This is a genomic window from Bradyrhizobium sp. (genome assembly GCF_035935975.1).
Lineage (GTDB): Bacteria > Pseudomonadota > Alphaproteobacteria > Rhizobiales > Xanthobacteraceae > Bradyrhizobium.
The window spans coordinates 55,925-110,437 of sequence record NZ_DASYWN010000035.1; the positions used below are offsets into that span (position 1 = coordinate 55,925).

Annotated in this window: 56 protein-coding genes and 1 tRNA gene (1 of these 57 running past the window's edge); 36 read left to right on the top strand and 21 right to left on the bottom strand. The window is 64.5% G+C overall.

Annotated features, from left to right (window positions below; translation table 11 throughout):
- From VGR99_RS19220 to VGR99_RS19235, 4 genes are all read left to right on the top strand, one after another.
- Nucleotides 1-140: the end of a DegQ family serine endoprotease gene (locus VGR99_RS19220; protein WP_326900506.1), read on the top strand. It extends 1,270 nt beyond the left edge of the window; only the last 140 of its 1,410 coding nucleotides appear in the window; the start codon falls outside the window, past its left edge; the stop codon is at nt 138-140.
- A complete protein-coding gene (locus tag VGR99_RS19225; protein WP_326900508.1) occupies nt 137-1,471 on the top strand; it encodes a replication-associated recombination protein A in 1,335 nt (444 codons plus the stop codon). The genes VGR99_RS19220 and VGR99_RS19225 overlap by 4 nt, the downstream gene beginning before the upstream one ends.
- 76 nt (nt 1,472-1,547) lie before the next feature.
- Complete coding sequence (locus tag VGR99_RS19230; RefSeq protein WP_326900509.1) at nt 1,548-1,865, top strand: HigA family addiction module antitoxin; 318 nt, start codon at nt 1,548-1,550, stop codon at nt 1,863-1,865.
- Nucleotides 1,862-3,118 carry an RluA family pseudouridine synthase gene (locus tag VGR99_RS19235; RefSeq protein WP_326900511.1) on the top strand — a complete coding sequence of 419 codons (1,257 nt, stop codon included), beginning with the start codon at nt 1,862-1,864 and terminating at the stop codon, nt 3,116-3,118. The genes VGR99_RS19230 and VGR99_RS19235 overlap by 4 nt, the downstream gene beginning before the upstream one ends.
- A 174-nt stretch (nt 3,119-3,292) precedes the next feature.
- On the opposite strand, the gene VGR99_RS19240 is transcribed toward VGR99_RS19235, so the two are convergent.
- Nucleotides 3,293-3,739, bottom strand: a complete 447-nt coding sequence (locus VGR99_RS19240) for a hypothetical protein (protein WP_326900513.1) — start codon at nt 3,737-3,739, stop codon at nt 3,293-3,295.
- 175 nt (nt 3,740-3,914) lie between these two features.
- Here VGR99_RS19240 and VGR99_RS19245 point away from each other — a divergent pair, with 175 nt between their 5' ends.
- The 5 genes from VGR99_RS19245 (at nt 3,915) to VGR99_RS19265 (ending at nt 8,269) form a co-directional block, all read left to right on the top strand.
- Nucleotides 3,915-4,709: an ATP12 family chaperone protein gene (locus VGR99_RS19245; RefSeq protein WP_326900515.1), complete on the top strand. Its 795-nt coding sequence runs from the start codon at nt 3,915-3,917 to the stop codon at nt 4,707-4,709.
- A gap of 61 nt (nt 4,710-4,770) precedes the next feature.
- Nucleotides 4,771-6,393, top strand: coding sequence for a flagellar hook-length control protein FliK (locus VGR99_RS19250; RefSeq protein ID WP_326900516.1), 1,623 nt, complete (start codon nt 4,771-4,773; stop codon nt 6,391-6,393).
- Nucleotides 6,390-6,653 (top strand): EscU/YscU/HrcU family type III secretion system export apparatus switch protein, encoded by a 264-nt coding sequence (locus VGR99_RS19255; protein ID WP_254132163.1) that lies wholly within the window; start codon nt 6,390-6,392, stop codon nt 6,651-6,653. The genes VGR99_RS19250 and VGR99_RS19255 overlap by 4 nt, the downstream gene beginning before the upstream one ends.
- 76 nt (nt 6,654-6,729) lie before the next feature.
- A complete protein-coding gene (blaOXA, locus tag VGR99_RS19260; protein ID WP_326900517.1) occupies nt 6,730-7,548 on the top strand; it encodes a class D beta-lactamase in 819 nt (272 codons plus the stop codon).
- A 64-nt stretch (nt 7,549-7,612) separates the two neighbouring features.
- Nucleotides 7,613-8,269, top strand: coding sequence for a carboxymuconolactone decarboxylase family protein (locus VGR99_RS19265; protein WP_326900519.1), 657 nt, complete (start codon nt 7,613-7,615; stop codon nt 8,267-8,269).
- A gap of 175 nt (nt 8,270-8,444) precedes the next feature.
- Here the strand turns inward: VGR99_RS19265 and VGR99_RS19270 are convergent, their stop codons facing one another.
- Both VGR99_RS19270 and VGR99_RS19275 read right to left on the bottom strand, forming a co-directional pair.
- Nucleotides 8,445-9,038, bottom strand: coding sequence for a hypothetical protein (locus VGR99_RS19270; RefSeq protein WP_326900522.1), 594 nt, complete (start codon nt 9,036-9,038; stop codon nt 8,445-8,447).
- A gap of 247 nt (nt 9,039-9,285) precedes the next feature.
- Nucleotides 9,286-9,690 (bottom strand): DUF4260 domain-containing protein, encoded by a 405-nt coding sequence (locus VGR99_RS19275; RefSeq protein WP_326900523.1) that lies wholly within the window; start codon nt 9,688-9,690, stop codon nt 9,286-9,288.
- 149 nt (nt 9,691-9,839) lie between these two features.
- On the opposite strand from VGR99_RS19275, the gene VGR99_RS19280 reads away from it, so the two are divergent.
- Together VGR99_RS19280 and VGR99_RS19285 are read left to right on the top strand one after the other, a co-directional pair.
- Nucleotides 9,840-11,372 carry an acyl-CoA carboxylase subunit beta gene (locus VGR99_RS19280; protein WP_326900524.1) on the top strand — a complete coding sequence of 511 codons (1,533 nt, stop codon included), beginning with the start codon at nt 9,840-9,842 and terminating at the stop codon, nt 11,370-11,372.
- Between the two features lie 115 nt (nt 11,373-11,487).
- Nucleotides 11,488-11,835, top strand: a complete 348-nt coding sequence (locus VGR99_RS19285) for a hypothetical protein (RefSeq protein ID WP_326900580.1) — start codon at nt 11,488-11,490, stop codon at nt 11,833-11,835.
- A gap of 9 nt (nt 11,836-11,844) precedes the next feature.
- Here the strand turns inward: VGR99_RS19285 and VGR99_RS19290 are convergent, their stop codons facing one another.
- On the bottom strand, nt 11,845-11,997 hold the full coding sequence (locus VGR99_RS19290; protein ID WP_326900526.1) for a hypothetical protein: 153 nt from the start codon (nt 11,995-11,997) through the stop codon (nt 11,845-11,847).
- Between the two features lie 93 nt (nt 11,998-12,090).
- A complete protein-coding gene (locus tag VGR99_RS19295; protein WP_326900527.1) occupies nt 12,091-12,741 on the bottom strand; it encodes a glutathione S-transferase family protein in 651 nt (216 codons plus the stop codon).
- Between the two features lie 349 nt (nt 12,742-13,090).
- On the opposite strand from VGR99_RS19295, the gene VGR99_RS19300 reads away from it, so the two are divergent.
- Together VGR99_RS19300 and VGR99_RS19305 are read left to right on the top strand one after the other, a co-directional pair.
- Nucleotides 13,091-13,405 carry a hypothetical protein gene (locus tag VGR99_RS19300; protein WP_326900528.1) on the top strand — a complete coding sequence of 105 codons (315 nt, stop codon included), beginning with the start codon at nt 13,091-13,093 and terminating at the stop codon, nt 13,403-13,405.
- 211 nt (nt 13,406-13,616) lie between these two features.
- Nucleotides 13,617-13,904: a twin-arginine translocation signal domain-containing protein gene (locus VGR99_RS19305; RefSeq protein WP_326900529.1), complete on the top strand. Its 288-nt coding sequence runs from the start codon at nt 13,617-13,619 to the stop codon at nt 13,902-13,904.
- A gap of 202 nt (nt 13,905-14,106) precedes the next feature.
- On the opposite strand, the gene VGR99_RS19310 is transcribed toward VGR99_RS19305, so the two are convergent.
- The 3 genes from VGR99_RS19310 to VGR99_RS19320 form a co-directional block, all read right to left on the bottom strand.
- The gene (locus VGR99_RS19310) at nt 14,107-14,349 is read right to left on the bottom strand and encodes a GCG_CRPN prefix-to-repeats domain-containing protein (RefSeq protein WP_220010698.1); all 243 of its coding nucleotides are present in this window, start codon (nt 14,347-14,349) and stop codon (nt 14,107-14,109) included.
- A 306-nt stretch (nt 14,350-14,655) separates the two neighbouring features.
- Entirely contained in the window at nt 14,656-15,666 is a 1,011-nt protein-coding gene (locus VGR99_RS19315) for an alpha/beta hydrolase (RefSeq protein ID WP_326900530.1), read from the bottom strand.
- A gap of 195 nt (nt 15,667-15,861) precedes the next feature.
- Nucleotides 15,862-16,560, bottom strand: coding sequence for a winged helix-turn-helix domain-containing protein (locus VGR99_RS19320; protein ID WP_326900532.1), 699 nt, complete (start codon nt 16,558-16,560; stop codon nt 15,862-15,864).
- 245 nt (nt 16,561-16,805) lie between these two features.
- On the opposite strand from VGR99_RS19320, the gene VGR99_RS19325 reads away from it, so the two are divergent.
- Genes VGR99_RS19325 through VGR99_RS19335 form a run of 3 tightly spaced genes read left to right on the top strand, consistent with a single transcriptional unit; the run spans nt 16,806 to nt 18,350 of the window.
- Complete coding sequence (locus VGR99_RS19325; RefSeq protein ID WP_326900534.1) at nt 16,806-17,114, top strand: NIPSNAP family protein; 309 nt, start codon at nt 16,806-16,808, stop codon at nt 17,112-17,114.
- A 24-nt stretch (nt 17,115-17,138) separates the two neighbouring features.
- Nucleotides 17,139-17,489 carry an antibiotic biosynthesis monooxygenase gene (locus VGR99_RS19330; RefSeq protein ID WP_326900535.1) on the top strand — a complete coding sequence of 117 codons (351 nt, stop codon included), beginning with the start codon at nt 17,139-17,141 and terminating at the stop codon, nt 17,487-17,489.
- Between the two features lie 51 nt (nt 17,490-17,540).
- Nucleotides 17,541-18,350: an isocitrate lyase/phosphoenolpyruvate mutase family protein gene (locus VGR99_RS19335; protein WP_326900536.1), complete on the top strand. Its 810-nt coding sequence runs from the start codon at nt 17,541-17,543 to the stop codon at nt 18,348-18,350.
- A 125-nt stretch (nt 18,351-18,475) separates the two neighbouring features.
- Here the strand turns inward: VGR99_RS19335 and VGR99_RS19340 are convergent, their stop codons facing one another.
- Complete coding sequence (locus tag VGR99_RS19340; protein WP_326900537.1) at nt 18,476-18,874, bottom strand: hypothetical protein; 399 nt, start codon at nt 18,872-18,874, stop codon at nt 18,476-18,478.
- A gap of 166 nt (nt 18,875-19,040) precedes the next feature.
- On the opposite strand from VGR99_RS19340, the gene VGR99_RS19345 reads away from it, so the two are divergent.
- Nucleotides 19,041-19,691, top strand: coding sequence for a trimeric intracellular cation channel family protein (locus VGR99_RS19345; protein WP_326900538.1), 651 nt, complete (start codon nt 19,041-19,043; stop codon nt 19,689-19,691).
- Here the strand turns inward: VGR99_RS19345 and VGR99_RS19350 are convergent, their stop codons facing one another.
- Nucleotides 19,692-20,903: a cytochrome c gene (locus tag VGR99_RS19350; RefSeq protein ID WP_326900539.1), complete on the bottom strand. Its 1,212-nt coding sequence runs from the start codon at nt 20,901-20,903 to the stop codon at nt 19,692-19,694. It lies immediately after the preceding gene.
- A gap of 294 nt (nt 20,904-21,197) precedes the next feature.
- On the opposite strand from VGR99_RS19350, the gene VGR99_RS19355 reads away from it, so the two are divergent.
- The 9 genes from VGR99_RS19355 to VGR99_RS19395 all read left to right on the top strand — a co-directional run bounded on the left by VGR99_RS19355 (nt 21,198) and on the right by VGR99_RS19395 (nt 35,101).
- Nucleotides 21,198-24,689 carry an indolepyruvate ferredoxin oxidoreductase family protein gene (locus VGR99_RS19355; RefSeq protein ID WP_326900540.1) on the top strand — a complete coding sequence of 1,164 codons (3,492 nt, stop codon included), beginning with the start codon at nt 21,198-21,200 and terminating at the stop codon, nt 24,687-24,689.
- Nucleotides 24,690-25,695: 1,006 nt separating this feature from the next.
- Nucleotides 25,696-26,853: a thiolase domain-containing protein gene (locus VGR99_RS19360; RefSeq protein WP_018322309.1), complete on the top strand. Its 1,158-nt coding sequence runs from the start codon at nt 25,696-25,698 to the stop codon at nt 26,851-26,853.
- The gene (locus VGR99_RS19365) at nt 26,853-27,242 is read left to right on the top strand and encodes a Zn-ribbon domain-containing OB-fold protein (RefSeq protein WP_014494555.1); all 390 of its coding nucleotides are present in this window, start codon (nt 26,853-26,855) and stop codon (nt 27,240-27,242) included. Before VGR99_RS19360 ends, VGR99_RS19365 begins: the two co-directional genes overlap by 1 nt.
- 256 nt (nt 27,243-27,498) lie before the next feature.
- A complete protein-coding gene (locus VGR99_RS19370) occupies nt 27,499-28,359 on the top strand; it encodes a MaoC family dehydratase (protein WP_326900545.1) in 861 nt (286 codons plus the stop codon).
- 182 nt (nt 28,360-28,541) lie between these two features.
- Entirely contained in the window at nt 28,542-29,420 is an 879-nt protein-coding gene (locus VGR99_RS19375; protein WP_326900547.1) for an SDR family oxidoreductase, read from the top strand.
- 125 nt (nt 29,421-29,545) lie between these two features.
- Nucleotides 29,546-30,499, top strand: coding sequence for a dihydrodipicolinate synthase family protein (locus VGR99_RS19380; protein ID WP_326900549.1), 954 nt, complete (start codon nt 29,546-29,548; stop codon nt 30,497-30,499).
- 4 nt (nt 30,500-30,503) lie between these two features.
- The gene (locus VGR99_RS19385) at nt 30,504-31,298 is read left to right on the top strand and encodes an NUDIX hydrolase (protein WP_326900551.1); all 795 of its coding nucleotides are present in this window, start codon (nt 30,504-30,506) and stop codon (nt 31,296-31,298) included.
- Between the two features lie 80 nt (nt 31,299-31,378).
- On the top strand, nt 31,379-32,290 hold the full coding sequence (locus VGR99_RS19390; RefSeq protein ID WP_326900552.1) for a DMT family transporter: 912 nt from the start codon (nt 31,379-31,381) through the stop codon (nt 32,288-32,290).
- A gap of 123 nt (nt 32,291-32,413) precedes the next feature.
- Nucleotides 32,414-35,101: a PAS domain S-box protein gene (locus VGR99_RS19395; protein WP_326900554.1), complete on the top strand. Its 2,688-nt coding sequence runs from the start codon at nt 32,414-32,416 to the stop codon at nt 35,099-35,101.
- Between the two features lie 60 nt (nt 35,102-35,161).
- Here the strand turns inward: VGR99_RS19395 and VGR99_RS19400 are convergent, their stop codons facing one another.
- The gene (locus tag VGR99_RS19400; protein WP_326900556.1) at nt 35,162-35,515 is read right to left on the bottom strand and encodes a GrlR family regulatory protein; all 354 of its coding nucleotides are present in this window, start codon (nt 35,513-35,515) and stop codon (nt 35,162-35,164) included.
- Nucleotides 35,516-35,774: 259 nt separating this feature from the next.
- Here VGR99_RS19400 and VGR99_RS19405 point away from each other — a divergent pair, with 259 nt between their 5' ends.
- Nucleotides 35,775-36,272, top strand: a complete 498-nt coding sequence (locus VGR99_RS19405) for a hypothetical protein (protein ID WP_326900557.1) — start codon at nt 35,775-35,777, stop codon at nt 36,270-36,272.
- A gap of 49 nt (nt 36,273-36,321) precedes the next feature.
- Here VGR99_RS19405 and VGR99_RS19410 read toward each other — a convergent pair whose 3' ends face one another.
- Nucleotides 36,322-36,708, bottom strand: a complete 387-nt coding sequence (locus VGR99_RS19410) for a VOC family protein (protein WP_326900558.1) — start codon at nt 36,706-36,708, stop codon at nt 36,322-36,324.
- Between the two features lie 179 nt (nt 36,709-36,887).
- On the opposite strand from VGR99_RS19410, the gene VGR99_RS19415 reads away from it, so the two are divergent.
- From VGR99_RS19415 to VGR99_RS40100, 4 genes are all read left to right on the top strand, one after another.
- A complete protein-coding gene (locus VGR99_RS19415; RefSeq protein WP_326900559.1) occupies nt 36,888-37,460 on the top strand; it encodes a hypothetical protein in 573 nt (190 codons plus the stop codon).
- Between the two features lie 171 nt (nt 37,461-37,631).
- On the top strand, nt 37,632-38,180 hold the full coding sequence (locus VGR99_RS19420; RefSeq protein ID WP_326900560.1) for a hypothetical protein: 549 nt from the start codon (nt 37,632-37,634) through the stop codon (nt 38,178-38,180).
- A 151-nt stretch (nt 38,181-38,331) separates the two neighbouring features.
- Nucleotides 38,332-38,408 (top strand) — tRNA-Arg (locus tag VGR99_RS19425).
- Nucleotides 38,409-38,776: 368 nt separating this feature from the next.
- Nucleotides 38,777-38,926: a hypothetical protein gene (locus VGR99_RS40100; RefSeq protein ID WP_414645137.1), complete on the top strand. Its 150-nt coding sequence runs from the start codon at nt 38,777-38,779 to the stop codon at nt 38,924-38,926.
- A gap of 71 nt (nt 38,927-38,997) precedes the next feature.
- Here VGR99_RS40100 and VGR99_RS19430 read toward each other — a convergent pair whose 3' ends face one another.
- The 5 genes from VGR99_RS19430 to VGR99_RS19450 form a co-directional block, all read right to left on the bottom strand.
- The gene (locus tag VGR99_RS19430; RefSeq protein WP_414645138.1) at nt 38,998-41,427 is read right to left on the bottom strand and encodes an arylsulfatase; all 2,430 of its coding nucleotides are present in this window, start codon (nt 41,425-41,427) and stop codon (nt 38,998-39,000) included.
- 135 nt (nt 41,428-41,562) lie between these two features.
- Nucleotides 41,563-44,046, bottom strand: a complete 2,484-nt coding sequence (locus VGR99_RS19435) for an arylsulfatase (RefSeq protein ID WP_326900581.1) — start codon at nt 44,044-44,046, stop codon at nt 41,563-41,565.
- Nucleotides 44,047-44,346: 300 nt separating this feature from the next.
- Nucleotides 44,347-44,499, bottom strand: coding sequence for a hypothetical protein (locus VGR99_RS19440; RefSeq protein WP_326900562.1), 153 nt, complete (start codon nt 44,497-44,499; stop codon nt 44,347-44,349).
- Between the two features lie 71 nt (nt 44,500-44,570).
- Nucleotides 44,571-45,596, bottom strand: coding sequence for a helix-turn-helix domain-containing protein (locus VGR99_RS19445; protein ID WP_326900563.1), 1,026 nt, complete (start codon nt 45,594-45,596; stop codon nt 44,571-44,573).
- A gap of 450 nt (nt 45,597-46,046) precedes the next feature.
- Nucleotides 46,047-46,334 (bottom strand): hypothetical protein, encoded by a 288-nt coding sequence (locus tag VGR99_RS19450; RefSeq protein ID WP_326900564.1) that lies wholly within the window; start codon nt 46,332-46,334, stop codon nt 46,047-46,049.
- Between the two features lie 334 nt (nt 46,335-46,668).
- On the opposite strand from VGR99_RS19450, the gene VGR99_RS19455 reads away from it, so the two are divergent.
- Nucleotides 46,669-47,130, top strand: coding sequence for a host attachment protein (locus VGR99_RS19455; RefSeq protein WP_326900565.1), 462 nt, complete (start codon nt 46,669-46,671; stop codon nt 47,128-47,130).
- Nucleotides 47,131-47,160: 30 nt separating this feature from the next.
- Here the strand turns inward: VGR99_RS19455 and VGR99_RS19460 are convergent, their stop codons facing one another.
- The gene (locus VGR99_RS19460; protein WP_326900567.1) at nt 47,161-47,421 is read right to left on the bottom strand and encodes a hypothetical protein; all 261 of its coding nucleotides are present in this window, start codon (nt 47,419-47,421) and stop codon (nt 47,161-47,163) included.
- Between the two features lie 302 nt (nt 47,422-47,723).
- Here VGR99_RS19460 and VGR99_RS19465 point away from each other — a divergent pair, with 302 nt between their 5' ends.
- From VGR99_RS19465 to VGR99_RS19475, 3 genes are all read left to right on the top strand, one after another.
- The gene (locus VGR99_RS19465) at nt 47,724-48,170 is read left to right on the top strand and encodes a hypothetical protein (RefSeq protein ID WP_326900568.1); all 447 of its coding nucleotides are present in this window, start codon (nt 47,724-47,726) and stop codon (nt 48,168-48,170) included.
- A 95-nt stretch (nt 48,171-48,265) separates the two neighbouring features.
- Complete coding sequence (locus VGR99_RS19470) at nt 48,266-49,138, top strand: DMT family transporter (RefSeq protein WP_326900570.1); 873 nt, start codon at nt 48,266-48,268, stop codon at nt 49,136-49,138.
- A gap of 90 nt (nt 49,139-49,228) precedes the next feature.
- On the top strand, nt 49,229-49,972 hold the full coding sequence (locus VGR99_RS19475) for a hypothetical protein (RefSeq protein ID WP_326900571.1): 744 nt from the start codon (nt 49,229-49,231) through the stop codon (nt 49,970-49,972).
- A 49-nt stretch (nt 49,973-50,021) separates the two neighbouring features.
- Here the strand turns inward: VGR99_RS19475 and VGR99_RS19480 are convergent, their stop codons facing one another.
- A complete protein-coding gene (locus tag VGR99_RS19480) occupies nt 50,022-50,315 on the bottom strand; it encodes a histone (RefSeq protein ID WP_326900573.1) in 294 nt (97 codons plus the stop codon).
- Nucleotides 50,316-50,381: 66 nt separating this feature from the next.
- Nucleotides 50,382-51,827, bottom strand: coding sequence for a deoxyribodipyrimidine photo-lyase (locus VGR99_RS19485; protein ID WP_326900582.1), 1,446 nt, complete (start codon nt 51,825-51,827; stop codon nt 50,382-50,384).
- A gap of 115 nt (nt 51,828-51,942) precedes the next feature.
- Here VGR99_RS19485 and VGR99_RS19490 point away from each other — a divergent pair, with 115 nt between their 5' ends.
- On the top strand, nt 51,943-53,673 hold the full coding sequence (locus tag VGR99_RS19490) for a methyl-accepting chemotaxis protein (protein ID WP_326900574.1): 1,731 nt from the start codon (nt 51,943-51,945) through the stop codon (nt 53,671-53,673).
- A 117-nt stretch (nt 53,674-53,790) separates the two neighbouring features.
- On the opposite strand, the gene VGR99_RS19495 is transcribed toward VGR99_RS19490, so the two are convergent.
- A complete protein-coding gene (locus VGR99_RS19495) occupies nt 53,791-54,450 on the bottom strand; it encodes a peroxiredoxin (protein ID WP_326900576.1) in 660 nt (219 codons plus the stop codon).
- Nucleotides 54,451-54,513 lie beyond the last annotated feature (63 nt).

Consider the following 54,513-nt stretch of genomic DNA (forward strand, 5'->3'; position numbering starts at 1 on the left):
GCGACATCATCCTGGCCGTGAACAACCAGAAGATCAGCAAGACCGGCGATCTCGAGAAGGCCGCGGGCGAGCGCCCCCGGATCTGGCGCATCACGCTGGTGCGCAACGGTCAGCAGATCAACGTCACGCTGGGCGGATGAGTTCGAAGCGACCACAGGAGACGCCAACTCTCTTTGCCGCGGCGGGGCTCGATCACGAGGCTCCGCATCCGCTGCCGGACCGGCTGCGCCCGCGCGCGCTGTCGGAGGTCGTGGGCCAGGACCACATCCTCGGGCCTGATGGCGCGCTGACGCGCATGCTGGAGACGCGCACGCTGGGCTCGCTGGTGTTCTGGGGCCCGCCCGGCACCGGCAAGACCACGGTGGCGCGGCTGCTGGCCGATGCCACGGACCTGCATTTCGAGCAGATCTCCGCGGTGTTCTCCGGCGTCGCGGATTTGAAGAAGGCCTTTGACGCCGCACGTGCTCGCCGCGAGATGGGCAAGGGCACGTTGCTGTTTGTCGACGAGGTGCATCGCTTCAACCGTGCCCAGCAGGACTCGTTTCTGCCCGTGATGGAAGACGGCACGGTGGTGATGGTCGGCGCCACCACCGAGAACCCGTCCTTCGAGCTCAACGCGGCGCTTTTGTCGCGCGCGCGCGTGCTGGTGTTTCGTTCGCTCGATGCCGCCGCGATCGAAAAGTTGTTCGCGCACGCCGAAGAGGTCGAGGGCAGGAAGCTTCCGCTCGATGCCGAGGCGCGCGCCGTGCTCGTGCGCATGGCCGATGGCGACGGCCGCGCGTCGCTGACGCTCGCCGAAGAGGTGTGGCGTTCGGCGCGCGCGGACGAGATCTTCAATGCCGCGCAGCTGCAGGACATCCTGCAGCGCCGCGCCCCGATCTACGACAAGTCGGCCGACGGCCATTACAACCTGATCTCGGCGCTGCATAAATCGGTGCGCGGCTCCGATCCCGATGCGGCGCTGTATTATCTCGCTCGCATGCTCGATGCCGGCGAGGACCCGCTGTTCCTGGCCCGCCGGGTCGTGCGCATGGCGGTCGAGGATATCGGGCTTGCCGATCCGCAGGCGCTCGTCATCGCCAATGCGGCGAAGGATGCCTTCGACTTCCTCGGCCATCCCGAAGGCGAGCTCGCGATCGCGCAGGCCGTCGTCTATCTCGCCACCGCGCCGAAATCGAACGCGGTCTACACCGCCTTCGGTACGGCAATGCAGGTGGCCAAGCAGGCGGGATCACTGCTGCCGCCGAAACACATCCTGAACTCGCCGACCAAGCTGATGAAGTCGGAAGGCTACGGCACCGGCTACGCATACGACCACGACGCCCCCGACGCCTTCTCCGGCCAGGACTACTTCCCGGAGGCCCTCGGCCGCCAGACCTTCTACGACCCGCCGGAGCGGGGCTTTGAGCGCGAGATCAGGAAGCGGCTGGATTACTGGGCCAAGCTGCGCAAGGAGCGGGGCGGACGGTAGGCATCGAAGCTCGCCGCGGGCGTACATTTACGGTTTACGTAACTCGTAAATCTTGCTAATCGGCAGGAAAATTCCCATGCCCCATGCACCCACACATCCCGGCGAGCATCTTGCCGAAGAGCTGCGCGAACTCGGCATCACGGCCGCGGAGCTGTCACGTCAGATCGACGTGCCGGTTAATCGCATCACCGGCATCATCAACGGGCAGCGCGGCATCACCGCTGACACGGCGCTGCGCCTGGGTCATTGGTTCGGGACGAGCCCGCAATTCTGGATGAACCTGCAACAGCAATATGAGCTGCGGCTGGCGGAGAAGGAGGTGGGTGCGCAGGTTGCGTCGCTGCCCCGACGCCCCAACGCGCAGTCGACACGAAAGCTTGGAAAAACCGCATGAGCCGCCGCATCAAAAGAACCGATCCCAAGCCCCGTTCGCGCGACGAGCGCAAGGAATCGCGCCCGTTCAAGGCGCGAAGCGCGTCAAAGGCAGGACCGCGTCCGGGCGGCAAGCCCGGTGGGAAGTCCGGCGGCAAGCCGCCGCGTTTTGCCGGCGAGCGCGCCGAACGGCGTCCGCCCAAAGCTAAGCCGGAGAGGGCCAAGCTGGAGAGGACCGAGCTGGAAAGAGCTGCGCCCGAAAAGTCCGTCGAGGCGCTGCTGCCGACCAAGGTGCAGACCGTCACGGTGACGGCCGACGAGAACAACATGCGCGTCGATCGTTTCCTCGAGGCGCGCTTTCCCGGCCTGTCGTTCTCCCACATCCAGCGCGTCGTCCGCAAAGGCGAGCTGCGCGTCGACGGCAAGCGCGTCGACAGCAAGGACCGCCTGGAGGAGGGCCAGAGCGTCCGCATTCCGCCGCTGAAGCTCGACGCACCGAAGGTCGTCGGCGAGCTCTCGGAGGCCGCGCAGAAGACGCTCAAGGCGCTGAAGGAGATGACGATCTACGAGGACGACGATGTCCTCGTGCTGAACAAGCCTGCCGGTCTTGCCGTGCAGGGCGGTTCGGGCATGACGCGCCACATCGACCAGATGCTGGAGGTGATGCGCGATTCCAAGGGCCAGAAGCCACGCCTCGTGCACCGCATCGATCGCGAGACCTCAGGCTGTCTGCTGATCGCCAAGACGCGCTTTGCCGCCTCGCATCTGACCGGCGCGTTCCGCTCGCGCTCGGCGCGAAAGGTCTATTGGGCGCTGGTGCCGGGTCTGCCGAAGCCGAAGCAGGGCCGCATCTCGACCTTCCTGGCGAAGGAAGAGAGCGAGGACGACACCATCATGCGCATCGCCCAGCATGGCGACGAAGGCGCGAGCCACGCGGTGACGTATTACGCGGTGGTCGAGACCGCCGGCAACAAACTGACCTGGGTGTCGCTGAAACCGGTGACGGGCCGGACCCATCAGCTCCGCGCCCACATGGAGCATATCGGCCATCCCATCGTCGGCGATCCCAAATATTTCAACATCGAGAACTGGCAACTGCCGGGCGGCCTGCAGAACCGTCTGCATCTGCTCGCGCGCCGCATCGTCATCCCGCATCCGCGCGGCGGCTTTATCGACGCCACCGCGCCGCTGCCGCCGCACATGCAGCAGTCGTGGAATCTGCTCGGGCTGGACGCGAGCCGGTTTGATCCGATCGAGAACGCGCCGGAGGAGTAGGGGCGCGATAGAGCAGGGCACGCGGCGAGCTACACTCTCCGCTGTCGTCGCCCGGCTCGACCGGGCGACCCAGTATTCCAGAGGCCGTTGTAATTGAGCCGAGGAGCCGCGGCGTACTGGATGCCCGGTCAAGCCGGGGCATGACAGCAGTGGTTGGAGGCGCAGCGTCACCCCTCAATTCCGAAACTGCTCCAGAAACATCCGCAAGCTGTCATGCGGGCTCTCGACATCCATGATCAGCCAGCCCTCGGGGCCGTTGACCAGGACGAAGTTCAGCGCAACCGGGCGGCCGTGATTGTCGAAATTCGCCGCAACATAAGTCTTGTCGTATTGCCTGCGCACGACCGCGATCGCGACCGGGCCGAGCTTCCAGCTCGGGCTCTGCACCAGGAAATCATAGGGCTCGACCTTCGGCGTGCTCCAGGCCTTGCGCAGCGGCAGATCGAAGAATTGCCGGGCGGTGGCGGCATCGCGCGGCAGGCCCTGGGACAGCTCCGGCGCACCCTCGCCGTAATAGGCATAGACGTTGCGGACCAGCGATTCCGGGGTGCGAAAGCCGGCCTCCGCCGCGGCCAGCCAAAGCCCGGCGAACAGGGCCGCAATGCCCACAAGTTCCCTCATGCCCGCTGCTCGCTTTATCGGCCACCGGACTTATCTTAAAAGCCTAAAGCGCAGTGGCACTGGGAGCAATCGCCACCGCGCTTTAGCTCGTTATTTGAGCATGATCCTTTCGGAAAACCGCTATGCACTTTTCCGGATCATGCTCGCCATCCAGCGACCGGGGCCGAAAACTCACATGCGCGAATTGTTCGAAGAAGCAGCAGGGCAGCCCCCGCCGGATCCGCGGGAATCGGCGCGTGCGTCCGCGCGTACGCCGCTGCGCAAACGCTTCTACAAGGAGGCCGGCGTCACTGACGCCGAGGGCGGTTTTGCCATCACGCTCGACGGCAAGCCGATCCGCACGCCGTCCAGCCGCCAGGTGGTGATCCCCTCGCGCGCGCTGGCCGACGCCGTGGCTGCGGAATGGGCCGCCCAGGGCGAGACGATCGACCCCGTGACCATGCCGCTGACGCGGATCGCCAACAGCGTGGTCGAGGGCGTGGTCGACCGCGTCGCGCTGGTCAGCGACGACCTCGCAAAATACTTCGAGTCCGACCTGCTGTTCTATCGCGCCGGCCACCCGGAAGGGCTCGTCGCCCGCGAGGCCGCGCATTGGGACCCCGTCCTGTTCTGGGCCGCGGAGACGCTGGGCGCGCATTTCATCCTGTCCGAGGGTGTCATGCACGTGAAGCAGCCGGACGAGGCCCTTCAGGCCGCCCGTGGCGCGCTACCGGGGGATGCCTGGTCGGTCGCAGCCCTCCATATCGTGACGACCCTGACCGGCTCGGCGCTGCTGGCGCTGGCGCTGGCGCATGGCGTGCGCGACGCCGGCCAGGTCTGGGCCGCCGCCCATGTCGACGAGGACTGGAACGCCGAGAAATGGGGCGTGGACGAGGAGGCGGCCGCCCGCCGGGCTGCCCGCCTTAGGGATTATGAGGCAGCCGTGGCGGTCCTCGCGGCCGTGAAGGCGCCGGCGGCCAAAGGTCCTTAACGAGAGGTTTAGGAGGGCGGCCTTAGGGTGGGGACCAGCGTTCCCCGAGCCCCCCTTTGAGATGCCGACGCCGATTAGCTCGATCTTGCCGGTCAGTGCCGCCAGCCCCGTGGCTGATGCGGCGACGCCCGATCTTGTGCTCCAGGCCGGCAGCGTCGTCGACGCCAGGGTGGTCAGCGTGCTTGCCGACAATCTGGTGCGGATTGCGATCGCCAACCTCTCGATGGACGTGATGTCGGAGGTCTCGCTGACACCGGGGCAGAACCTCCAGCTCGCGGTGTCGCAGAACGACGGCGTCATCCGCCTTGCGGTCATGAACGGGGCAGGCGAGGCGAGCGCCGACCAGATCACGCTGACGCCGCGCGCGGCTTCGCTGGTAGAGAGTCCGCCGCTGGCGCCATCCGCGACCGCGCCCCGCAATCCGCTGACGCCGCTGGAGCAGGTTGCTGTCACCGCAGCCTCGGCCGAGGCCGTGACGAAGCAGGGCAGCCAGGCGCCGCTGTTCGCCAATCTCGCCTCCGTCGTCACCGGCAGCGACCTGCCGGCCGGACTGAAGCAGGCGGTGCTGGACGTGCTGGCGCAGCAGACGCCGCTCAACACCGCCCTCGACGGCGGCGATATCGAAACCGCGTTCCAGAAGTCCGGGCTGTTCCTCGAGGCTTCGCTCGCCGCCGGCGCGACGCCGTCGTCCGGCAATGTGCCGGATTTGAAGGCCGCGTTGCTGGTGCTGCGGCAGACGCTGGCCACGCTCGAGACCGCCGCGCCTCAGGCGCAAAGCGGCGCGCTTGCGACGAACGCCACGGCCACACCGCAGGTCGTCGCCGCGCCGGCTCTGGTTGAGAGCGAGGCGGCGCAAGTCGCATTGCCGTCAATCGGACCCGAGGTCGCCCAGGCGCCGCAGATCCCACGCAATGGCAATCTTGCCGCCGCCGTGCTGGCCGACATCGCCGGCACCGCGTCCCAGGCGGCGGCGCCGCGAACCATGTCGGCCGGCCTTGCGGCGAGCCTCTTGCAGGAGGTGACGCAAAACCTGCCGCGCATGATCGGGAACGTGCCGGGCTCCAACAAGGCCGTTCCCGATGGCCACATCTTCGAGGCCGCTGCGCGCGCGGCGACGCCACCACCGTTTCGAGGGGCGTTACCGTCGCCGCAGTCCATCGCCTCGCCATCGCTCGCGCCGGATACACCGCTCTCCGCAACGGTGCATCGCTTGCTCGACGACACCGATGCCGCGATCGCACGGCAGACGCTGCTGCAGGTCGCCTCGCTCCCTGACCGGACCGATGCCAGCGGCCATCGCATCGACCCGACGGTGCCGCAGTGGAATTTCGAGATTCCGTTCGCGACCCCGCAGGGCACCGCGATGGCGCAGTTCGAGATCTCGCGCGATGGCGGCAATGAATCCGCCGATCCCGCCAGGCGCGCCTGGCGCGCGCGCTTCACGCTCAATGTCGAGCCGGCCGGTCCCGTCCATGCGCTGATCACGCTCAACGGCGACAAGACCTTTGTGCGGATGTGGGCGGAGCGGCTGGCCACCGCGCAGCAGCTCCGCGCCGGTATCGGCGAGCTCAGCCAGGCGATGACGCGCGCCGAGCTCAAGCCCGGCGACATCGTCGTGCGCGACGGCACGCCGCCGCAGCCCGCACCGGCCCGCGCCGGCCATTTCCTGGATCGCGCCACATGAGCGATCCATCCAAGCTCGCCATTGCGCTGCATTACGAGAAGGGCACCAACGCGCCCGTCGTCGTCGCCAAGGGAAAGGGCACCATCGGCGAAAAGATCGTCGAGATCGCGAAAGCCAACGACATCCCGATCGAGGAGAACGAGATCCTGGCCGGCGCGCTCTCCAAGGTCGAGCTCGGCGAGGAGATCCCGCCGGATCTCTACAAGGCCGTCGCCGAGGTCTTGGTGTTCGTGCTGCGGCTGTCGGGGCGGGCGCGGTAGAAACCAGCTGTCATCGTTTCACCACGTAGCGGCGGCATGGTCGCGCACGCTTTCACCTGCTCAATGGACATCGCCCTTGCTCACCCGCCGTTCCACCCTCGGCCTTCTTGCCGCAGCCGCAATCGTGCCGTCGCGCGCGTTCGCCCATGTCGCGCCGCCGCGCAACGAGATCCGCGACAGCCTGGCAAAACGCTTCACCGATCTCGGCACGTCAGGCACCTTCGTCGGCTACAAGGTCGAGGACTATCTGATCGTCGCCAGCGACAAGGAGCGCTCGGGCGAGGGCAAGCTGCCGGCCTCGACGTTCAAGATCCCGAACTCCCTGATTGCGCTCGAGACCGGCGTGGTCGCCGACCCCGACAAGGACGTCTTCCCGTGGGACGGCGTGAAGCGGCCGATCGAGGCCTGGAACAAGGATCACACGCTGCGCAGCGCGATCGCGGTGAGCGCGGTGCCGGTCTATCAGGAGATCGCGCGCCGGGTCGGCCCGGAGCGCATGCAGAAATATGTCGACATGTTCGACTACGGCAATCGTGACATCGGCGGCGGCATCGACCAGTTCTGGCTCACCGGCAATTTGCGCATCGACCCGATCGAGCAGATCGATTTCGTCGACCAGCTGCGCCGCCGCTCACTGCCGATTTCCAAGCGCAGCCAGGATCTCGTCGCCGACATCCTGCCAGTGACCAAGGTCGGCGACAGCGTCATCCGCGCGAAGTCAGGGCTGCTCGGCGCCGAGCGCGGCGAGCCGTCGCTGGGCTGGATGGTCGGCTGGGTCGAGAAGGGCGAGGCGCACACGGTGTTTGCGCTGAACATGGATTGCAAGGAGCAGCGTCACATCGAGGCGCGCATGACGCTGACGCAAGCCTGCCTTGCCGAGATCGGCGCGATCTAGCTGGCGCGCGCGAACCTGCTAGCATCCTTCCGACCAAGCAAAAGAAAAGGTCGGGAGGATAACAATGAACTCAACGCCACTCTGGCTGTCGTCGATCACGCTGGCCGCAGCGGGCGGCTGGCTCGCCGCGACGATGTTTGCCGCGCCTGCCACCAGCAAGGAGCCGCGTTTTCCGCAGCTCACCATGGACCAGCTCGATGCCAAGCAGAAGCCGCTCGGCGAGCAGATCATGAAGGTGTCGAGCGTCGGCATCGGCGGGCCCTATAATCCCATGATCCGCAGCCCCGTGCTCGGCCAGCGCCTGTTCGACCTGTTCTACTATCTGCGCTGGGAGACGTCGGTCCCGACCAAGCTCAACGAGTTCGCGATCCTGATCATCGGCCGGCAGTGGCGCTCGCAGGTCGAATGGTTCGCGCATGCGCCGCTGGCGGCGAAGGCGGGGCTGTCGCCTGACATCATCGCGGAGCTGAAGGCCAACAAGCGGCCGTCGAAGATGGCCGAGGACGAGGCCGTGGTGTACGACTTCGTCACCGAGATCACCACGACCAAGAAGGTGTCCGACGAGACCTATGCGCGGGCGAAGAAGATGTTCAACGATCAGCAGATCGTCGATCTCACCGCGGTCGCCGGCAATTACGTGATGGTCGCGATGCTGCTGGCGATGGCGGAAGAGACGGTGCCACCCGACAAGCAGGAGCCGTTCAAGCCGGGCGAGCCGTAAGACTCGTCATTGCCATTGTGAGCGCAGTTCTCTCAGCAACGTCATTGCGAGGAGCTCTTGCGACGAAGCAATCCAGACTGTACCTGCCGCGGGATTCTGGATTGCTTCGCGGAGCCTGTCATCGGGCCGCGCTGCGCGCGGACCCGGTGGCTCGCAATGACGGAGGATGTTCGCCTCAGGCGCGGTCGGTCGTCTTCGCGGTCAGGGCCTTGTCGATGGCAAAGCCGCCGATCTCGCTCATCGCCTCCGAGATCACGTCGCCCTTGCGGGCAAAGCCGGCGGAGAGGACATCGAACTGGGTGCGCGCCATCCGCAGCATCTCGATCGGCACGGAGACGACGGTTTCGTTGAAGCTGTCGACGGAGGCGCGCAAGGTCTCGAGCTCGGTGGTGAGCTTGCCGATATGGCTCTCGGCATGCTGCATCAGGCCGAGCAGCTTCTCGCGCTCGGCGTCGAACGTAGCGCGCTCGGCGGCGGCCGCCGCGGTCACCCCGGCAAGCTGGGTGCGCAGCGCCGCGATCTGGCCGGCCATGGCGTCGGAGGCGAGCTCGGCGGCCTTGCGCAGCTCGACATGGCGGGTGCTCTCTTCCTGAGTCTCGTGAAACAGCCGCTCGGCCGACATCGCCCGCTGTGTCAGCGACTCGATCAGCGCGGCCCCGCGCAGCAGCATCTCGCCGTTCCGTCCCGATACCATGCTGGCCATGCGCCGCAGGAAACCGACGGTTTCGGACGAGGAGCTCTGCGGCAGTGGGACGACCGTCGCGGACATGGGTGAAGCCTGGGTCAGGGCACAATGACCGCGCCGTACCGACTGGGCTCACGCAACATTCGGCGCCTGATCGCTGGGCGTGGAGCAAGCCTGAATCGCCCGGCCGGGTCAACCGGCTCGCGCGGCTTTCCTAGCCCGGATGGAGCGAAGCGAAATCCGGGGCAGTGCAGGGTGGGGTCCGATCCCGGATTACGCTTCGCTCCATCCGGGCTACGCAGCCAGCGAAGCGGGGCTGCCAAATCCCGGATCAGGCGTCCTTCTGCCGGCCGATCCGGCCGAGATGGGTGAAGCCGAACCCGGCCGAATATTTCAGGCCATAGCCGAGCGCCCGGTCGATCCCGATATGGGCGAGCCAGATCAAGGCGATGGAGAGGGTGAGTGGCGAGGCGAAGCCGAAACCCAGCGTCATCAGCGTCACCGGCGCCAGGTAGCTGTGGGCGGCGTTGTAGACCAGCGCGCCGAACTTGGCGTCCGACAGGTATGCCAGGAAGCTCAGATCGGGCACGAAGAACAGCAGGGCAAACACCAGCCAGGAGCCGTCCCAGGCCGCGTAGAGCATCACCATGCCCGCGAACAGGGTCAGGCCCTCGAGCCGGAGCAGGATGTTGACGCCGCCTGTCGCAGCGCCGGTCTCGGCAGCTCTCTCGTCCATCGTCTCCTCCCGGGCAAAACTTTGTAATTCCTTGCGCTTTCACGCTGCGGCAGGGCAGCCCTGCGGCGCCGAAAGCGGCTTCCCGGCCCGCAAAATGCCGTGTTAGAACCCCCGGCAATCGCATTTAGGCTAAGAACTGGCGGGAGCAAATGAAACATATCCTGGACGCCCTTGAAGATCGTCGTGCCGGCGCAAAGCTCGGCGGCGGGGAGAAGCGCATCGAGGCGCAGCACGCCCGCGGCAAGCTGACCGCCCGCGAGCGCATCGAGCTCTTGCTCGACAAGGGATCGTTCGAGGAGTTCGACATGTTCGTCGAGCACCGCTCCACCGAGTTCGGCATGGAGAAGAACAAGATCCCCGGCGACGGCGTCGTCACCGGCTGGGGCACCGTCAACGGCCGCAAGACGTTCGTCTTTGCCAAGGACTTCACGGTGTTCGGCGGTTCCCTCTCGGAAACGCACGCGCTGAAGATCACGAAGCTCCAGGACATGGCGATGAAGGCGCGGGCGCCCATCATCGGCCTCTATGACGCGGGCGGCGCCCGCATCCAGGAGGGCGTCGCCGCGCTCGCCGGCTATTCCTATGTGTTCCGCCGTAACGTGCTCGCCTCGGGTGTGATCCCGCAGATCTCCGTGATCATGGGCCCCTGCGCCGGCGGCGACGTCTATTCGCCTGCCATGACCGACTTCATCTTCATGGTGAAGAACACCAGCTACATGTTCGTCACCGGGCCCGACGTGGTGAAGACGGTGACCAACGAGGTCGTCACCGCCGAAGAGCTCGGCGGTGCCTCGGTGCACGCCACGCGCTCCTCGATCGCCGATGGCGCCTTCGAGAACGACGTCGAGACGCTGCTGCAGATGCGGCGCCTGATCGACTTCCTGCCGTCCAACAACACCGACGGCGTGCCGGAATGGCCGAGCTTCGACGACATCGGCCGCGTCGACATGTCCCTGGACACGCTGATCCCCGACAATCCGAACAAGCCCTACGACATGAAGGAGCTGATCCTGAAGGTCGTGGACGAGGGCGACTTCTTCGAGATCGCGGATCTGTTCGCAAAGAACATCGTCACCGGCTTCGGCCGCATCGCCGGCCGCACCGTCGGCTTCGTCGCCAACCAGCCGATGGTGCTGGCCGGCGTGCTCGACAGCGATGCCTCGCGCAAGGCCGCGCGCTTCGTCCGCTTCTGCGATGCCTTCAACATCCCGATCGTCACCTTCGTGGACGTGCCGGGCTTCCTGCCGGGCACCGCGCAGGAATATGGCGGCCTGATCAAGCACGGCGCCAAGCTGCTGTTCGCCTATTCGCAGTGCACCGTGCCGCTCGTCACCATCATCACACGCAAGGCCTATGGCGGCGCCTTCGACGTCATGGCCTCCAAGGAGATCGGCGCCGACATGAACTACGCCTGGCCGACCGCCCAGATCGCGGTGATGGGCGCCAAGGGCGCGGTCGAGATCATCTTCCGCAGTGACATCGGCGACCCCGACAAGATCGCCGCGCGCACCAAGGAATACGAAGACCGCTTCCTGTCGCCGTTCATCGCCGCCGAGCGCGGCTACATCGACGACGTCATCATGCCGCACTCGACTCGCAAGCGCATCGCGCGCGCGCTGGCGATGCTGAAGGACAAGAAGGTCGAAGCGCCGGCGAAGAAGCACGACAATCTGCCGTTGTGAGGAAAGCGTAGCCCGGATGAGCGAAAGCGACATCCGGGTTTTTGCATCGTTCCCGCATGTCGCTTCGCTCATGCGGGCTACGGGTCAAGAGGAACTTGCCCGCGAATCCAGCATCATGACTCAAGACGATCCGACCGACGAAATCTCCGACATCGAAGACCGGATCGAGCGGCTTGCCGAGATCGCCGAGCGATGCCGGAAGTATATTCTCGCGTCCAAGATCGCCATCGGCGCAGGTACCGCTCTGCTGCTGATCACCATCCTCGGGCTGTTCGGGACCGGTCAGACCGCCGCGCTCGGATCGATCGCGCTGGTGCTGGGCGGGATCGTGTCGCTCGGCTCGAACATCAGCACGCTGCGGCAGACGGACGAGGCGATCGGTGCTGCGGAGGCGCGGCGCGCGGCGTTGATTGGAACGATCGACCTGCGCCTGGTCGCCGACGCGCCGCTGAAGCTGGTGTGACACGCAGCCTCACGTCGCGGCTCGCAGCGTCAGCACCACCAGTTCCGCACGGCATTCGGCGGCGAAGGTCTGCAGCCGCTCCACGGTTTCCTCGTCGAGGATCGTCTTTGCCAGACGCTCGGCGCGGGCAACCTGCTCCTTGAGATCATCGATACGGGCCATGTGACACCTCCCGCCGGAATAATTTGAAGCAAATTGCTTCGTTCCGGCGGTGGTGGGCACATGACTAACAGCGGGTTAATTGTGTGCGGCTTGTCACGCGCGCGCCTTATCCGCCGCAGCGAAATGCGCCAGCTGGTCGGCGTGCGCCTTTGCGAAAGCCGGACGGCCGGTGGCGCGTGCGACGTAGGCGCGGCAGGCGGGACTGTCCGCCAGCCCGCCGAAACCATCGACGACGCGCAGCACGTCCGACATCAGGATGTCGGCGACGGAGAATGATCCTGCCAGCCATTCGCGGCCGGCCAACACCGTCTCGAGATGCTTGAGGCGAAGCTTGAGGAAGTCGTCCACGAATTTCCACGCTGCCGTGTCGGTCGGGTGACCCATGAATTTCGACATCGTCCAGGGCAGGCTCGCCATCTCCACCGAGTTGAGCGCGGCGAACAGCCATTCCGTCGCCTCAACGCGGCCTCGCGCGTCCGTGGGCAACAGTTTTTCGCTGAGTCCGCCGACATGCAGCAGGATCGCGCCGCTTTCGAAGATCGAGAGGTCGCCGTCGGTCAGCCACGGCACCTGGCCGAACGGCTGGTGCGCGAAATGGCTGGGGCCGCGGTCGCCGAACGGCACGCTCGCGACGCGATAGGGCAAGGCGGCTTCCTCCAGCGCCCAGCGCACCCGAAGGTCGCGCACGAAGCCGCGCGGAGGCGGGGGAACCCAGTCGAAGGTGGTGAGGGTGAGATTGGCCATGCGGTGTCTCCGTGCTGTCTCAAGCATAGGACGGATGAGGGGCGGGCGTTCCGACAGGGGGCGACGAGTTTTTTCGTAGGATGGGTAGAGCGAAGCGAAACCCATCAATGCCAACCGCGAGGAGAAACGATGGGTTTCGCTTCGCTCTACCCATCCTACGGACCTACGGCCCGAGCTTCGCGAGCTTGCCTTGCTTCGCGGCTTCCACCGCACGCTCCGCGTCCTCCGGCAACAGTGTCCGCTCGGCCACCTGCCGCGCTGCCTCGCGCTTTACCGCGGCACGGCGCGGGCTTTTTGTTGCCGCCACTATAACCGCCTATAGTGACGTCAAACAACAGGAGGAAATCCGATGCCCGCCGCGTTCTTCGTCGTCCGCGCCGTCGTCACCGACGCCAGCAAGCGCGCCGCTTTCGACAAATGGTACGAGACCGAGCACGTGCCCGACGCGGTGAAGGCATTCGGCGTCAGCAAAGCCTGGCGGTTCTGGAGCCTGGATGATCCCTCGCTGCATCAGGCCATGTATCAGTTCGATGACGAGGCCAAGCTGGCGGCGATGCTGAAGGGCGATGCGTTGACCAAGCTCGTTGCCGATTTCAAGCGCGACTGGCCCGAGGTGAAACGCTCGCGCGAGACGCTGGTGCTGGCGCAGGAGTTTGCGAAATAATGCACTTGTAGCCCGGATGGAGCGCAGCGTAATCCGGGGTCTGCGCCTTATGGAAAGACTTTCCCGGATTGCGCTGCGCTCCATCCGGGCTACGGCACAACTCTTCCTGTCACCGTTGCAATGAACCTGAACACGCGATTCAGCCGCAGTTCATGTCGCGAGCCCGACACTTCCTCCGCATCATGCAATGCTCGCCTTGAAGGAAGATGTCATGGAACGCCGCAATTTTCTGAAACTCGCATTCGGTGTCGCCGCGGGAGCGGCCGCATTCACCGCCGCCGCGCAGGCCGCGCCGCTCTCGCCGCAACTGGTCGGCGGTCCGGGTGGCACCAGGCAGCCCGATGCCGATGTGCATCCGGCGGTCACCAGCAGCGATGAAGCCGCGCAGCTCAAGCCGGAGCTGGTCCACTGGCACGGCCATGGTCACGGCCATCATTGGGGCTGGCGGCGCCGTCATTGGGGCTGGCATCACCGGCGCTGGCATCGCCACCACTGGTAAGCTTCGCGCAAGCTAGCGCATGATCCGGAAAAGTGTGTAGCGGTTTTCCGAAAGGATCATGCTCAAACAATTGGGCTTTGGACGGGGATCGCGATCGCGGTCCCCGTTTTGATTCGTGGGACGCCTGACGCGACGTCGTGCTCAAACGAAAATGGCCGCGCGGGGATTCCGCGCGGCCATCTTGCATGACGAAAAGGTCAGATCAGATCGGGCGGCAGCGGCCACCCCACCAGCGGAAGCCGTAGGGGCACACGCGCGGGCGCACCACGACGACCGGCGCAGGGGCCGGTGCGACGACGACGACCGGCGGGCGCCCGGCCATCGGGCGGCAGCCACCGTACGGGCCGCGATACCAGCCGGGGCCGCAACCGCCGGCGGCACTGGCCGCCTCGCTGAAACCAACGACCGCGCTGGCGAGCATGACGGCGGCAAAGAGGTATTTCATTTGATCTTCCTTCTTGTCCTTGGGGGCAGGTTCTTCAGGGCAGATTCTTCAGGGAGGGCGCTTGCGGCGCACAATGAATCAAAAGACACGATTCGACATGTTAAATTTTGCAGCACATCGACACGTCGCGATCCAAACCTGCCAATCTTGACCTGAATGCGGCATGAACGTCCCCCCGCATGCGGCTTCAGGCGACATGAACGAGGCTAAAGCGCGATGAGATTGGATGAATCCTCATCGCGCTTTAGGTTGTTGTTTGAGCATGATCTTTTCGGAAAACCGCTGCGTACTTTTCCGGATCATGCTTTAGCGGCCGAGAAAGCCCAGCACCAGCTCCCTGTACTTCTCCGGCGCCTCCAGGAAGACGAGATGGCCGGTGTCGGGGATCACCTCGGCCCGCGCGTTCGGCATCTTTGCCGCAAGCGCCTTTGCCAGTTCCGCGTTCTGCCCCATCTTCGCGCGCAGCGCCTCCGGCGCGAGAGGGCGGCCCGGCGCGTTGTGGTCGTCGGCGCCCATGATGAACAGCGTCGGCTCGGTGATGAGAGCAATCTCATGCGCGACCGGCTCGCGATAGATCATCTGGCCGGACGAGACGAAGGCGCGCAGCCAGCGCGGATAATCCGGGCTGCCCTTGATGTTGAAGCGCGCATCGATGAACGGCGTGATGGCGTCCGGTGGCAGCTTGATCGCGTAATTGGTCTGGAGCTGCTTGCGATAGCCGTCGGCGGTGAGCTTGTCCTCGCTCTCGATGATCTTCTCGGTCGGCGTCGGCGGAACGTAGAGGCGGTAGTCTTCGAGGCCGATCGGCGCGGTCAGCACCAGATGGGCGACGCGGTCAGGGTAGGCGCGGGCGATGCGCACGCCCAGCATGCCGCCGAGCGAATGGGCGACGATCTCGGCCTTGTCGATCTTGAGATGATCCAGCAGTGCGATGGTGTTGCGCGCCAGATTGTCGAAATGCAGCTCGCCCGCGGGCTTGGAGGATTTGCCGAAGCCGATCTGGTCCGGCACCACGACACGATAACCGGCATCGCTCAGCATCTTGATGACGGGCGCCCAGTAGCTCGACGGGAAATTGCGCCCGTGCAGCAGCACCACGGTGCGGCCGTTCGGCTGCGCCGGCGCCACGTCCATATAGGCCATGCTGAGCTGCTCGCCTTCATTGGTGACCGGCAGCAGATGCACGGGATAGGGATAGGCAAAGCCTTCGAGCGCGATGCCGTAGGGCTCGCGCTGGGGCGTGTCGGCGGCATAGGCGGAAGTGAGCGGGGCGGCGAGGAGGGCGGCGGCGAGCGCTGCCGAGAAGATGCGGTTCATCGGGGTCTCTAATCTGTTGCACCGTCATTCCGGGGCGCGCGCAGCGCGAACCCGGAATCTCGAGGTTCCGGGTCAGGTCCTTCGGACCATCCCGGAACGACACTGCGCTTAAAGCGATGGATGGCCGGGTCAAGCCCGGCCATGACGGGCGCGGCAGTTCACACGCAAACGTGTGCCGTCACGCGGCCTGCGTGATCAGTCCTTCCCGTTGCCAAACAGCGCCGCAAACTGCTTCTCGCCGGTGCGGGTGAAGTTCACCACGCGGCTGCCGGGGGTGGCGTCGCGCGCGGCCCATTTCAGCTCGGCGAAACGCTGCATCATGGCGGCACCCAGCGTGCCGGCGAGATGGTGGCGCCGCTCGCTCCAGTCGAGGCAGGCCTTGCAGACCGGACGACGCGGATGGCTGAGCATGTCGGCCGAGATCTGCAGATGCTTGGCGAGGAAGCGCTCGCCTTCCGCCGTCAGCTCGATGTCCTGCTTCTTCTGCCTGACCAGGTTTCGCGTGCGCAAGGAGTCGAGCATCTGCACGCCGAGATCGCCGGCGAGATGGTCGTAGCAGATCCGCGCGCGCCGCAGCGCCGGATCCTTCGGCCCGGTACGCACGCGCATGTGGCCGGTGCGTGCGGCAAGCCCCGCAAGACCTTCGAGCACGCCGGCGACATCGTCGTCGGTGAGGCGATAGTAGCGGTGGCGGCCCTGCTTCTCCGGCTCGACCAGCCCGCCGGCCTCGAGCTTGGAGAGATGCGAGCTTGCGGTCTGCGGCGTGATGCCGGCCTCCTGCGCCAGCTCGCTCGCGGTGAGCGCGCGGCCGTTCATCAGCGCCGTGAGCATGTTGGCGCGGGCGGGATCGCCGACCAGCGAGGCGACCATGGCGATGTCGGGGCCTGATTTCATGCTTCGATGGTAGCCGAAGCATTGTGGTCGGGCAAGGGCGTAGCGTGCTCTCACACCGTCGTTGCGAACGAGCGGCGAAGCAAAACCTGAACAACGATCCTCACCCTGAGGAGCGCGCTCTTGCGCGCGTCTCGAAGGGCGAGGCCACCGGCGGGGCCTTCATTCTTCGAGACGCTTGCTGCGCAAGCTCCTCAGGATGAGGGTTTAGCAGCATCGCTGTCGGTCACAGAAAATAGGAGCCCACCATGTCCGTCACCGTCTTCATCCGCTATCAGCTCGATCCCTTCAAGCGTGCGCAGTTCGAGGAATATTCGAAACGCTGGCTCACCATCATCCCGAAATGCGGCGGCGACCTGATCGGCTATTTCATGCCGCATGAGGGCACCAACAACATCGCGTTCGCGCTGATCACCTTCGAGAGCCTCGCCGCCTACGAGGCCTATCGCGCGCGGCTGCGGCAGGACAGCGAGGGCATGGCGAATTTCCATTTCGCCGAGGAGAACAAATTCATTCTCGCGGAAGAGCGCACGTTTTTGCGCAAGGTGGTATTGTAGGCCACCAACGCGAAGGAGACGCCCATGATCGTCGTGATTTTCGAAGTCTGGCCCAAGCCGGAACATCGCCAGGACTACTTCGACCTCGCGGCCGATCTGAAGCCGATCCTGCAGACGATCGACGGCTTCATCTCGGTCGAGCGCTTCGAGAGCCTGACCGAGAAGGGCAAGATCCTGTCGGTGTCGTTCTGGCGCGATGAGGCCGCGGTGCAAGCCTGGCGCAACACGATGGAGCACCGCCGCACCCAGGCCAAAGGCAGGGCGCAGATTTTTGCCGACTACCACTTGCGTATTGCCAGCGTCATCCGCGACTACGGCATGAATGATCGCGAGCAGGCGCCGAAGGACAGCCGCGCGGTGCATGATGTGCACTAGCGGCGCCGAATGCGCGTGCCTATGTCTGCGCGGCCAACAAGGGAGAGAAACATGCATGTGACAACCGCTGACAAGCGCGCGACGTTCAGGAAGATGCACGAGAGCGGCTGCTTCATTCTGCCCAATCCGGTCGACGTCGGCAGCGCCAAGGCGTTGCAGCATCTCGGTTTCAAGGCGCTTGCCTCGTCCAGCGCGGGCTTTGCCTGGACCATCGGCAAGGCCGACAACCGCGTCACCGTCGAGGATGTCTGTCAGCATCTGGCAGCATTGAGCTCGTCGGTCGACATTCCCGTGAACGCGGATTTCGAGGGCGGCTTCGCGGTCGAGCCGGACAAGGTCGCCGACAATGTCGAGCGCGGTGTGCGCACCGGCGTTGCCGGCCTTTCGATCGAGGATTCCACCGGCGACAAGGACAAGCCGCTCTATGATCGCGCCCTCGCGGTCGAGCGCATCAAGGCCTCGCGCAGGGCGATCGGCGACAGCAACACGCTGCTGGTCGGGCGCTGCGAGGCTTATCTGTGGGGCGTCACCGATCTCAAGCTCGTCATCGACCGGCTCACTGCCTACGCGGATGCCGGCGCCGATTGCCTCTACGCGCCGGGCCTGAAGACCCGCGAGGACATCGCCGCGGTGGTGAAGGCTGTCGCACCAAAGCCGTTCAATCTGCTGATCGGTGCGTCCGGCCTGTCGCTGAAGGAGGCCGAAGATCTCGGCGTCCGCCGCATCAGCGTCGGCGGCTCGCTCGCCCGCGCCGCCTGGGGCGGCTTCATGCGCGCGGCGAAGGAGATGGCGGAGAAGGGCACGTTCACGGAGCTCGGCAGCGGCTATCCCGGCGGCGAGCTCAACAAGATGTTCAGCTAGAGCCAAATTCAGCAAACGAAAGCGGCGGGACTCTTTCGAGTCCCGCCGCTCTCCATTCCGTTCTCGACGTCATGCCCCGCGAAGGGGCGATGACGGTTGTGTATTCCGCGATGACAGCCGTGCTCTTACTTCGCGCCCTCGGACGGAGCGGCCGGATCAGGCGCCGCCGGCTTGCTCGGCGCAGCACCGGTGGTCTTGCCCGGCTCGGTATTGGCGCGCGGCGTCACGTCACGCATGCCGGGAGGCGCCGCCGGATTGGCAGACGGAGCCTGCTGCGCGGTCTGCGTGGCGGGCGTGTTGCTCGCCTGGTTGCCCGTGCTCGAATTGTTCAGGCCATAGAACACGGCGCCCAGCACCAGGGCGACGGCTACGGCAAACAGCGCGACCTTGCCGCTGGAGGCGGGACCTTCGCCCAATTCAGGGTCGGCCTGGAGGTCGGCATCCTGCCGCCGCGCCACGCGAAGATACTCGTCGTCGCTGAGGTTCGGGCGATACGGATCGTTGGGAAAACGGTCGTCAGCCATCGATTGGATCTCCTCGTTGATTGCGCCAAGACAACCCTCAGCTGCGAGATTCCGTTCCGCCCGCTTTATGCTTTCGTCGCATGTTGCCCCCGCGGCGGGAATCGGGAACCTGTTCCGTTGGGAACCCCGCGGGTAAGTTCCACCGCAGGGAGAAGGGAACCAGACGATGTGGAGCCTGCCGCCGAGCGATAGCGTGCTGCATTTCCTGTCGCTGGTTGCCGTTGCAGCGCAAGGCATGACCGCTGCACTCGCAGCGGGGCGCCGCAGCATGGACTGGCTGGGCGTCTGCTTCCTCGGCTGCATCACGGCGCTCGGCGGCGGCACGGTGCGCGATCTCGTGCTTGGGCACTATCCGCTGGTCTGGGTCCAGAACCCGATCTATCTCGCGCTTGCCGGCGGGGCCGCCTTCCTTACCATCCTGACCGCGCGTCTCGTGCACCGGCTGAAGGTCGCCTTCATCGTGCTCGATGCCATCGGCCTCGTCGTCTTTACCATGGCCGGCTGCAACGTTGCCTGGCAGATGGACGCGACGCTGCCGATCGTCATCGTCTCCGGCATGATCACGGGCTGCGCCGGTGGCGTCTTGCGCGATGTGCTCTGCAACGACGTGCCGCTGCTGTTTCGCTCCGAACTCTACGCCAGTGTCTCGGTGGTCACGGGGCTGTTCTACGCCACCGCCTTCGGCCTCAATCTCAACGCCGAGCTCTGGACCATCTTGACCTTCGTCCTCGGTATCAGCTTCCGCCTGCTGGCGGTGCGCTACAAATGGGAGATGCCGAAATTCGTGTTCACGGGGGATGAGGAGCGCCGGCCGTAGCTACGGCTCCTGCTTCCGCGCCTTCGCCACCTGCGACGGCGTCACCAGCGGGGCGGCATTGCCCCAGGAATTGCGCATGTAGTTCGTCACCGCCGCGATCTCTGCGTCGGACAATTGCTTGGCATATCCCGGCATCTCGCCGGTGTTGGGCGCGCGCGGCGTCGTCACGGTGTGGGCGCCGTCGAGGATGATGCGCAAGGTCGAGGCCGGATTGACCGATTGCAGCAGCGCGTTGCCGGGGAGCGGCGGATAGATCCGCGGCGCGCCCGAGCCGTCGGCCTCATGGCAGGCGATGCAGAGCTTGGCGTAGACCGCCTGGCCGGCTTTCATCTCGGCCTCCTCAGGCGGCGCCACGATCGTCTCGCGCCGCGACGGCGGCAGGCCCTTCAGGTACTCCGCGATCGCGCGCACGTCGGCATCGCTCATCTTCGCCGTCGAATTGACGATCACATCGGCCATCGGCCCGCCGGCATGGCTCTTCGCGTTGCGTCCGCTCTGCAAATATTCGGTGATGTCCTCGGCGCTCCACGATTTCAGCCCGGTGCGCGCCGCGCCATCGAGCCTCGGCGCGTACCAGCCGCCGACCTCGTTGCCGGAGAGCGCCTGCGCAGCCTTGTCCGCGCCAAAATAGTTCTTCGGCGTGTGACAGGCGCCGCAATGGCCGAGCCCGGTGACGAGATAGCCGCCTCTGTTCCAGGCCGCGCTCTGGGTCTGGTCCGGCTCGAACAGGCCCGGCGTGAAATACGCGGCGTTCCAGAGCCGCATCAGGCTGCGATAGCCGAACGGCCAGCGCAGCTCCGGCGGCTTGTTGCGGTTCGCCACCGGCGCCAGCGTGCCGAGATAGGCGCGGATCGCCAGCGTGTCGTCCTTGGTCATCTTCGTGAAGTAGGGATAGGGGAACGCCGGATAATAGTTCGAGCCGTCGGGCGCGGTGCCATAGCGCAGCGCGCGGGTGAAATCGGCGTCGGCCCAGCCGCCGATCCCGGTGTCGCGGTCCGGCGTCAGGTTCGGCGCATAGATCGCGCCGAACGGCGTGTCGATCCGCTTGCCGCCCGCGAACGGCTTGGCCGGATCGGCGGTGTGGCAGCCGGCGCAGCCGCCGGCCTCGACCAGCGTCTTGCCGTAGGCGATCAGCTCAGGCGACGGCTCGGCGGCAGGAGCCGTCGTCGCAACTGCACTGCACAATGCAAGACCGGCCAGAATCGTCCGCATCGAAAGCCTCTCCTGCGACCAATCGACATCGTCCGGCATGACGGTTGCGTCGATTCATTTCGCGACGGCCGGGGTATGGTGACACAAATTGCAAATGCGTGATGCCTTTCAGGCCACGAAATTGCGATTTTTACCCGGCGCTCGCTTTGATCCAGATTTGTGATGCGCCGCGTTAAATATCCGACATAGAGTGGCGCAGGTGGTCGGCGCGCCCTAGCTAAAAACAACGGGCAGGCAACGGCTTAAGCGATCTTAAGTGACAAAGACCTGAACAGGGCGCGGAAAGAGGACAACATGGGAATCAACCAGGGTCCAATCAGTCTCGATCAAAAATACACCCAGGAAACCGGACACGTCTTCACCACGGGCATCCAGGCCCTGGTCCGGTTGCCGATGGCCCAGATCCGGCGCGACCGCGCCAACGGCCTCAACACCGCAGGCTTCATCTCCGGCTACCGCGGCTCGCCGCTCGGCGGTTATGACCAGCAGCTCTTCGCCGCGCGCAAGCATCTCGAGCAGTACAACATCAAGTTCCAGCCCGGCGTGAACGAGGATCTGGCGGCGACCGCCGTCTGGGGCTCGCAGCAGCTCAACCTCTCGCCCGGCGCCAAATATGACGGCGTGGTCGGCATCTGGTACGGCAAGGGGCCCGGCGTCGATCGCTGCGGCGACGTGTTCCGCCACGGCAATGCCGCCGGCTCCGCCAAGAACGGCGGCGTGTTGTGCCTGGCCGGCGACGACCACGGCGCAAAGTCCTCGACCGTCCCGCATCAGTCCGACCATGCCTTCATGTCGGCCTTGATGCCGTATCTCTATCCCTCGAGCATCCACGAGATGATCGAGATGGGCCTGCTCGGCATCGCGATGTCGCGCTATTCGGGCTGCTGGGTCGGCATGAAGGTGATCACGGAGACGGTGGAGACCACCGCCGAGATCGATCTCACCGACGAGATGAAGCCCTTCATCATCCCGACCGATTTCGAGCTGCCGCCCGGCGGCCTCAATCTGCGCTGGCCCGACGACCGTTTCGAGCAGGACCGCCGCCTGCAGGACTACAAGGGCTTTGCCGCGATCGCCTTCGCCCGCGCCAACAAGGTCAACCGCGTCACCATGGACTCGCCGAACGCGCGCTTCGGCATCATGGCCTCGGGCAAGAGCTACGAGGACGTGCGGCAGGCGTTGCGCGAGCTCGGCATCACCGAAGAGGTCGCCGCCAAGATCGGCCTCCGTCTCTACAAGATCGGCATGCCCTGGCCGCTGGAGCCGGAAGGCGTGCGCCAGTTCGCGGTCGGGCTCGAAGAGATCTTCATCATCGAAGAGCGCCGCGAGATCGTCGAGAACCAGGTCAAGCAGGAGCTGTTCAACTGGCGCGACGACGTCCGCCCGCGCATCGTCGGCAAGATGGACGAGCACGACAAGCGCTTCCTGACCTTCTCCGCCGAGCTCAGCGTCGCCTCGCTTGCGACCTCGCTGACCGAGCGGCTGCTCCGGCTTAACCTCAACCCTGAGATCGCGGAGATGCTCCGCGCCAAGGCCGATTGGTTCAACGGCCGCCAGGCATCCCAGATGCAGGCGGTCGCCCCTGTCTCCCGCACCCCGTATTTCTGCTCCGGCTGTCCCCACAACACCTCGACAAAGGTCCCCGAAGGCAGCCGCGCGCTCGCCGGCATCGGCTGCCATTTCATGGCGCTGTGGATGGACCGCTCGACCGAGACCTTTACGCATATGGGCGGCGAGGGCGTGCCGTGGGTCGGCATCGCGCCCTTCACCAACGAGAACCACATCTTCGCGAACCTCGGCGACGGCACTTACTTCCACTCCGGCCTTCTCGCCATCCGCCAGGCGGTGGCGTCCAAGACCAACATCACCTACAAGATCCTCTACAACGACGCCGTCGCCATGACCGGCGGCCAGCGTCATGACGGCGATCTCTCGCCGCAGCAGATCACCTTTCAGCTCCATGCCGAAGGCATCCGCGAGATCTATCTGGTCTCGGAGACGCCCGACGCCTATCCGGCCAGCACCATCGCGACCGGCGTGAAGCTGCACCACCGCGACGAATTGCAAGACGTCATGAAGATGTGCCGCGAGTACAAGGGCACCTCGGCGATCGTCTTCGTGCAGACCTGCGCGGCCGAGAAGCGCCGCCGCCGCAAGCGCGGCCTGATGGAAGATCCGGCGCGCCGCGTCATGATCAATCCGGCTGTCTGCGAAGGCTGCGGCGATTGCTCGGTGCAGTCGAACTGCATCTCGGTCGAGCCGCTGGAGACCGAGTTCGGCCGCAAGCGCGCCATCAACCAGTCCGCCTGCAACAAGGACTATTCGTGCCTCAAGGGTTTCTGCCCGTCCTTCGTCACCGTGGACGGCGGCAAGCCGCGCCATCGCGCGCCGGCTGATCTCTCCGACATCGGCGCGATTGCGGAGCCGGCCTCGCGTCCCAGCCTCGACAAGCCCTACAACATCGCCGTCGGCGGTGTCGGCGGCACCGGCGTGCTCACCATCGGCGCGCTGCTCGGCATGGCCGCGCACATCGAGGGCAAGGCCTCGATGATCCTCGACATGTCCGGCCTCGCGCAAAAGGGCGGCGCGGTGCTCAGCCACGTCCGCCTGTCGGATCATCCGGCCGAGGTGACCTGCTCGCGCATCGTCACCGGCACCGCCGACGTCGTGCTTGCCGCCGACGAGGTCGTCGCGGTCGCCAAGGACACGATCTCGCTGTGCGACACCAGCCGCACCCGCGGCATCATCAACAGCCACGTCATTCCGACCGCCGACTTCGTCCTCAACCGCGACTTCAACTTCCAGACCCGCAAGCTGAACGGGCTATTGGAAACGGCGCTGCACAAGGATTCCGTCTTCTTCGACTTCACCAAGCCGGCCGAGCTGCTGCTCGGCGACAGCATCGCCACCAACATGATGATGATGGGCTATGCCTATCAGAAGGGGCTCTTGCCGTTGTCGGCTGAATCGATCGAGCAGGCGATCGAGGTCAACGGCGTCTCGATCAAGATGAACAAGGAAGCCTTCCGCCTCGGCCGTCTCGCGGTCGCCGAGCCCGAGCGCCTTGCGGAGATGCTGAAGGGGACCGACGAGGTCGCCGCGCCCAAGACGCTGGATGCGATGACGCTCGACGAGGTCATCGAGCACCGCGCCAAGCACCTGACCGCCTACCAGAACGGCCGCCTGGCAAAACGCTATCGCAAGCTGATCGACCAGGTCCGCGATGCCGCCAAGCAGGGCGATTATGGTGACGCGCTGCCGCGCGCGGTCGCGGTGAACTACGCCAAGCTGCTGGCCTACAAGGACGAATACGAAGTCGCGCGCCTGTTCACCGATGGGGCCTTCGAGCAGCAGCTCCGCGACCAGTTCGAGGGCGACTTCAAGTTCAACTTCAACCTGGCCCCGCCGATCCTCAGCCGCGGCGTCGATGCGCTGGGACGTCCGAAGAAGCGCGCCTTCGGCCCCTGGATGCTGAACGTCTTCCGCGTGCTGGCGAAGTTCAAGTTCCTGCGCGGCACCCCGCTCGACATCTTCGGCGGCAGCGCCGATCGCAAGCTCGAGCGCGATCTCATCGTCGGCTACGAGAAGGACGTCGCCACCGTGCTCGGCCTGTTGTCGCCGGTCACGCACGACACCGCAGTCGAAATCCTGTCGCTGCCCGACCGCATCCGCGGCTACGGCCCGGTGAAGGAGAAGGCGGTGGCCGACGCCAAGGCCCGCTACGCCCAGCTCGCCGCCGATCTGGCTAACCCGCCGCCCGCCCCAAGGCAGATCGCAGCGGAGTAGGGCAGTCCCGTAGGGCGGATTACCGACGCGTAATCCGCCACATCTGTTGCCGTAGAGATCAATGCGGCGGATTACGCCTTCGGCTAATCCGCCCTACGAACCCATCCGGCGACACCATCCCTTGCGCTGCCCGTCGGGCAAAACACCCACGCGATGGGTCAATCCTCGCGCGCGAAAACATTCCACTTTACCGAAATTCGGGTTTGTCGTATTCGTCCGTCACCTCATCCCAGTCAGAGGGGCGTATCGCGATCGTCACGAAACGCGGGGTGAGTGGCGGTGGACGCGGGCTGAGTCGCACGAGCGATTGTCTCGTGCACGACGGGCGCAGTCTCGCGTACGGCAAAATCGTGTGGTCCTGACGCCCGGGGTCTGTGCGTCAAGTCTTGCGATCGCTCGCAGGGCGACGGGGGCAATAGTGCATCGCTCCCCGGGGAGAGCGCGACATAAGCCGTCAAACCACTGCGCAGGGAAGGCCGGTTGTTTGGCCGCACCTGTATGCCGCTGTGCATCTGTTCTTCGCGCATTCTCAGCACAGCGGACCGTGGGTGCCCAGCCGGCACTCGGTCTTCCCTGCGCCCTCTGTTCAAGGAGGGAGCCGGACGGAAGCAAGGCTCGGGCGAGATGCGCCGCGAGGATGCGAAGGTGTGTCTGGCCGTCATTGCGAGCGCAGTGAAGCAATCCAGAAATGCATCCGCCGAAAAATTCCTGGATTGCTTCGCTGCGCTCGCAATGACGACGGCGAGGCAGCACGGCTCTCTCTCCCTCACCCTGAGGAGCCGCGAAGCGGCGTCTCGAAGGGCGGGGAGCCCCGGCCGGGCCTTCATCCTTCGAGACGCGCGTTCCGCGCTCCTCAGGATGAGGAATGGGGCTTTCGCGCCCGCTACCACCCCATTTGCGCCAAGCCGCTGCCCTCTCGCCCGACGGAATATTTCCGCGCTTGCCAATCAGGCCGGTGCGGTTCAGAAAAAAGAGCGAAGAAGAAACGCGAGCGGAGACCTCTGTTTTGACCATCAAGGGCAAAGCCTACATTGCCGGGATCTACGAACACCCGACCCGGCATGCGCCGGACAAATCCACCGCCCAGCTTCACGCCGAGGTCGCCAAGGGCGCGATCGAGGATGCCGGGATCAGCAAGGACGATGTCGACGGCTATTTCTGCGCGGGCGATGCGCCCGGCGGCGCCTGGCCGATGGTCGATTATCTCGGCCTGAACACCAAGAAGCTCCGCCACGTCGATTCCACCGAGACCGGCGGCTGTTCCTACATCATCCATCTCGGCCATGCCGCCGAGGCGATCGCCGCGGGCAAGTGCTCGATTGCGCTGATCACGCTTGCGGGCAAGCCGCGCACCGGCGTGATGCCGCCGCGCGCAGCCGGCGCCGAGGTCGATTTCGAGTCGGCTTACGGCGCGACCACGCACAATGCCTATGGCATGTGTGCCATGCGCCATATGCACGACTATGGCACCACGAGCGAGCAGCTCGCCTGGATCAAGGTCGCAGCCTCGCATCACGCGCAATACAATCCGCATGCGATGCTCAAGGACGTCGTCACCGTCGAAGACGTCCTGAACTCGCCGATGATCTCCGATCCGCTGCATCGCATGGATTGCTGCGTCGTCTCCGACGGCGGCGGCGCGCTCATCGTGACGACGCCGGAGATCGCCAGGAGCCTGAAGAAGCCGCTGGTCAAGCTGATCGGGCATGGCGAGGCGATGAAGGGCCCGCGCGGCGGCAAGGATCTCGATCTCACATATTCCGCCGGCATCTGGTCCGGCCCGCGCGCGTTCGAGGAAGCCGGCATCACGCCGAAGGACATCAAATACGCCTCGATCTATGACAGCTTCACCATCACGGTGCTGATGCAGCTCGAGGACCTCGGCTTCTGCAAGAAGGGCGAGGGCGGCAAGTTCGTCGCCGACGGCAACCTCATCTCGGGCGTCGGCAAGCTGCCGTTCAACACCGATGGCGGCGGGCTCTGCAGCAACCATCCCGTCAACCGCGGCGGCATGACCAAGATCATCGAAGCCGTCAGGCAGTTGCGCGGCGAGGCGCATCCGAAGGTGCAGGTGAAAAATTGCGATCTCGCCATCGCCCACGGCACCGGCGGCCTTCTGGGTGTCCGCCACGCCGCCTCGACGGCCATTCTGGAGCGCGTGTGATGGTAGATGCAAAGAAATATCCGGCCCCGGTGACCAATCCGGAGACCGCCGCATTCTGGGATGCCGCGAAGCAGGGCAAGTTCATGATCAAGCGCTGCACCGCCTGCGGCGAAGCGCATTACTTCCCGCGCTCGATCTGTCCGTTCTGCTACTCCGACAAGACGGTGTGGGAAGAGGCCTCCGGCGAGGGCACGATCTACACCTGGAGCCTGATGCGGAAGTCGCCGACCGGCCCGTACGCCATCGGCTATGTCACGCTGAAGGAAGGACCGTCGGTGCAGACCAATTTCGTCGACTGCGATCTCGAGAAGCTGAAGATCGGCCAGAAGGTGAAGGTGGTGTTCAAGCCGACCGACGGCGCCCCGCTGCCGTTCTTCACGCCGGCCTGAGCCGACGCTGCGTAGGGTGGGTAGAGCGAAGCGAAACCCACCGACGCAAGCAATGATGGGTTTCGCTTCGCTCTACCCATCCTACGAATTCTCCGTTCTGCACGTTGTGTAGGACGGTCCTCATCCTGAGGAGCTTGCGAAGCAAGCGTCTCGAAGGATGGCCACGACAAAGAAAGCGTTTCGGGCATCCTCATGGTTCGAGACGGCGCAAGAGCGCCTCCTCACCATGAGGATGAGAACCAGAGGAAACCAAAAAATGTCCGCCAGATACGAAGAACTCAAAGGCCTGAAAAACATCGGCCAGAAATATGCCTATGGCGATCGCGAGGTCATGCTCTACGCCTATGGCATTGGCCTCGGCGCCGATCCCATGGACGAGAAGGAGCTCGCCTTCGTCAACGAGGGCACGTTCACGCCGCGGCCGCTGAAGGTGGTGCCGACCTTTGCCTCCGTCGCCGCCTGGGGCTCGGGCCCCGGCGAGATGAACCTCAACCGCGTCATGGTCGTGGACGGCGAGCGCGACATCACCTTCCATCAGCCGCTGCCGGTCGCCGCCAACATCACGGCCGACTCCTCTGTGCTCGAGGTCTACGACAAGGGCAAGGACAAGGGCGTCGTCATCGCGCACCAGACTGTGCTCAAGAACGAGAAGGGCGAGAAGCTCGCAACGCTGGTCGCCTCGCGCTTCGCCCGTGGCGACGGCGGCTTTGGCGGCCCGAACCTGACCCAGCCCGATCCGCACAAGATTCCGTCGCGCGCGCCCGACAGGACCATCGACATTGTCACGCGTCCCGACCAGGCGCTGGTCTATCGTCTCTGCGGCGACCGCAACCCGCTGCATTCGGATCCGGAGTTTGCGAAAAAGGCCGGTTTCCCGCGTCCGATCCTGCACGGCATGTGCACCTACGGCATCACCTGCCGCGGCGTGCTCCAGACCTATGCCGACTACGATGCTTCCGCCTTTCGCCAGCACGTCGCGCGGTTCTCTTCGCCGGTCTATCCCGGCGAGACCGTGACCATGGACCTCTGGAAGGACGGCAACACGATCTCGTTCGAAGCCAAGGTGAAGTCGCGCAACGTCACCGTGATCAAGAACGGCAAGACGGTGCTGGGTTAGGTCGGTCTCGTGCCCCGGACGCAGCGCAGCGCTCCTGGCGATGCGAAGCATCGTCCAGTGCGGTGCGCTGCAGAGCCGGGGCCCAGCAGCGATCACAAAGACTGGGTCCCGGCTCTGCGACGCAGCGTTTCACGCTGCATCGCGTCCGGGACACAAGAAAAAACAAACAGGGAGAAGCCACCATGGGACTACTCGACGGCAAGGTTGCGCTGATCACCGGTGCGGGCGGGGGGCTCGGTGAGGCCTACGCAAAGCTGTTCGCGCGGGAAGGGGCCTCGGTCGTCGTCAACGATCTCGGCGGCCCCCGTGACGGTTCCGGCGCCGACAAGTCGATGGCGCAGCTCGTGGTGGACGCGATCAAGGCCGAGGGCGGCAAGGCGGTCGCCAACGGCGCCGACATCTCCACCATGGAGGGTGGCCAGTCGGTGTTCGACGACGCCATCAAGCATTTTGGCCGCGCCGACATCCTGGTCAACAATGCCGGCATCTTGCGCGACCAGACCTTCGCAAAGGCCTCGGAATCCGACTGGGACAAGGTCATCAAGGTCCATCTGAAGGGTGCCTTTTGTTGCACCATGCCGGTGTTTCGCTGGATGCGGGAAAATGGCGGCGGCGTCATCGTCAACACCTCCTCGACCTCGGGCCTGATCGGCAATTTCGGCCAGACCAATTACGGCGCGGCCAAGGGCGGCATCTGGGGCCTGTCCAACGTGCTGGCGATCGAGGGCCGGAAATACAACATCCGGATCTGGACGCTGGCCCCGGGCGCCCTGACCCGCATGACCGCAGACCTGCCCCGCTATAAGGAGAACCCCTCTGCGGCGCTGGGGCCGGACGGCATCGCGCCGGCCGTGCTATACATGGTCAGCGATTTGTCGGGCGACCAGACCGGCAAGGTGCTGGGCGTGTCCGGGCCCCGCGGCGTGCGCGAAATGCGGATGATGGAAATGGAAGGCTGGAAACCGCCGCACTCGGGCTGGAAGGCCCAGGACGTCGTTGAGCATGCCAAGGAGATCTTCTTCTCCGAGGAGCAGATCAAGATGGGGGCGCGGAGGTTTTAGAAGGCCGTCATCCCGGGGCACGCGAAGCGTGAGCCCGGGATCCATACTCCGGATCGTGGTTATGGATTCCGGGCTCGCGACTGCGTCGCGCCCCGGAATGACAGATAGAGAGAGACGAGGACTAGATGAAACTTACCGCCGACGCCAAGGGCACCTTCGCAATCGCGCCGACACCGTTCCACGATGACGGCCGGATCGATGAGCGCTCGATCGACCGCCTGACTGATTTCTACGAGGAAGTGGGCTGCGACGGCGTCACGGTGCTGGGCATCCTCGGCGAGGCGCCCAAGCTCGATGCCGCCGAGGCCGAGCAGGTCGCGGTGCGCTACGTCAAGCGTGCCAAGAAGATGCAGGTGATCGTCGGCGTCTCCGCGCCGGGCTTTGCCACCATGCGCTCGCTGGCGAAGGCCTCGATGGACGCAGGCGCGGCGGGCGTCATGATCGCGCCGCCGCCGTCGCTCCGCACCGATGACCAGATCGTCGGCTACTTCAAGCAGGCGGCCGAGGCCATTGGGCCCGACATTCCCTGGGTGCTGCAGGACTATCCGCTGACGCTCTCGGTGATCTTCACCCCCGCCGTGATCCGCAAGATCGTCATGGACAATCCGAATTGCGTGATGCTCAAGCACGAGGATTGGCCGGGCCTGGAGAAGATCTCGACGCTGCGCAACTTCCAGAAGGACGGCTCGCTGCGTCCGCTCTCGATCCTCTGCGGCAATGGCGGCATGTTCCTCGATTTCGAGATGGAGCGCGGCGCCGACGGTGCCATGACCGGCTACGCCTTCCCCGAGCTTCTGATCGACGTCGTGAACCTCTCCAAGGCCGGCAAGCGCGATGCCGCGCATGATCTGTTCGACGCGCATCTGCCGCTGATCCGCTACGAGCAGCAGCCCGGTGCCGGCCTCGCCGTGCGCAAGCATGTGCTGCAGAAGCGCGGCATCATCGCCTCAAGCGCCCAGCGCAAGCCCGGCGCGACCATCACGCCGGCCGCGAAGGCGGAAGTCGACTATCTCCTGTCGCGCGTCGCCCGTTTCGACAAGCGCGCCAATCTCGGCCCGCAATCCAGCGCTGCAGGTTAACTGAATGCCCGAGACATCAGCATCACGCCCGGCTTCAACGATTCTCCTGCTCCGCGACGGCGCCAAGGAAATCGAGGTCTTCATGATGGTTCGCCATCATCAGATCGAGTTCAACTCGGGCGCGCTGGTGTTTCCGGGCGGCAGTGTCGATGCCGGCGATCAGGAGATCGTCAAGCGGTCCGACCTGTATTCGGGCGGCGAAGGCTTGAGCGAAGCGGACCGCGGTTTTCGAATCGCCGCGATCCGCGAGACCTTCGAGGAGAGCGGCATTTTGCTGGCGCGTGCGAAGGACTCGGGGGCGCCTGTCGATGCCAAGCGCGCCGGCGAGATCGCGGATGCGCACCGCGTCGCGCTCAACGAGCACAAGATCAGCTTCCTCAGCATTCTGGCCGACAACGGCCTCCAGCTCGCGCTCGACACGCTCGTGCCTTACGCGCACTGGATCACGCCCGAGGGCATGCCGAAGCGGTTCGACACCTGGTTTTTCCTTGCAGCAGCACCGCCCGACCAGCTCGGCGCGCACGACGGCCGGGAGTCCACCGACTCGATCTGGGTCTCGCCGCGCGAGGCGGTGGAGGGCGGCGAGAGCGGCCGCTTCAAGCTGCCGTTCCCGACCACGCGCAATCTGATCCGGCTCGCCAAGCAGGGCAGCGTCAGTGCCGCGCTCGATCATGCCAAGGGCATGTCGATCGTCACGGTGATGCCGGTGATGACCAAGACCGACACCGGCCGCCAGCTCCGCATTCCCCGCGAGGCCGGCTATGACGGCGAGGTGTTCGAGGTCGGGGCCGTCGGCTAGGAAACTTCGACATCCAGCGAAGTATTGGCGAGCGCGGACGCGCTAGGCTCCGCCCCTGACAATGGGACGGAGCGCGCGCCATGGACAATCGCCAGGACAACATCGCCGTCGAGCTGGCGCTGCTGGTCGCGCTCGCGACGCTCTGGGGCGGCTCCTACACCTTCATCAAGCTCGGCGTCGCCACCATCCCGCCGATCACCCTGATCGCGGCCCGCACGGCAATCGCAGGCGTGCTGCTGCTCGTCGTGATGTGGGCGCGGCGCATCCGGATGCCCACCGATGCCGCGACCTGGCAGCGCTTCGCCTTCCAGGCCGTTCTCAACAGCGTCATCCCCTGGACGCTGATCGCCTGGGGCGAGCGCCATGTCGATGCGGCGCTTGCCACCATCCTCAACTCGGCCGGCCCGATCTTCACCTTCCTGCTCACCGCAATCGTCACCCGCCACGAGACAACGCCCCCGCGAAAACTGTTCGGTGTGGTCGCGGGCATGGCCGGCATCCTGCTGATCGTCGGCGTTGATGCCTTCCATGACATCGGCAGCGGCATCATCGCGGAGGCCGCCATCGTCGCCGCCACGATCTGCTACGCCTGCGCCGCGATCTTCGGCCGCAGTTTTAAAGGCCTCGATCCCATGGCGCCTGCGGCGGGCTCGCTGCTCGCCGGAGCGGCGGTGCTGATCCCGGCCTCGCTCGTGGTCGAGCAGCCCTGGACGCTGTCGCCCTCGCTGAGTTCCGTGCTGGCGCTGCTTGCGCTGGCGACCTTTTCGACCGCGGCGGCCTTCGCGATCTACTTCCGCCTGATCCAGACCCTCGGCTCGGTCGGCACGACGGCGCAGGCGTATTTGCGCGTCCCCATCGGGGTCGCCATCAGCGTCGCCTTCCTCGGTGAAACCCTGAGCCGGACCGCCTGGATCGGCCTTGCCTGCGTCGTCCTCGGCGTTGCCGCCATGACGATCCCGGCCCGGCAGGCCGCCAGCGTCAGAACGTCATAATCCGCGGAGGAGGGCGGGCCGCGGGCCACGATATTAAGGATATTCCGGGGCGGGAGGCATGTTCCCCCCAGCGTGCAATACGTCGTATATTGGGCTTCCAGTAGCCCGGTCCTCAACGCACCTATGTCCGCCGAATTGACGCCGCCCCCCGAGAAAAAGCGAATCTTTTCGCTGTCCATCGGCCAGTTGACGTTCGGAGGATTCCTGCTGGTGCTGGCGGTGATCATCGTCACCTCGACCGTGAGCGTGGTTGCGATCCGGCACATCGACACGACCTTCGCCGAGCTGCAGCGGCTCCAGAGCGTCGGCGACCTCGCCGAGGACATCGACCGCCGCATGAACGAATTGCGCCTCGCCGCGCGCGACTTCGTCACCGACCCCGGCGCCGGCATCCAGTTCAAGCAGGTGGGTGAGGCGGCCTCGACGCTGAGCGACATCCTGAAGAAGACCCGCATCGAACTCGCGCCCGAGCAGCAGGACATGATCGACGGCGTCACCGAGCGCCTTGCGACCTACCGCAATGGCCTCGAGCGGATCTCGACCCTGATCGACCGCCGCGCCCAGCTGCTGGCGGGCCTGCCGCCGCTGCGCGACCGGTTCGACGCGGCCGTCTCAGGCACCGCGGACCGTGAGCTTGCCTCCCGCCTGTCCGAGGCACAGAGCCGGATCGCGCTCGGATTGCTGGCGCGCAATCCGTCCGCCGCCGAGCAGGCCGCGCAGGGCATGCGGACGATGGACATCGCGGATCCCAGCTTGCGGGCGGCGGTGAACGACTACGCCGAGGCGATCATCGCGGTGGCCGTCCGGGAGCGGCAGATCGCGGACATCGACCGCGAGGTGCTGGGCACCGAGGGCCGGCTGATCGGCCGCGTCACCGAGTTGCTGCGCGAGGTCAGCGCCAGGCGCGGCCACGTGCTGTCGCGCGATTTCGCCCGCACGCTGACCGAGGCACGCTGGCAGAGCATCGTGTTCGGGACCATCGGCGTGCTGATCGGCATGGTCGCGGCCGCGTTCGTGGTGCGCCGGACGGTTCGCCCGCTGGCCAAGATCGCAAGGTCGATCCGCGCGCTCGCCGCCGGCGAGAAAGACACCTCGATCCCGTCTGCCGACCTCGACAACGAGATCGGCGACATTGCGCGGGCGGCCGAAGTGTTCCGCCGCGCGCTGGAGGAGGCCGATACGGCGCGCGAGGCGGCGGTGCGCGCGCTCACCGAGCAGCGCCTCGCTGAAGAGAGCTACCGCAAGCTGTTCGAGGGCTCCGTCGACGGCATCTACGTCACGACGCCCGCAGGCGATCTCCTCAACGCCAATCCGGCGCTGGCGCGGATGATGGGCTATGACAGCCCGCAGCAGCTGATCGACAGCATCAACGACATCGCCCACACCATCTACGTCCATCCCGAGGCGCGCGACGAATACCAGCGGCTGATGGCGCGCGACGGCATGGTGCGCGAGTTCGAGTACCAGGTGCGCCAGCGCAGCGGCAACATCCTGTGGCTCTCCGACAGCGCCACCGGCGTGCGGGACGAGGCCGGCAACATCGTCCGCTACGAAGGCACGCTGCGCGACATCACCGACCAGAAGCGGGCGGAAGACGCCATCGCCGAAGGCCGGCGTCTGCTCCAGCAGGTCATCGACACCGTGCCCGCGGTCATCAACGTCAAGGACCGCGAGCTGCGCTACGTGCTGATGAACCGCTACATGGCCGGCATCTTCGGCATCGAGCCCGGCGACGCGCTCGGCCGCACCACCGCGGACCTGATGTCGCGCTATGGCGCGGCCAAGACCGACGAGAACGACAAGCGTGTGCTCAAGCTTCGCAAAGGTTTGGGATTTTACGAGGAAGAATACAAGGACGCCGCCGGCAACATGCGGCAGTGGCTGGTCAACAAGCTGCCGCTGCTCGATGCCGAGGGCGAGATCGAGCGGATCGTCACCGTGGCGCTCGACATCGGCGAGCGCAAGCGCGGCGAGCAGGAGATGCGCAAGGCCAAGGAATCCGCCGAGACCGCGCTGCGCAATCTGCGCGAGACCCAGGCCTCGCTGATCGAGGCGGAGAAGCTCGCCGCGCTCGGACGGCTCGTTGCCGGCGTCGCGCACGAGGTCAACAATCCCGTCGGCATCAGCCTCACGGTCGCCTCCGCGCTGGAGCGCAAGACCGCGACATTCACGTCGGAAGTCGAGCGCGGCGAGCTCCGCCGCTCCACGCTCAACGACTTCCTCAACACCAGCCGCGATGCGTCCTCGCAGCTCGTCTCCAACCTCAACCGCGCCGCCGAGCTGATCCAGTCGTTCAAGCAGGTCGCCGCCGACCGCAACTATTCGGACCAGCGCTCATTCGACCTCGGCGATCTGACCGAGCAGGTGGTGATGAGTCTGCGGCCGGGCCTGCGCAAACACAATCTGACGCTCAACGTCGAGTGCCAGCCGGAGCTGACCATGAACAGCTATCCCGGCCCGTACGGGCAGGTGCTGACAAACCTGTTCCTCAATTCGGTGGCGCACGCTTTTCCGGACGGCCGCCCGGGGACCATCGACATCCAGGTGCGCGAGTCCGGCAAGGACAATGTCGAGATCATCTTCTCCGACAATGGCTGCGGCATGTCGCTCGACGTCCGCCGTCGCGCGTTCGATCCATTCTTCACGACACGGCGCGACCAGGGCGGCACCGGTCTCGGCCTGCATATCGTCTACAGCATCGTCACCAATCGGCTCGGCGGCCGGCTCGATCTCGATTCCGAGCCGGGCGAGGGCACGCGCATCCAGATAATCCTGCCGCGCACGGCGCCGCTCGAGCAGGCGGCGGAGTGAGCTTTATCGTTTGAGCATGATCTTTTCGGAAAACCGCTGCACACTTTTCCGGATCATGCTCTAATCGGATTCTGCGAGCTTGTGCAGTGTGGCGCCGAAAATCAGGCTGGCCTTGCCGACCAGCGCCGTGCCCGTCATTTCCGCGCGCGTCTCGGTGTAGGTGCCGCTGACGCCGATGCCGACCGGAGCAGGGCCGCCGAACAGCGGATTGTCGTCGCCCCGCGGCGAGGTGTGCCGTTGCACCAGTACCTCACCCTTGAAGGTGTGGTCGTCCTTCACCACGTAGCTGCCGGTGTAATAGAGGTAGGCATCGCCGCCAAGAATCTTGCCGTCGCGGAAAAGAATCACGCCGCTGCCTTTGCCGACTCGACCATCGAGCAGGTTGACGTGGATTGAATAGAGGCCGTTCTTCATCACGTCCCGCGGCCGGCCGCCATCGCCCAATGGCGTAACCGGTAGAGCTTTTATGCCAAAGCACACTCCCTCGCGCAACGCGGCAGTTTGCCGGCCGGAAACAAGAGCCGCGTACCGCAAGCCGTAGTTGTCCCGGCTTGTCTATGACAGCGCGATGACTGTCTCATTGCGGGGCGAGGCCAGTCGTAGCGAATCAAGTTGGCCCGCGAAATGCATAACCATTGTTGCACTGGCCGCGGGGTGCTGGAGCAAGACAAACGTGAGCAACTGGATCGATTCCGGCGGCGATGAGCCGCGTCTGTACAGTGCGCGTCCCACGATTTGCAAATACGAACGACGGAGGATTGGCAGTCTGACACGCTGGCGAAGCGTGGCCAGGCTGGCTTGCGCCGTGGCCCTGATTGCGCTCGGAGCTCCCTTGGGGCACGCGCGCGACCGCGGCCAGTTCGTCAACACCAATGCCGATTTGAAGGCGTGGTTCGACGGCCTGCGCAGCGGCAAGGGGCCTTGTTGCTCCGATGCCGACGGCTCGGCGCTCTCGGATACCGACTGGGAGAGCAAGGACGGGCACTACCGTGTCCGCGTCCCGCGGCTTGGCTTTGCGCATGAGGGCCAGCAGCAGGAGTTCGTCTGGGTCGACGTTCCCGAGGAGGCCGTGATCTCGGAGCCGAACCGGGTGGGGCGCACCATGGTGTGGCCGATCTACGGCTACATGGGCGTGACCATCCGCTGCTTTATGCCCGGTAGCATGACTTAGCCGGGCGACAGCACGCCCGGCGTCTCTTCGATCAGATGCGGCCGCCGCGTCAGGTATATTTTTTGTCGCGCTCGAGCAGCTCGATGGAGATGCCTTCGGGGCCGCGGATGAAGCAGATGCGCACGCCGGGGCGGATCGTGGTCGGCTCGCGCGTGAAGGTGACGCCCTTGGCCTTGATCTCGGCGGCGACGGCGTCGATGTCCTTCACCGTGAGTCCGAAATGGTCGAGGCCCTGATGCGGGTGCGGGGGCGGCGGGTTGACGGCATTGTCGCCCTCGAGCGCGGCGATGAAGATTTTTGCGCCGCCGAGATTGACGTCGATCCGCCCGGGCGCCTTCACGACCTCGCCGCCGAGGATGTCCCGCAGCCAGTTCGCCGTGGCCTCCGGATCGGGGCTGCGCAGATGGATGTGATCCCAGGTGACGGCGATTGGCATTTCATATTCTCCCAACGGGGGCTTTGATGTTTGCAGCGCATGTTAGCGGCCTGAGGCAGCGATCGCCACCGTCCTGGCCGACTCGGCATGAAGCGCGGGAACCTTAGTTCGTCTGCCGGATTAAGGTAAGCAGTGACCGGGGCACGGTCGAACGTGCCCGGGTCGCGATCGGTGATGTCATGAACGCGAGGTTTGACCGGATCGGGATCGGACGTTTCGCCGGAAGCGGTGAGCGACTGGCGCGGGCCGTGACGATCGCGAGCGTCTCGTTCGGCCGCAGCCTGTTGTGGTTGCTGGCCGCCATCATCGTCGGCTGCGGCATCTGGATGCTGCTGCCGCTCTCCAAAGGCCACAGCACAGAGCCGGTGAAGTCCGACGTGGCAACGGTCGAGCCACCTGCGCCAAGCGATACAGGAATGGCGGTCTCGCCGGTCACCCAGGCTCAGGCTCCGGCATCAGCCGAGCTCGATCGTCTCAAGATCTCCTCCCAGACCTGGCGCCGCGGCGGGCTCGGCTCGAAGGCGCTGGTGACGTTCACGCTGCGAAACGACAATGACTATGCCGTAAAGGATCTGGAGATCGTTTGCGCATTCGCACGACGCGATGGCAGTCATCTCACCGACCGCAGCCGCGTGCTCGCCGATACCGTCAACATGAAGAGCCGCAAAACCTTTGCGCGCGTGGCTGTCGGCTTCATCAACGTTAATGCCGATCAGGCGAAATGCGCGCTGGTCGCCGCGCGGCGCGCGTAAAGGGCGGCGTTTTCCGGTAGCGGAAAAGTTACCGCGCGCAGCTCTCTGCAGCTCTTGGCTGAAAAACTTGGCGTTGCCATTTGAACCAAAGGCTGGGTGCAGGAACCAATTAGAGTATCGCCTGTTAAGGCGGAGAGCCCACGCGGGGATGCGGGGGGCGGAGTGCGGCTCATGCCCATCTTTCGGTATTTCGTCTACGTCGGTGGAGCTTTGCTCGCACTGCTCTTCGTGGTGAACTACGTCGCGCCGGCCTCGCCTGTTGCGCAGGCGGTCGCGACCGCAAGTAACGACCAGCCGCCGATCCGGATCCGGTCCGATCGGCATCTGCCCGAGCGGGTCGTGCTCGACACCAGCCAGCCAACCATCGCAGCGCCCGCGGCGAAGACCGCAGCCGTTGCGCCGCAGCCGCCGGATGCCGCATCGGCGGCAGCCCTGGCCGACATGTCGGCGAAGGCGCGGGTGCGCGAGACGTTTGCCCAGTTCACCCCCAGCGTGAAGACCGAAACCGCAGCTCGGAAGGGCGAGGCGAAGCCGCAGGTCCAGCAGGCCCAGGCGCCGGTTCCTCAGGCCGTTCCGGCCCCGGCCCAACCCAAGCGCAAGGTCGCAAGGGCGCATCCGGCCCCGCAGTATCAGTATGGCGGGCCGCAGTATGGGCAGTTTGGCCGGCCGATGATGGTGGCCCAGCGGCCGCAGTTCGGCTTCTTCAACAGCACCTGGTAACAACGGCTCCGACCCGCCTCGATCGAGGCGGGGAGGGCTTTTTATTGGCCAGCCTCTCTGCTAATTCGAACCCATCCGAACGCCGCCAGATGTGCTGGCTTGCCGGCAGCGGTGCGGCGTTTCTCGGTTTTGGCCCTCACCTCGGGCCAGGGCGCTCGTAGCTCAGCTGGATAGAGCATCGGATTTCGATTCCGAGGGTCGGAGGTTCGAATCCTTCCGAGCGCGCCAATGAAATCAAGCGTTTATGCGAAATTTGCCGACCCTCTAGGAGGGCATCAAGTAAACGCCTGGGTAAACAACCGGGTGACCTCCCTTGGCGTTACCCAGAACGACCTCCCTACGCCGATAAGGATAGCCTCCGTAGCCTCAGCCTCGTGGAGGAAAAAGCGTCCCCCTTCGTTGCAGTCTAGGTTCTAGGGATGCCCATCAATGGAGCACTGGCCGGGGTACCTCCATGGTGCTCGCGATCATGGTGTCGCCGTCTCCGACGGCACTACCCTTAGCCCCGATCGATTACGCGCGTCTTGCGCATGAAGGGTCCGGACCGTGGGGCCCAGCATCCAACCGACGCCTGAGCGGCAGCAGGACGAGGCAGTATCAGTGCGGCGCAAACGAGAGCCGCTAAAGATGGTCCGGTCACCTTCATTGGTTGCCTCAGTTGTTCTCACGAGCGACGGAACGCCCGTCAAAGGCCGAAGAACTCACGGCGAGAACAACCAGTCTGCCTCATCCAGCAGCGGAAGTGATGCCTCTTACTTGACTGTCGCAATTTCGAGTTCAGCGAAAGCCAAGTGCCAAGCTACAAAGTCGGAGCGATTTACTGCGCTTTGTTTTTCGTTTCCTGGGCCTTTTGCTGGAGCAGTTTTTCATCCGCGTCGCTCAACTTGATCGTCAGCTTGTCGAGCTTGCCGGTGAACCGGAACGGCACCTGATAGTCGCCATCGTCGACTCCCGTCCGGGTATCCATTCCCACATCGAACGACTCGTCAAAGCTGATGAGGAACGGAATGGTGTTTGGCATCGTCTTGCTGGCGACTGCGTTACCATCCACCGACAGGACGCCGGTGCCGCCTTTGCCGAAACCGGGACCATCGTATTCGAAGTCAAACGCGACGGTATGCTTGCCGGGCGTGAGTGCAGCTGGACTTTCCCAGCGGAAGCGTTCGGTGGTGAGCTGTACATAGGTAAAGACCGGCTTACCCTTGACCAAGTAGAGGCCATAACCGCCGAAGCGGCCACCGATCGTATTGAGCATCCCCTCGGCACCGCCCTGCGGAATATCCACCTCGGCCGAGATGGAAAATGACTTCCCGAGCGTGTTGGGGGCGCTGTCCGTTGGTATGCCCGCGACTTCGCCGGAATAGGTGAAGACAGATTTGCCAGCGGTGGGGCTCGGTCGCGGGGTGAGGCTGCGTTCGAGAACGTTGTTATCCAGCGGAAGTACGTTGTACTTCGCCGCCTCGACGAGGAACAGCTCCTGCATGTTACGCAGCTTGTCCGGCATCTTGGCGGCGAGGTCATTGTTCTGCGAGTAGTCCTCGGCGATGTTGTAAAGCTCCCATTTGTAGCCGTTGACCACGTCGGGCAAATTGCCCACGCCCATCAGCCAAGGCCCCTGGGGCGGAGTGGTGTTAGCAATCCAGCTATCGTGGTAGATGGCGCGGTTGCCCATCATCTCGAAATATTGCGTGCTGCGGGTCGAAGGAACGTTCGCGTTTGCCTTGTCGAAGGTATAGGCCATGCTGACACCTTCGATCGGCTTCTGAGCAACGCCGTTGACCATCACTGGCGCCTGAATGCCGGTGGCTTCGAGGATCGTCGGCACGACGTCGATCATGTGATGAAATTGCGTGCGGATGCCGCCCACGTCGTTGATGTGGCCGGGCCACGAAATGGCCATGCCTTGACGGGTGCCGCCAAAGTGCGACGCTATCTGCTTGGTCCATTTGAAGGGTGTATCAAAGGCCCACGACCAGGCCACGGACATATGCGGCTGGGTCTTGTCCGAACCCCAGACATCGTAATATTTCAACTGATCCGCGACTGGCATCACAATAGCTTCAATGGCGGCCATGTCGAACGGGGTACCGAGGGTGGTGCCTTCGGCACTAGTGCCATTGTCGCCACAAATGTAGATGATTAGCGTGTTGTCGAGCTTGCCCACATCCTTTACTGCCTGAATGACACGGCCAATTTCGTGATCGGTATAGGCCGCATAACCAGCAAAGACCTCAGCCTGATGCGAGAAGAGCTTCTTTTCATCAGCAGTGAGGGTCTCCCATTTCGGAAGCTTTGCACCGCCGTATTCGGGTTGCCCATCCGGCCACGGCGTGAGTTCGGTATTCGCCGGGATGACTCCGAGCCGTTTCTGGTTGGCGAATATCTGCTCGCGTAACGCGTTCCAACCCATGTCGAACTTGCCCTTGAACTTGTCGATCCACTCCCGTTTTGGCTGATGCGGTGCGTGCGTGCCGCCGGGCACGTAATAGACAAAGAAAGGTTGGTCCGGCGCCGCCGCGTTCAACCCCTTTATGTGTTTGACGGCCTCGTCCGCCAGATCGGTGGTCAGATTGTAACCGGGCGTTCCGACCCAAGGAAAAATCTGGGTGTGATCGCGGAATAGCCATGGCGTCCACTGGTCGGTTTCCCCGCCCATGAAACCGTAGAAATAGTCGAAGCCCATGCCGCTCGGCCATTGGTCGAAGGGGCCAGACAGACTGTATTGATAGCTCGGGGTGTTGTGGTTCTTGCCGAACCATGATGTCGCGTAGCCATTCTCCTTGAGTATCTCGCCGACGGTGGCACTCTCCGGCCCGATGACGGAGTCATACCCCGGGTAGCCAGTGGATATTTCGGTGATCACGCCAAAACCCACTGAGTGATGGTTGCGTCCCGTGATCAGCGCCGCTCGCGTCGGGGAGCACAGCGCGGTGGAGTGAAACTCTGTGTAGCGCAGCCCCGCATTCGCGACCTCGTCCAGCGATGGCGTTGGTATGACGCCGCCAAAAGTGCTTGAAACGCCGTAACCCTGATCGTCGGTCATGATCAGCAGGACGTTGGGCGCACCTTTGGGCGGCACCACCCTCGGCGGCCAATACGATTTGGAATCTTTGGCGTCCATGTTGATCGTGCCGCGGAACGGCGGGGGGGACGGCGGTAGATACTTGCCGTCGATTGTCGTCGTGGCGCCGGGTGAACCTGGGGTGCCGGTGATCTGTTGCGCTGTCGACGGAACAAACGACAGCATTACCGACGTCAGCGCTGTAAGCGCCAGTGCAGTCGCCTTCATGTGCTAATCCTCCTGACGAGCTACAATCGGATGACGTATCCATGTCTTCGAGTAGTGACAGAGCACCGCACCAAGCAACACGGACAGGGTGATTTACTGCGCCTTGTTGATCGTTTCCTGGATCTTTTGCTGGTGGAGCTTTTCCTCCGCAGCTTTCAGCGGGACCAGCTTGACCGTTAGCTTGTCGATCTTGCCGTTGAAGCGGAATGGCGGCTGGTAGTCGTTGTCGTCCACGCCCGTGCGGGTGTCCACACCGACATCGAAGGTCTCGTAGATCGTTTCGACGAACGGAATGGTGTGCGGGATCGTCCTCTTGGCGACTTCCATGCCATCTACCGACAGGACCCCTGTGCCGCCCTTGCCGAAGCCAGGACCGTCATACTTGAAATCAAACACGACGGTGTGCTTGCCCGGCGCGAGCGCCGCCGGGGCTTCCCATCGGAAGCGTTCCACGTCGAAAAAATTGTACACGAAGATCGGTTTGCCCTTGAGCATGTAGAGACCATGGCCACCGCCGCGGCCCCCTAGCGTATTGATCATGCCCTCTGCACCTCCTTGCGGAATTTCGACCTCCGCGGTGATCGAGTAAGACTTGCCGGCAATGTCGGGGGCGCTGCTGTAGGGAAGACCAGACGATTCACCTGAGTAGGTGAATATGGTCCGACCGGCGGTCGCGCTCGGTCGCGGCGTGGCAGCTCGAGCGGTGAAGCTGTTGTCCAGTGGAAACACGTTGTATTTCGTCGCCTCGACCATGAAGAGTTCCTTCATGTCGCGCACCTTGTCCGGCATCTTGGCGGCGAGATCGTTGGCCTCCGAATAATCGTCGGCAAGCTTGTAAAGCTCCCAGGTGTAACCGTTGACGACGTTGGGAAACTTGCCGAAGCCCAGATCCCACGGCGGCTCGGGCGGCGTCGTGGCGGCGAGCCAACCGTCGTGGTAGATCGCGCGGTTGCCGACCATCTCGAAATATTGCGTGCTGCGGGTGGATGGGGCGTTCGCGTTGGCCTTGTCGAAGGTATAGGCCATGCTGACGCCTTCGATAGGCTTCTGTGCAACGCCGTTGACCATCACTGGCGCCTGAAGACCGGTGGCGTCGAGGATCGTCGGCACGATGTCGATCATGTGATGAAACTGCGTGCGGATACTACCCACGTCGTTGATGTGGCCGGGCCATGAGATGGCCATGCCTTGACGGGTACCGCCGAAGTGCGACGCGACCTGCTTGGTCCATTTGAATGGTGTATCGAAGGCCCAGGTCCAGGCCACCGCAAAGTGCGGCGTGGTCTGGTCTGACCCCCAAACGTCGTAGAACTTCAACTGTTCCGCGACCGGAATGTTGACGCCCTGGATCGCGGCCATTTCGTTCGGGGTCCCGAGGATCGAGCCTTCGGCGCTGTTGCCGTTGTCACCGCTGATATAGATGATCAGTGTGTTGTCGAGCTTGCCCTCGTCTTCGACTTCCTGAATGACCCTGCCGATTTCATGATCGGTGTAGGCCGTGTAGGCTGCAAAAACGTCCGCCTGACGAATGAAAAGCTTCTTCTCGTCGGGACTGAGCGTATCCCACTTCTGAAGCTTCGCTCCGCCGTATTCGGGCTGGCCGTCCGGCCACGGTGTAAGCTGGGTATTTGCCGGAATGACACCAAGCCGTTTCTGGTTGGCGAAGATTGTCTCGCGCAGCTTTTCCCAGCCCTGATCGAACAGGTGCATGTCGCTGATCTTCTTGATCCACTCTGGCGTAGGCTGGTGCGGTGCGTGCGAGCCGCCGGGCACGTAATAGACGAAGAACGGCTTGTCTGGCGCGGCGTTCTTCAACCCCCTCATGTAGTTGATCGCATCGTCCGCCATGTCGGTGGTGAGGTTGTAGCCGGGGTGTCCGACCCACGGAAAGACTTGCGTCTGGTCGCGGAAGAGAAACGGTGTCCATTGGTCAGTCTCGCCGCCCAGGAAGCCATAGAAGTGATCAAACCCCATACCGTTCGGCCATTGGTCAAAGGGCCCTGCCAAACTGATTTGATAGCTGGGAGTGTTGTGGTTCTTGCCGATCCACGCCGTCGCGTAGCCGTTCTCCCTCAGGATGGTGCCGACGGTGGCACTCTCCGGCCCGATGACGGAGTCATACCCCGGGTATCCCGTGGACATTTCGGTGATCACGCCGAAGCCCACCGAGTGGTGGTTGCGGCCCGTGATCAGAGCTGCCCGCGTCGGCGAGCAGAGTGCAGTTGAGTGGAACTGCGTGTAACGCAACCCGGCTTGCGCGACGCGATCCATCGCAGGCGTCGGGATGACGCCGCCGAAGGTCCCCGACACTCCATAACCTTGATCGTCGGTCATGATGAGAAGAACGTTGGGTGCGCCTTTCGGCGGCACCACTTGGGCGGGCCAATACGGTTTCGACTCGCTGGCCCCAAGGTTGATCTCGCCGCCGAATTTCGGTGGCGGCGGCGGAAGATACTTTCCATCTATCGTCGTGGTGGCCCCGGGTGAGCCCGGCGTGCCCGTGGTTTGTTGCGCGAGGCTGGTCGTTCCCAGCGCGCACAGCAAACAAGCGGCCGTGAGTGTGGTGCTGCAAAGCATCAAGTTGCGGCGGTCTAGTAAGCGGCTTACTGGCTTTGAGCTATCGGCATCCTGACAGGTACGGGTCATTGGAAGCTCCCTCTTGGAGACGTCAGAACCCATCCACGCGTACGCGGGACACGATGCCGCAAGGCTCGTTTTGATCTACATCAACGTGCTCCTCGACGAGTCGAAATGTCGACTTCTGGGTTGAGGGATCCGGTGGATTTCGATTCCGAGGGGCGGAGGCTCGAAACCTTCGGAGCGCGCCACTTTTCAGGCCGGGGTCTTTGACCGGCCGACGATCCGCCCGTGAGTCCTCTACTTGCCCTGAATCTTCAACCCATTGGGGCCGACATTGATCTGCAGGCCGTCAGGCTGCTTCTTCGTCTGATAAAGATTGTAGCCGAGCACGGTTGCCGTGACGACCAGAGCACCGATGATCAGAAACAGGACGTTGCGGCTGATGAGCATTGCTTCCTTGAACCCAGGCTGTTGATGGCGAGAAAAACCCCGCGTGGGAGATGCGCGGGGTGCCTGGGAAGTCAACGCGGTGCGAGGGAACTGGTTCCCGGCTGTGAGGTCGAGGAGCCTGCGCCGGAGTGTGAGCTCGCGGGAAAGACCGTTCGCCGGGCCCGTGCCAGCGTGTCCGAGGGAGCCTCGTGGAAGGTCGCGCGGTAGGCCGCAGCGAACTCGCCCAGATGATGGAAGCCCTGGGCGCGTGCGCATGTCGCAACCGACGTGCCACCGCTCCTGAGGAGCTGGGTGCGAGCGGCCCAGAGCCGCTTCAGGCGGATGTATTGATGCAGGCTCATGCCGCGCACCTTGCTCACCGCACCGCTGAGCGTCCGGACCGAGACACCGAATTCACCGGCGAGATCGGCGGTATAGATCGGTGAAGTCGGATAGGCCGCGACGAAATCGTCGATCCGCTCCACGAGCTTGGCGCATCGCGCGCCGGCACTCGGGGCGGTGCGGTCCGACAACGGGTCAATCCGAAACAGGTCATCGAGGGCGAGCAGCAGGCCCTCCTGGAGATGCGCGGCGACCTCCCTGGTTTCGAACATGAACGGGTTGACGGACGCGGTCCTCAGGATATCGAGCACGATCTGTCGCGCGTGGAGATGAGCCGCGGGGTCCGCGATGCGTACCCACACCGCATCGGCGCGGTCGAACCAGCCGCGATCCCTAAGCGCGGGTGAGAACATGATCAGCGCGTGATGATTGATCTTGGGCTCGACGAAATGGCAATCATGAGTGCCACGCAAGGCCACATAGAAGCGCGAGTCGAGCTCGATCCCGCTCGAGCTGGCCTGCAAATCGTCGGTCATCGGCAGGATCACCATGCCCCCCGGCGCGCGATAGACGGTATCGAGGATGCGCGCAAACGACCTTGCCACGATGATCCGGCATCCCGGCAGGTTCACGATCACGCGCGCCGCGGCAAAATTGGCGACGTCGAGTGGAATGCTCCGGGAATCTTCCAGATGTTCGGCCGGCCGAAACGCATCGATATCGGCAAACCGGACCAACTGAAGGGCGGAGGAGGGGGCGAGAGCGTCAAAAAACATGCGCTGGCCAGTTTCTGCAATGTGACAATTAAATGAATATCTGTACATCGCAATCAATGGCGAAACTTGTCGCACCAGTAAACCGGTTTTCGTAGCCGTAGTATTGCGGACGTCATGCCATTAGAGGCGCCAGATCATTGTCACCGTCAACGGTCTCGGCTCATCGGCTGGCCGGACGAAAGGTCGATGAAATGAAGCCGCGTGCAGGCGGGACAGGCAAAGGACTCGAAGCTGCGTCCCTCCGGTTTCTGCTGCTTTTCCAGATGCGTCTGCACATTCATGCCCGTCTGCGGGCATCTGAAAACAATTAAGTCGGCCATCGACACAGAATGACGGCGTTGGGAATTTTCACTTTGATCTAGATCAGTTTTGGAACTGCTCCAGGCTGGTCGCGCCGGCGCGTTCATCATCTCGCAAAAGCGAAGGGGCCCCGAGGGCCCCTTCGAAACGTCACCAGCGGCGATAGCCGTGATAACCATAGCGCGGGCCGTAGCCGCCGCCGTAATAGCGCGGCGGTCCATAATAGCGGGGGCCGTAGTACGGCCGCGGTGCGTAATAGCCATAATAGTTCGGACGCCAGAAACAGCGCCCCCAGGCGTCGCAGACCGTACGGACCTGCTCGACGGCGGAAACCTGCGGGACCGCAGGTGCAGGCGCAATGGGCATGGCGGACGCCGCCGGCGATGCCAGGACGGCACCGAACAGGGACGCGGCGACGAGGCCAATCTTAAGCTTCATGATGTCTTCCTCTACTTACGCAAAACAGGATATCGAAGTAGTTCTGATCAAATTGTGGCGGAACCGAAATGTAATGCTGATGAACAAATCTTCAGCCAACCCGCCGCGGGTCTGATCCAACACCGCAACACTAGCTTGGCTTCTCGCGACTGGCCATGCCGCGCCTGCCGGGCCGTCCGCACCGCAGCACATCGCTGCCATCCTTGATCTTGCGCAATTCGCACGGGCGGCTTCGTCCCTAGTCTTGCCGATGTGGGCAGGCGTTTCGCGGAATGCGAAGCGCCGCCGGGCCGGTCCGCAACCGGTCAGGCCCACGTTTGTTTGGAGCTGTGCAATGGACAAGATGAGAATCGACAAGGGTGACTGGCTGGTCGTGTGCGATGGGCGCAAGGCGCTGATTTTGGAAAACCTCGGCGACGAGATGTTTCCGAACCTCCACACCAGGGAGGTGCACGAGCAGCCCAATCCCGCGACCAGCGCGCAAGGTAGTGACGCGCCAGGCCGACTGCATGGCGCCACAGGCGGTGCGCGCAGCTCGGTCGAGCAGACCGATTGGCATGATGAAGCCGAGCGCGCCTTCCTGCGGAGCCTCGCCGGCCGGCTCGATGCCGCGGTCAACGCGGGAGAGACCTCGGCGCTGACCATGGTGGCTTCACCGCGTGCGCTGGGCATGATCCGCGCCGATTATTCGGACGTCGTGCGCAAGGCGCTTCACGGCGAGGTCGGCAAGGACCTCGTCAAGCTGCCGGTCTATGAGATCGAGAAGCAATTGCTGCAGTCGGGCGCCGCGAAATAGGGACGCCCGCAGCGGACGCGCCGGTGCCCCTCAGAAGCAGGGATGCCGGCGGCGGTCCTGGCCGATGTAGGCGGACGAGCTCCGGTAGCAATGGTTGGTCGACGGGCCGTCGTAGAGGGCGAAGGTGCCGGGGGTGATGCCGGGGCCGTAATTGTGCAGATAGCTGATCGAGTAGGGCAGCGGGTTGGCGTAGCGGTGGTACCGATGATGTCCCCGCGCCTCCGCAAGGCCAGGGGCTAGGATTGCCGCCGACAGGGCAGCAACCGCGGCTACAAGCTTCAACTTGCTCATCTCGATTCTCCGGAACCAGCGCAAATAGCACAGCCGTTATAACCATTTCGAGCCGCCAGGGCACCCGTCCGGCCACCGGAATCCGGGGCCTGGGCCGCAGATTCCCGGGTGGGTGTGACAGAATTGCCGGAGGGGGCCCGTCCCAGCCTGCCCATTTTTGGCCTTTTCGGGATGCTTAAGGAATTTCCCACACAAGTATGACCAAGAAGAATTCGGTAAAAGATTCCTGCGGGCCATTTGGGGTGCTTTGGGGTGCTCTTGAGGCCGGTCCGTTCCTGCAAGGTTTTCACCGTCCTGTCGCCATGCGCATCACGCTCCTGAGCCTGCTGTTGCTCTGCCTCGCCGCCGTCTCGCCGGCGCGCGCGGATTTGCACATCACGCGCGACCACGGCGGCTATGTCGAGGAGTACAAGGCCAAGTACCAGCGCGTCCGCGAGAAGGGCGAGCGCGTCATCATCGACGGCATCTGCAACTCGGCCTGCACCCTCGTGCTCGGCATCGTGCCGATGAACAAGATCTGCGTGACGCCCCGCGCCAGCCTCGGCTTCCATCAGGCCTATTACGACAAGGCCTTCACCTTCGGCATCAAGGTCACCAGCGCGGCGGGGACGTCCGACCTGATGTCCTACTACCCCGACACGGTGAAGGACTGGATCCGCCGCAATGGCGGGCTCACCACCGACATGAAGAAGATCAAGAACGGCATGGATCTCTGGAAGATCATCGACCCCTGTCCGGAAGAATGGTGAGCGGCTGAGCCAAGCCGCGGTCCGACGCAGCGCAGCATCGGCGGACGAGAAATTCGCATTGCCGCATAGGCCCCCATCGGGCAATGAGGGCGACAATGAACCATAATCAAGAAGCCCTGACCGTCCGCGCCGCGCCGATCCTGTTCGTGCTGCTCTGGAGCACCGGATTCATCGGCACCAAATATGTCATCCACAACGCCGATCCCTTGACCTATCTCGCCATCCGCATGGCGATCGTGGTCGGCCTGATGGCGATCATCGCAGCCATCGCGCGACCGAAATTGCCCGATCGCATCGGCATCGCGCACAGCGCGGTCTCCGGCATCCTGGTCCACGGCTTCTATCTCGGCGGTACCGCGATCGCGATCGCGCATTCGATTCCGGCCGGGCTCTCCGCGTTGATTCCCGGCCTGCAGCCGATCCTGACCTCGACCATCGCCAACCGCTGGCTCGGCGAGAAGGTGACGCCGGTGCAATGGGCCGGCCTCGTGCTCGGTCTCGGCGGTGTGGTGCTGATCCTGCACGGCCGTCCCATGACGGGTGAGGCCGGGCTCGGCTGGCTCGCCTCGGTGGTCTCGCTGATCAGCATCACGCTCGGCACGCTCTACCAGCGCCGCTACTGCAACCACATCGACTGGCGCGCCGGCAATCTGGTGCAATACGTCTCCGTCACGATCTTCTTCACGGTCGGCGCCTTCCTGTTCGAGGACCGCGTGGTGCACTGGACGCGGGAGTTCGTGCTGGCGCTGGCCTGGCTTGCGGTGGCGCTCTCGATCGGATCGATCGGGCTGCTCTACTGGCTGATCCGCCACGCCGCGGCGACGTCGGTCGCGAGCCTGTTCTATCTGGTGCCCGCCGTGACCGCGCTGATGGCCTATCTGCTGTTCGGCGAGAAGCTCGATGCGCTCGCGATTGCCGGCATGGCGATGTGCGCGGCGGCGGTGTTCGTGGTCAATCGGCGGTTCTAGGCGGAAGGCCCGGGGAATACATCCCTGACGTGCAGGGCGCCGCGTGCTAGGCTGGCGGCATTTCAGTTGCCCTTTCAGGCGGTGATTTCCATGAAGAAGGCGAGACGCGCGCTGCTCGGCCGGTCCTTAAAGCCGGTCCGGATTGCCTGCATCAACTATGCGGAGGAGAGCATCAGCGGCCGCATGATGAGCAAGCTCACCGCGGCGCTGCAGAAGTGCTACGACCAGCATTTCCTGCCGGTGTGGGGCTATCCGGTCGACCTCTATGTCACGCGCAAGCCGAAGGCGGCCGACTGGCAGCTGGTCTATTTCGATGATGCCTCGCACAAGAACATGCTCGGGCGCCACGAGCTGACGCATCGCGGCCAGCCGATCTCCAAGATATTCGTCAAGGCGCTGGGCGATGAGCCGGTCAGCGTTGCGGCCTCGCACGAGCTGTTCGAGATGGTGCTCGACCCCATGGCCAATCTCTGGGCCGACAAGAACCCGAACACCCAATACGCCTATGAGGTCTGCGACGCCGTGGAGGAGGACTCATTCCGCGTCGGCGGCTTCGAGATGTCGAACTTCGTCTATCCGTCCTGGTTCGAGCCGTTCAAGCATCCGCGCGGCACCAAATTCGACCACAAGGGAACGCTGACGGAGCCGTTCTCGATGACCGAGGGCGGCTACGTCATCAAGAAGGTCAATGGCAGGAAGGTGATCAAGGCGTTCGGCTCGGCCGAAAAGAAGCGGCGCTTCAACGCCGAGGACCGGCGCGGCCATCGCAGCGAATTCCGCGATCCGCAAGGCGAGCATCATCCGGGCCGGCGCGCCGCCAAGCGGCGGGGGTAGGGAGAAGTCCCCGGGGGCGCCCGCACCCGGAGACTTTCGCGCGTTGCGATCAGCGCTTGGCCTTCTTGGCCTTCTTTTTCGACTTGGGAGCCTTCTTCGCAGACTTCTTGGCAGTTTTCTTCGCGGCTTTTTTCGCCGACTTCTTCGCAGCCTTTTTCGAGGTCTTCTTTGCAGCCTTCTTGGCTTTCTTCTTCGAAGCCTTCTTCGGCGCTACTTTCTTCGCGACCTTCTTTGCAGCTTTCTTCACCTTCTTGACGGCGGTGACAGCGGCGTCCTTGGTCGCTTCCACGGCGGTGGTCATCGTCTCCATCACCTGTTCGGTGACCGGCTTTTCGTCGTCCATATCGTCCCCCACGGTTTGTATGGAGCGATGACGATAGCGGGTTTCATAATTGTGTCAAAGCAACGCTCAACCTTTGCGGATCCTTGCGTAGGCGGCGAGCGCGCGTTCGCGTCCCCTCGCGTGATCGACGATCGGCTGCGGATAGGTCTTGCCGAGCGTGACGCCGACGCTTGCCAGCTCGATCGGTGTCGCCTGCCAGGGCTGGTGGATCAGCTTCGCCGGCATGTCCGTCAGCTCCGGCACCCAGCGCCTGACATAGGTCCCGTCAGGGTCGAACTTCTCGCCCTGCAGCGTTGGGTTGAACACGCGGAAGTAGGGCGCGGCGTCGGCGCCGCAGCCGGCGACCCATTGCCAGTTGGCGGGATTGCTGCCGGCATCGGCATCGACCAGCGTGTCCCAGAACCAGCTCTCGCCGTCGCGCCAGTCGATCAGGAGATGCTTGACCAGGAAAGACGCCACCACCATCCGGACCCGGTTATGCATCACGCCGGTGTGCCAGAGCTCACGCAGCCCGGCATCGACGATGGGGTAGCCGGTGCGCCCGCGCTGCCAGGCGGCGAGCGCTTTGCTGTCGGCCTTCCAGGGGAAGTCGTCGAAATTTGTTTGCAGGTTCGCGGTGGCGAGGTTGGGGTGATCGTGCAGCAGGTGGCGGCAGAACTCGCGCCAGCCGAGCTCGCTGAGGAACTTTTCGACGCCGGGTCCGATCGCGGGATGCTCGGCCGCAGCGAAGCGCGCGGCGTGCCAGACCTGGCGCGGGCTGAGCTCGCCGAACCGCAAATGCGGTGACAGGCCTGAGGTGCCCTCGCGGTCCGGGCGATCGCGATCGCCGACATAGCCGCGCGCGATGTGCTTGAGGAAGTCGCGCAGGCGTGTGCGGGCCGCGGCCTCGCCCGGTGTCCAGGTCTCGCGCAGGCCGCCCGCCCAATCGGGCTTGGCCGGCGCGAGCTTCCAGCTCTCCAGCCTGTCGCTGGCGATCCTCAATGCCGGGCGCAGCTCCTTCGGTGCGGGCAGGGGCTTCGGCGGATCGCCGAGCGAGAGCACGCGCCGCCAGAACGGCGTGAACACGCGCAGGCCCCGGCCTTCCTTGTTGCGGATCGCCGAGGGCGGGACCAGCAGGTCGCCGGGACAGCTCTGCGAGTCCACGCCGAGCTTTGCCAGCGCCGCTTCGAGCTGTTTTTCAACCGCCTGATGCGGCGCCTGCGCAATCCCGTTCCAGTGGACGGTCCTCGCGCCGCTCTCGCGCGCAACCTCGGTGACCACCTTGGCGGCCGGTCCCTTGCGCAGGATCAGCGCTCCGCCGCGCGTGGCGATGTCGGCGCCGAGCGCCCGTAGCGACTGCGCCAGCCACCAGCGGGCCGCGCCGCCCAGTGCCCGGCCGGCCGCGTCGTCCAGCACATAGAGGCAGATCACCGGGGCGCCGGTCCTGGCGGCAGCATGGAGGGCGGGATGGTCGGATAGGCGGAGGTCATCGCGGAACCAGACGACGACAGGCGGCGCGCTTGGCGGGGTCAGGAGGGGCCTCGTTTACAAACTGGAAACCATGCCGCGGGCGGCGCTGTGAACCGTCGTTAATAGGCCCGTAAGCCGATTGCATGAATATGCAGGAATTCCGAGGATGGTTCCATTCATGTCTAACTCACTAACGGCGAAGTTCTTGCCGCGCTTCAAGCTGGGCACCAAGGCCGTCCTGAGTGCGGTGCTGCTGATCGCCGTGAACACGGCGCTCGTGGTCGGCGCCGGCTACTGGTCGCTCACCTCCGCCTTCAATGACCGCGCGCTGCGCGACATCGAGGTCAATCTGCGCACGCTGGCGCTGGCCTTTGCCGAGATCGTGCCCGACGCCAGGATCACGATGCGGGACGGCGCGGTGGCGCGCATCGAGATATCCAAAATGCCGGACTTCAGGGATCACGCCATCGTCGATCGCGCGGTGTCCTATGTCGGCGGCAATGCCACCCTGTTCGTGTTCGACGATGCGAGCGGGCAGTTCGTGCGCCGCTCGACCAATGTGAAGAAGGAGAACGGCGACCGCGCCGTCGGCACCCAGCTCGCCGCCGATCATCCGGGGCAGGGCGCGCTGCGCCGTGGCGAGGCCTATCGGGGCCCGGCGACGCTGTTCGGCAAGTCCTTCATGACCGCCTATTTCCCGGTGCAGGATGCGGCCGGCAAGGTTGTCGGCATTCTCTATGTCGGCATCCCCATGGCGCAGTTCGAGAGCATGCTGGCCCAGGCGATCTCGAGCATGGCGGCGGCCGCTGGCCTTGCCGCGCTGCTGGTCCTGGCGCTCACTTTGCTGATCGTTCGCCGCGTCACCAGGCCGCTCGGCTCGGTCACGCACTCGCTGACGGCGCTGGCCAACGGCCAGAGCGACGTCGAGATCGAATGCGAGGATCGCGCCGACGAGATCGGCGAGATCGCCCGCACGGTCGCAGTATTCAGGAGCAATTCGCTGGAGCGGGCGCGTCTGCGCAGCGAGCAGAGTGCGGCCACGGCGGCCGCGGCCGAGCAGCGCAAGGCGGAGCTGCGCAACTTCGTCGAACAGTTCCGCGGCAGCGTCGGCGGCATCCTCGACAAGGTGCTGACCTCTTCCGGCGATTTCGAACGGGCGGCGCGGCAGCTTACCGACACGGCGCGCTCCACCGCCGATCTGTCGGCGCAGTCGGCAGGCGCCTCCGAAAGTGCGTCTGACCACGTCCGCTCGGCCGCGTCAGCGTCCGACGAGCTGTCCCAGTCGATCTCCGAGATCACCCGCCGGGTGCAGGAATCCAGCGAGATCTCCGCGGAAGCGGTGCGGCAGGCCGAGGCGACCGACCAGCGCATCGCGCAGCTCTCCGAGGCGGGCGCGCGCATCGGCGACGTCGTCAAGCTGATCACCTCGATTGCCGAACAGACCAATCTGCTGGCGCTCAACGCCACCATCGAGGCCGCGCGCGCCGGCGATGCCGGCCGCGGTTTTGCGGTGGTGGCTCAGGAGGTCAAGACGCTCGCCGGCCAGACCGCGAAGGCGACCGAAGAGATCTCGAGCCAGATCGCGAGCATGCAGCTTGCGACCGAGGAGTCGGTCGCCGCGGTCAAGGGGATCGGCCAGACCATCGAGCGTATCAGCGGCATCGCGAGCTCGATCTCGGCAGCGGTCGAGCAGCAGCGGAGCGCCACCCACAACATCGCGGCCAGCGTTCGCGCTGCGGCCTCAGGTACTGCTGATGTTGCGGTAAACGTTCGTCACGCCGCCAAGGGCGCGAGCGAGACCGGCGAGACGTCGAGCCGGATGTTTGCATCCGCCCAGGCGCTGTCAGGCGAAAGCCTGCACCTGAAGGCCGAGGTCGACGGCTTCCTGGACCGCGTGCACGCGGCTTAATTTAAAGTCGTCATCCCGGGATGGTCCGAAGGACCAGACCCGGGATCTCGAGATTCTCAGGTGCGCAATTGCGCACCAGAGTTCGGTCCTGCGGACCGCCCCGGAATGACGGTGGGGTTACTTCGGCTGCGGCACGATGCGGATGTAGGGCTTCGGCTCCTTCCAGCCCTGCGGATAGATCGTCTTGGCCTCGTCGTTGGAGACCGAGCCCGCGATGATCACGTCCTCGCCCTGCGACCAGTCGGCCGGGGTGGCGACGCGATGCTTGGCGGTGAGCTGGAGCGAGTCGACGACGCGCAGGATCTCCTGGAAGTTCCGGCCGGTGGTCATCGGATAGACCAGCACCAGCTTGATCTTCTTGTCCGGTCCGATGATGAAGACGTTGCGGACGGTCTGGTTGTCGGCCGGCGTGCGGGTGAGGGGATCGCCCGAGGTCGAGGCCGGCAGCATCTCGTACAGCTTCGAGACGTTGAAATCGGTGTCGCCGATCATCGGATAGTTCGGAGCTGCGCCTTGCGTCTCCTTGATGTCCTCCGACCACTTCGCATGGCGGTCGACCGGATCGACGGAGAGGCCCATCAGCTTGACGCCGCGCTTGTCGAATTCCGGCTTCAGCTTGGCGAGCGCGCCGAGCTCGGTCGTGCAAACCGGCGTGAAGTCCTTGGGGTGCGAGAACAGGAGAGCCCAGCTGTTGCCGATCCAGTCGTGGAACTTGATCTTCCCTTCGGTGGTCTCGGCTTCGAAGTCGGGGGCGGTGGTGCCGATCGGAAGTGTCATGGTTCTACCTCATCATATTGAATTGACTGGAGAAATAGTCTGCGGCCGTCATTGCCATTATAG

What these genes read in the sequence shown, in the direction of transcription:
- VGR99_RS19225 (WP_326900508.1), top strand. Translation starts at nt 137, where the DNA reads ATGAGTTCGAAGCGACCACAGGAGACGCCAACTCTCTTTGCCGCGGCG.
- VGR99_RS19230 (WP_326900509.1), top strand. Translation starts at nt 1,548, where the DNA reads ATGCCCCATGCACCCACACATCCCGGCGAGCATCTTGCCGAAGAGCTG.
- VGR99_RS19235 (WP_326900511.1), top strand. Translation starts at nt 1,862, where the DNA reads ATGAGCCGCCGCATCAAAAGAACCGATCCCAAGCCCCGTTCGCGCGAC.
- VGR99_RS19240 (WP_326900513.1), bottom strand. Translation starts at nt 3,739, where the DNA reads ATGAGGGAACTTGTGGGCATTGCGGCCCTGTTCGCCGGGCTTTGGCTG.
- VGR99_RS19245 (WP_326900515.1), top strand. Translation starts at nt 3,915, where the DNA reads ATGCGCGAATTGTTCGAAGAAGCAGCAGGGCAGCCCCCGCCGGATCCG.
- VGR99_RS19250 (WP_326900516.1), top strand. Translation starts at nt 4,771, where the DNA reads ATGCCGACGCCGATTAGCTCGATCTTGCCGGTCAGTGCCGCCAGCCCC.
- VGR99_RS19255 (WP_254132163.1), top strand. Translation starts at nt 6,390, where the DNA reads ATGAGCGATCCATCCAAGCTCGCCATTGCGCTGCATTACGAGAAGGGC.
- VGR99_RS19265 (WP_326900519.1), top strand. Translation starts at nt 7,613, where the DNA reads ATGAACTCAACGCCACTCTGGCTGTCGTCGATCACGCTGGCCGCAGCG.
- VGR99_RS19270 (WP_326900522.1), bottom strand. Translation starts at nt 9,038, where the DNA reads ATGTCCGCGACGGTCGTCCCACTGCCGCAGAGCTCCTCGTCCGAAACC.
- VGR99_RS19275 (WP_326900523.1), bottom strand. Translation starts at nt 9,690, where the DNA reads ATGGACGAGAGAGCTGCCGAGACCGGCGCTGCGACAGGCGGCGTCAAC.
- VGR99_RS19280 (WP_326900524.1), top strand. Translation starts at nt 9,840, where the DNA reads ATGAAACATATCCTGGACGCCCTTGAAGATCGTCGTGCCGGCGCAAAG.
- VGR99_RS19285 (WP_326900580.1), top strand. Translation starts at nt 11,488, where the DNA reads ATGACTCAAGACGATCCGACCGACGAAATCTCCGACATCGAAGACCGG.
- VGR99_RS19290 (WP_326900526.1), bottom strand. Translation starts at nt 11,997, where the DNA reads ATGGCCCGTATCGATGATCTCAAGGAGCAGGTTGCCCGCGCCGAGCGT.
- VGR99_RS19295 (WP_326900527.1), bottom strand. Translation starts at nt 12,741, where the DNA reads ATGGCCAATCTCACCCTCACCACCTTCGACTGGGTTCCCCCGCCTCCG.
- VGR99_RS19300 (WP_326900528.1), top strand. Translation starts at nt 13,091, where the DNA reads ATGCCCGCCGCGTTCTTCGTCGTCCGCGCCGTCGTCACCGACGCCAGC.
- VGR99_RS19305 (WP_326900529.1), top strand. Translation starts at nt 13,617, where the DNA reads ATGGAACGCCGCAATTTTCTGAAACTCGCATTCGGTGTCGCCGCGGGA.
- VGR99_RS19310 (WP_220010698.1), bottom strand. Translation starts at nt 14,349, where the DNA reads ATGAAATACCTCTTTGCCGCCGTCATGCTCGCCAGCGCGGTCGTTGGT.
- VGR99_RS19315 (WP_326900530.1), bottom strand. Translation starts at nt 15,666, where the DNA reads ATGAACCGCATCTTCTCGGCAGCGCTCGCCGCCGCCCTCCTCGCCGCC.
- VGR99_RS19320 (WP_326900532.1), bottom strand. Translation starts at nt 16,560, where the DNA reads ATGAAATCAGGCCCCGACATCGCCATGGTCGCCTCGCTGGTCGGCGAT.
- VGR99_RS19325 (WP_326900534.1), top strand. Translation starts at nt 16,806, where the DNA reads ATGTCCGTCACCGTCTTCATCCGCTATCAGCTCGATCCCTTCAAGCGT.
- VGR99_RS19330 (WP_326900535.1), top strand. Translation starts at nt 17,139, where the DNA reads ATGATCGTCGTGATTTTCGAAGTCTGGCCCAAGCCGGAACATCGCCAG.
- VGR99_RS19335 (WP_326900536.1), top strand. Translation starts at nt 17,541, where the DNA reads ATGCATGTGACAACCGCTGACAAGCGCGCGACGTTCAGGAAGATGCAC.
- VGR99_RS19340 (WP_326900537.1), bottom strand. Translation starts at nt 18,874, where the DNA reads ATGGCTGACGACCGTTTTCCCAACGATCCGTATCGCCCGAACCTCAGC.
- VGR99_RS19345 (WP_326900538.1), top strand. Translation starts at nt 19,041, where the DNA reads ATGTGGAGCCTGCCGCCGAGCGATAGCGTGCTGCATTTCCTGTCGCTG.
- VGR99_RS19350 (WP_326900539.1), bottom strand. Translation starts at nt 20,903, where the DNA reads ATGCGGACGATTCTGGCCGGTCTTGCATTGTGCAGTGCAGTTGCGACG.
- VGR99_RS19355 (WP_326900540.1), top strand. Translation starts at nt 21,198, where the DNA reads ATGGGAATCAACCAGGGTCCAATCAGTCTCGATCAAAAATACACCCAG.
- VGR99_RS19365 (WP_014494555.1), top strand. Translation starts at nt 26,853, where the DNA reads ATGGTAGATGCAAAGAAATATCCGGCCCCGGTGACCAATCCGGAGACC.
- VGR99_RS19370 (WP_326900545.1), top strand. Translation starts at nt 27,499, where the DNA reads ATGTCCGCCAGATACGAAGAACTCAAAGGCCTGAAAAACATCGGCCAG.
- VGR99_RS19375 (WP_326900547.1), top strand. Translation starts at nt 28,542, where the DNA reads ATGGGACTACTCGACGGCAAGGTTGCGCTGATCACCGGTGCGGGCGGG.
- VGR99_RS19380 (WP_326900549.1), top strand. Translation starts at nt 29,546, where the DNA reads ATGAAACTTACCGCCGACGCCAAGGGCACCTTCGCAATCGCGCCGACA.
- VGR99_RS19385 (WP_326900551.1), top strand. Translation starts at nt 30,504, where the DNA reads ATGCCCGAGACATCAGCATCACGCCCGGCTTCAACGATTCTCCTGCTC.
- VGR99_RS19390 (WP_326900552.1), top strand. Translation starts at nt 31,379, where the DNA reads ATGGACAATCGCCAGGACAACATCGCCGTCGAGCTGGCGCTGCTGGTC.
- VGR99_RS19395 (WP_326900554.1), top strand. Translation starts at nt 32,414, where the DNA reads ATGTCCGCCGAATTGACGCCGCCCCCCGAGAAAAAGCGAATCTTTTCG.
- VGR99_RS19400 (WP_326900556.1), bottom strand. Translation starts at nt 35,515, where the DNA reads ATGAAGAACGGCCTCTATTCAATCCACGTCAACCTGCTCGATGGTCGA.
- VGR99_RS19410 (WP_326900558.1), bottom strand. Translation starts at nt 36,708, where the DNA reads ATGCCAATCGCCGTCACCTGGGATCACATCCATCTGCGCAGCCCCGAT.
- VGR99_RS19415 (WP_326900559.1), top strand. Translation starts at nt 36,888, where the DNA reads ATGAACGCGAGGTTTGACCGGATCGGGATCGGACGTTTCGCCGGAAGC.
- VGR99_RS19420 (WP_326900560.1), top strand. Translation starts at nt 37,632, where the DNA reads ATGCCCATCTTTCGGTATTTCGTCTACGTCGGTGGAGCTTTGCTCGCA.
- VGR99_RS19430 (WP_414645138.1), bottom strand. Translation starts at nt 41,427, where the DNA reads ATGCTGTCGTTTGTTCCGTCGACAGCGCAACAGATCACCGGCACCCCA.
- VGR99_RS19435 (WP_326900581.1), bottom strand. Translation starts at nt 44,046, where the DNA reads ATGCTTTGCAGCACCACACTCACGGCCGCTTGTTTGCTGTGCGCGCTG.
- VGR99_RS19440 (WP_326900562.1), bottom strand. Translation starts at nt 44,499, where the DNA reads ATGCTCATCAGCCGCAACGTCCTGTTTCTGATCATCGGTGCTCTGGTC.
- VGR99_RS19445 (WP_326900563.1), bottom strand. Translation starts at nt 45,596, where the DNA reads ATGTTTTTTGACGCTCTCGCCCCCTCCTCCGCCCTTCAGTTGGTCCGG.
- VGR99_RS19450 (WP_326900564.1), bottom strand. Translation starts at nt 46,334, where the DNA reads ATGAAGCTTAAGATTGGCCTCGTCGCCGCGTCCCTGTTCGGTGCCGTC.
- VGR99_RS19455 (WP_326900565.1), top strand. Translation starts at nt 46,669, where the DNA reads ATGGACAAGATGAGAATCGACAAGGGTGACTGGCTGGTCGTGTGCGAT.
- VGR99_RS19460 (WP_326900567.1), bottom strand. Translation starts at nt 47,421, where the DNA reads ATGAGCAAGTTGAAGCTTGTAGCCGCGGTTGCTGCCCTGTCGGCGGCA.
- VGR99_RS19465 (WP_326900568.1), top strand. Translation starts at nt 47,724, where the DNA reads ATGCGCATCACGCTCCTGAGCCTGCTGTTGCTCTGCCTCGCCGCCGTC.
- VGR99_RS19470 (WP_326900570.1), top strand. Translation starts at nt 48,266, where the DNA reads ATGAACCATAATCAAGAAGCCCTGACCGTCCGCGCCGCGCCGATCCTG.
- VGR99_RS19475 (WP_326900571.1), top strand. Translation starts at nt 49,229, where the DNA reads ATGAAGAAGGCGAGACGCGCGCTGCTCGGCCGGTCCTTAAAGCCGGTC.
- VGR99_RS19480 (WP_326900573.1), bottom strand. Translation starts at nt 50,315, where the DNA reads ATGGACGACGAAAAGCCGGTCACCGAACAGGTGATGGAGACGATGACC.
- VGR99_RS19490 (WP_326900574.1), top strand. Translation starts at nt 51,943, where the DNA reads ATGTCTAACTCACTAACGGCGAAGTTCTTGCCGCGCTTCAAGCTGGGC.
- VGR99_RS19495 (WP_326900576.1), bottom strand. Translation starts at nt 54,450, where the DNA reads ATGACACTTCCGATCGGCACCACCGCCCCCGACTTCGAAGCCGAGACC.